52 protein-coding genes, 4 tRNA genes and 3 pseudogenes are annotated in these 57,671 nt (G+C 64.4%); 36 read left to right on the plus strand and 23 right to left on the minus strand.

Annotated features, from left to right (window positions below; all coding sequences use genetic code 11):
- Positions 1-189: 189 nt before the first annotated feature.
- From M1L58_RS20205 to M1L58_RS20225, 5 genes are all read right to left on the minus strand, one after another.
- The gene (locus tag M1L58_RS20205; protein ID WP_248660252.1) at positions 190-1,071 is read right to left on the minus strand and encodes an endonuclease domain-containing protein; all 882 of its coding nucleotides are present in this window, start codon (positions 1,069-1,071) and stop codon (positions 190-192) included.
- 140 nt (positions 1,072-1,211) lie between these two features.
- Entirely contained in the window at positions 1,212-2,150 is a 939-nt protein-coding gene (locus M1L58_RS20210; RefSeq protein WP_248660253.1) for an AlbA family DNA-binding domain-containing protein, read from the minus strand.
- 69 nt (positions 2,151-2,219) lie between these two features.
- A complete protein-coding gene (locus M1L58_RS20215; RefSeq protein ID WP_006865181.1) occupies positions 2,220-2,543 on the minus strand; it encodes a hypothetical protein in 324 nt (107 codons plus the stop codon).
- Between the two features lie 231 nt (positions 2,544-2,774).
- Positions 2,775-3,329, minus strand: a complete 555-nt coding sequence (locus M1L58_RS20220) for an RNA polymerase sigma factor (RefSeq protein WP_248660254.1) — start codon at positions 3,327-3,329, stop codon at positions 2,775-2,777.
- A gap of 2 nt (positions 3,330-3,331) precedes the next feature.
- Positions 3,332-3,706: a hypothetical protein gene (locus M1L58_RS20225; RefSeq protein WP_248660255.1), complete on the minus strand. Its 375-nt coding sequence runs from the start codon at positions 3,704-3,706 to the stop codon at positions 3,332-3,334.
- Positions 3,707-3,904: 198 nt separating this feature from the next.
- Here M1L58_RS20225 and M1L58_RS20230 point away from each other — a divergent pair, with 198 nt between their 5' ends.
- The 6 genes from M1L58_RS20230 to M1L58_RS20255 all read left to right on the plus strand — a co-directional run bounded on the left by M1L58_RS20230 (position 3,905) and on the right by M1L58_RS20255 (position 10,950).
- Positions 3,905-5,299 (plus strand): GTPase, encoded by a 1,395-nt coding sequence (locus M1L58_RS20230; protein WP_248660256.1) that lies wholly within the window; start codon positions 3,905-3,907, stop codon positions 5,297-5,299.
- A 50-nt stretch (positions 5,300-5,349) separates the two neighbouring features.
- Entirely contained in the window at positions 5,350-7,113 is a 1,764-nt protein-coding gene (locus M1L58_RS20235; protein WP_248660298.1) for a dynamin family protein, read from the plus strand.
- Between the two features lie 55 nt (positions 7,114-7,168).
- Complete coding sequence (locus M1L58_RS20240) at positions 7,169-8,968, plus strand: Hsp70 family protein (RefSeq protein WP_248660257.1); 1,800 nt, start codon at positions 7,169-7,171, stop codon at positions 8,966-8,968.
- A 113-nt stretch (positions 8,969-9,081) separates the two neighbouring features.
- The gene (locus M1L58_RS20245; RefSeq protein ID WP_248660258.1) at positions 9,082-9,525 is read left to right on the plus strand and encodes a hypothetical protein; all 444 of its coding nucleotides are present in this window, start codon (positions 9,082-9,084) and stop codon (positions 9,523-9,525) included.
- Entirely contained in the window at positions 9,522-10,397 is an 876-nt protein-coding gene (locus M1L58_RS20250; protein WP_248660259.1) for a universal stress protein, read from the plus strand. The genes M1L58_RS20245 and M1L58_RS20250 overlap by 4 nt, the downstream gene beginning before the upstream one ends.
- A gap of 10 nt (positions 10,398-10,407) precedes the next feature.
- Positions 10,408-10,950 carry a flavodoxin domain-containing protein gene (locus M1L58_RS20255; RefSeq protein ID WP_154884159.1) on the plus strand — a complete coding sequence of 181 codons (543 nt, stop codon included), beginning with the start codon at positions 10,408-10,410 and terminating at the stop codon, positions 10,948-10,950.
- An 11-nt stretch (positions 10,951-10,961) separates the two neighbouring features.
- Here the strand turns inward: M1L58_RS20255 and M1L58_RS20260 are convergent, their stop codons facing one another.
- Positions 10,962-11,507, minus strand: coding sequence for a hypothetical protein (locus tag M1L58_RS20260; RefSeq protein ID WP_248660260.1), 546 nt, complete (start codon positions 11,505-11,507; stop codon positions 10,962-10,964).
- A 149-nt stretch (positions 11,508-11,656) separates the two neighbouring features.
- Here M1L58_RS20260 and ppsA point away from each other — a divergent pair, with 149 nt between their 5' ends.
- Positions 11,657-13,951, plus strand: a complete 2,295-nt coding sequence (gene ppsA, locus M1L58_RS20265; RefSeq protein WP_248660261.1) for a phosphoenolpyruvate synthase — start codon at positions 11,657-11,659, stop codon at positions 13,949-13,951.
- Between the two features lie 156 nt (positions 13,952-14,107).
- Positions 14,108-14,491, plus strand: coding sequence for a helix-turn-helix transcriptional regulator (locus M1L58_RS20270; protein WP_248660262.1), 384 nt, complete (start codon positions 14,108-14,110; stop codon positions 14,489-14,491).
- 20 nt (positions 14,492-14,511) lie between these two features.
- Here the strand turns inward: M1L58_RS20270 and M1L58_RS20275 are convergent, their stop codons facing one another.
- Positions 14,512-15,072 (minus strand): Rv1733c family protein, encoded by a 561-nt coding sequence (locus M1L58_RS20275; RefSeq protein ID WP_248660263.1) that lies wholly within the window; start codon positions 15,070-15,072, stop codon positions 14,512-14,514.
- Positions 15,073-15,332: 260 nt separating this feature from the next.
- Here M1L58_RS20275 and M1L58_RS20280 point away from each other — a divergent pair, with 260 nt between their 5' ends.
- Both M1L58_RS20280 and M1L58_RS20285 read left to right on the plus strand, forming a co-directional pair.
- The gene (locus M1L58_RS20280) at positions 15,333-16,070 is read left to right on the plus strand and encodes a hypothetical protein (RefSeq protein ID WP_248660264.1); all 738 of its coding nucleotides are present in this window, start codon (positions 15,333-15,335) and stop codon (positions 16,068-16,070) included.
- A 53-nt stretch (positions 16,071-16,123) separates the two neighbouring features.
- Positions 16,124-17,257 carry a DNA polymerase IV gene (locus M1L58_RS20285; protein ID WP_248660265.1) on the plus strand — a complete coding sequence of 378 codons (1,134 nt, stop codon included), beginning with the start codon at positions 16,124-16,126 and terminating at the stop codon, positions 17,255-17,257.
- An 81-nt stretch (positions 17,258-17,338) separates the two neighbouring features.
- On the opposite strand, the gene M1L58_RS20290 is transcribed toward M1L58_RS20285, so the two are convergent.
- On the minus strand, positions 17,339-18,529 hold the full coding sequence (locus tag M1L58_RS20290) for an alkaline phosphatase family protein (protein ID WP_248660266.1): 1,191 nt from the start codon (positions 18,527-18,529) through the stop codon (positions 17,339-17,341).
- Positions 18,526-19,371 carry a GNAT family N-acetyltransferase gene (locus M1L58_RS20295; RefSeq protein WP_006865167.1) on the minus strand — a complete coding sequence of 282 codons (846 nt, stop codon included), beginning with the start codon at positions 19,369-19,371 and terminating at the stop codon, positions 18,526-18,528. Before M1L58_RS20295 ends, M1L58_RS20290 begins: the two co-directional genes overlap by 4 nt.
- Before the next feature lie 85 nt (positions 19,372-19,456).
- Between M1L58_RS20295 and M1L58_RS20300 the strand changes: the two genes are divergently transcribed.
- The 4 genes from M1L58_RS20300 to M1L58_RS20315 all read left to right on the plus strand — a co-directional run bounded on the left by M1L58_RS20300 (position 19,457) and on the right by M1L58_RS20315 (position 22,207).
- Positions 19,457-19,978 (plus strand): YtxH domain-containing protein, encoded by a 522-nt coding sequence (locus M1L58_RS20300; RefSeq protein WP_248660267.1) that lies wholly within the window; start codon positions 19,457-19,459, stop codon positions 19,976-19,978.
- A gap of 92 nt (positions 19,979-20,070) precedes the next feature.
- Positions 20,071-20,793: a YcnI family copper-binding membrane protein gene (locus M1L58_RS20305; protein WP_248660268.1), complete on the plus strand. Its 723-nt coding sequence runs from the start codon at positions 20,071-20,073 to the stop codon at positions 20,791-20,793.
- Positions 20,786-21,316 (plus strand): copper resistance CopC family protein, encoded by a 531-nt coding sequence (locus M1L58_RS20310; RefSeq protein WP_248660269.1) that lies wholly within the window; start codon positions 20,786-20,788, stop codon positions 21,314-21,316. The genes M1L58_RS20305 and M1L58_RS20310 overlap by 8 nt, the downstream gene beginning before the upstream one ends.
- Positions 21,317-21,319: 3 nt before the next feature.
- Complete coding sequence (locus M1L58_RS20315; protein ID WP_248660270.1) at positions 21,320-22,207, plus strand: copper resistance D family protein; 888 nt, start codon at positions 21,320-21,322, stop codon at positions 22,205-22,207.
- A 104-nt stretch (positions 22,208-22,311) separates the two neighbouring features.
- On the opposite strand, the gene M1L58_RS20320 is transcribed toward M1L58_RS20315, so the two are convergent.
- A complete protein-coding gene (locus tag M1L58_RS20320) occupies positions 22,312-23,229 on the minus strand; it encodes an alpha/beta fold hydrolase (protein ID WP_006865162.1) in 918 nt (305 codons plus the stop codon).
- 30 nt (positions 23,230-23,259) lie between these two features.
- On the opposite strand from M1L58_RS20320, the gene M1L58_RS20325 reads away from it, so the two are divergent.
- Positions 23,260-24,159, plus strand: a complete 900-nt coding sequence (locus tag M1L58_RS20325; RefSeq protein ID WP_227026372.1) for an alpha/beta fold hydrolase — start codon at positions 23,260-23,262, stop codon at positions 24,157-24,159.
- A gap of 382 nt (positions 24,160-24,541) precedes the next feature.
- Here the strand turns inward: M1L58_RS20325 and M1L58_RS20330 are convergent, their stop codons facing one another.
- The 4 genes from M1L58_RS20330 to M1L58_RS20345 all read right to left on the minus strand — a co-directional run bounded on the left by M1L58_RS20330 (position 24,542) and on the right by M1L58_RS20345 (position 28,851).
- Positions 24,542-25,777, minus strand: coding sequence for an HNH endonuclease (locus M1L58_RS20330; RefSeq protein ID WP_248660271.1), 1,236 nt, complete (start codon positions 25,775-25,777; stop codon positions 24,542-24,544).
- A 240-nt stretch (positions 25,778-26,017) separates the two neighbouring features.
- Complete coding sequence (locus M1L58_RS20335) at positions 26,018-26,644, minus strand: LysE family translocator (protein WP_248660272.1); 627 nt, start codon at positions 26,642-26,644, stop codon at positions 26,018-26,020.
- 58 nt (positions 26,645-26,702) lie between these two features.
- Entirely contained in the window at positions 26,703-27,530 is an 828-nt protein-coding gene (locus tag M1L58_RS20340) for an SGNH/GDSL hydrolase family protein (RefSeq protein ID WP_248660273.1), read from the minus strand.
- Between the two features lie 94 nt (positions 27,531-27,624).
- The gene (locus M1L58_RS20345) at positions 27,625-28,851 is read right to left on the minus strand and encodes a lipase family protein (protein WP_248660274.1); all 1,227 of its coding nucleotides are present in this window, start codon (positions 28,849-28,851) and stop codon (positions 27,625-27,627) included.
- Between the two features lie 66 nt (positions 28,852-28,917).
- Between M1L58_RS20345 and M1L58_RS20350 the strand changes: the two genes are divergently transcribed.
- From M1L58_RS20350 to M1L58_RS20360, 3 genes are read left to right on the plus strand one after another with little or no spacing between them, the layout of a single operon-like run.
- Complete coding sequence (locus M1L58_RS20350) at positions 28,918-30,693, plus strand: glycosyltransferase family 2 protein (RefSeq protein ID WP_248660275.1); 1,776 nt, start codon at positions 28,918-28,920, stop codon at positions 30,691-30,693.
- A complete protein-coding gene (locus tag M1L58_RS20355; protein WP_006865151.1) occupies positions 30,690-30,872 on the plus strand; it encodes a hypothetical protein in 183 nt (60 codons plus the stop codon). The genes M1L58_RS20350 and M1L58_RS20355 overlap by 4 nt, the downstream gene beginning before the upstream one ends.
- 16 nt (positions 30,873-30,888) lie before the next feature.
- Positions 30,889-33,003: an acyltransferase family protein gene (locus M1L58_RS20360; protein ID WP_248660276.1), complete on the plus strand. Its 2,115-nt coding sequence runs from the start codon at positions 30,889-30,891 to the stop codon at positions 33,001-33,003.
- Positions 33,004-33,213: 210 nt separating this feature from the next.
- Here M1L58_RS20360 and M1L58_RS20365 read toward each other — a convergent pair whose 3' ends face one another.
- Both M1L58_RS20365 and M1L58_RS23375 read right to left on the minus strand, forming a co-directional pair.
- The gene (locus tag M1L58_RS20365; RefSeq protein ID WP_248660277.1) at positions 33,214-33,504 is read right to left on the minus strand and encodes a hypothetical protein; all 291 of its coding nucleotides are present in this window, start codon (positions 33,502-33,504) and stop codon (positions 33,214-33,216) included.
- Between the two features lie 64 nt (positions 33,505-33,568).
- Positions 33,569-34,528, minus strand: coding sequence for a glycoside hydrolase family 26 protein (locus M1L58_RS23375; protein WP_308221830.1), 960 nt, complete (start codon positions 34,526-34,528; stop codon positions 33,569-33,571).
- 701 nt (positions 34,529-35,229) lie between these two features.
- Here M1L58_RS23375 and M1L58_RS20375 point away from each other — a divergent pair.
- The 11 genes and pseudogenes from M1L58_RS20375 to M1L58_RS20410 all read left to right on the plus strand — a co-directional run bounded on the left by M1L58_RS20375 (position 35,230) and on the right by M1L58_RS20410 (position 48,547).
- Positions 35,230-36,747, plus strand: coding sequence for a sugar transferase (locus M1L58_RS20375; protein WP_248660279.1), 1,518 nt, complete (start codon positions 35,230-35,232; stop codon positions 36,745-36,747).
- Between the two features lie 2 nt (positions 36,748-36,749).
- Positions 36,750-38,051, plus strand: coding sequence for a UDP-glucose dehydrogenase family protein (locus M1L58_RS20380; protein WP_248660280.1), 1,302 nt, complete (start codon positions 36,750-36,752; stop codon positions 38,049-38,051).
- Positions 38,052-38,187: 136 nt separating this feature from the next.
- Positions 38,188-39,207 (plus strand): annotated as a pseudogene (locus tag M1L58_RS23665) (glycosyltransferase); the annotation flags it as partial.
- 129 nt (positions 39,208-39,336) lie between these two features.
- The gene (locus M1L58_RS20385) at positions 39,337-40,104 is read left to right on the plus strand and encodes a WecB/TagA/CpsF family glycosyltransferase (RefSeq protein WP_248660281.1); all 768 of its coding nucleotides are present in this window, start codon (positions 39,337-39,339) and stop codon (positions 40,102-40,104) included.
- Entirely contained in the window at positions 40,101-41,078 is a 978-nt protein-coding gene (locus M1L58_RS20390; RefSeq protein WP_248660282.1) for an NAD-dependent epimerase/dehydratase family protein, read from the plus strand. The genes M1L58_RS20385 and M1L58_RS20390 overlap by 4 nt, the downstream gene beginning before the upstream one ends.
- Positions 41,079-41,428: 350 nt before the next feature.
- Positions 41,429-41,761, plus strand: a complete 333-nt coding sequence (locus M1L58_RS23670; RefSeq protein WP_374112770.1) for a hypothetical protein — start codon at positions 41,429-41,431, stop codon at positions 41,759-41,761.
- Entirely contained in the window at positions 41,758-43,242 is a 1,485-nt protein-coding gene (locus tag M1L58_RS20395; protein ID WP_248660283.1) for a lipopolysaccharide biosynthesis protein, read from the plus strand. The genes M1L58_RS23670 and M1L58_RS20395 overlap by 4 nt, the downstream gene beginning before the upstream one ends.
- Before the next feature lie 2 nt (positions 43,243-43,244).
- A complete protein-coding gene (locus M1L58_RS23675) occupies positions 43,245-44,135 on the plus strand; it encodes a glycosyltransferase family 2 protein (RefSeq protein ID WP_374112768.1) in 891 nt (296 codons plus the stop codon).
- A gap of 61 nt (positions 44,136-44,196) precedes the next feature.
- The gene (locus M1L58_RS20400; protein ID WP_248660284.1) at positions 44,197-45,528 is read left to right on the plus strand and encodes an O-antigen ligase family protein; all 1,332 of its coding nucleotides are present in this window, start codon (positions 44,197-44,199) and stop codon (positions 45,526-45,528) included.
- A 658-nt stretch (positions 45,529-46,186) separates the two neighbouring features.
- A complete protein-coding gene (locus tag M1L58_RS20405) occupies positions 46,187-47,599 on the plus strand; it encodes a polysaccharide biosynthesis tyrosine autokinase (RefSeq protein WP_248660285.1) in 1,413 nt (470 codons plus the stop codon).
- Between the two features lie 411 nt (positions 47,600-48,010).
- Positions 48,011-48,547: an SGNH/GDSL hydrolase family protein gene (locus M1L58_RS20410; RefSeq protein ID WP_248660286.1), complete on the plus strand. Its 537-nt coding sequence runs from the start codon at positions 48,011-48,013 to the stop codon at positions 48,545-48,547.
- 58 nt (positions 48,548-48,605) lie between these two features.
- Here the strand turns inward: M1L58_RS20410 and M1L58_RS20415 are convergent.
- The 5 genes and pseudogenes from M1L58_RS20415 to M1L58_RS20435 form a co-directional block, all read right to left on the minus strand.
- A pseudogene (locus M1L58_RS20415) lies at positions 48,606-49,070 on the minus strand (ATP-binding protein); the annotation flags it as partial.
- A pseudogene (locus tag M1L58_RS20420) lies at positions 49,067-50,390 on the minus strand (Mu transposase domain-containing protein). The pseudogenes M1L58_RS20420 and M1L58_RS20415, both read right to left, overlap by 4 nt.
- A 681-nt stretch (positions 50,391-51,071) precedes the next feature.
- Positions 51,072-51,383, minus strand: a complete 312-nt coding sequence (locus tag M1L58_RS20425; protein ID WP_248660287.1) for a hypothetical protein — start codon at positions 51,381-51,383, stop codon at positions 51,072-51,074.
- 75 nt (positions 51,384-51,458) lie between these two features.
- Positions 51,459-51,680: a hypothetical protein gene (locus M1L58_RS20430; protein ID WP_248660288.1), complete on the minus strand. Its 222-nt coding sequence runs from the start codon at positions 51,678-51,680 to the stop codon at positions 51,459-51,461.
- Between the two features lie 190 nt (positions 51,681-51,870).
- A tRNA-Lys gene (locus M1L58_RS20435) sits at positions 51,871-51,943 on the minus strand.
- A gap of 369 nt (positions 51,944-52,312) precedes the next feature.
- Here M1L58_RS20435 and M1L58_RS20440 point away from each other — a divergent pair.
- From M1L58_RS20440 to M1L58_RS20455, 4 genes are all read left to right on the plus strand, one after another.
- Positions 52,313-52,385: transfer RNA gene (locus tag M1L58_RS20440), tRNA-Glu, on the plus strand.
- Between the two features lie 48 nt (positions 52,386-52,433).
- Positions 52,434-52,510, plus strand: a tRNA-Asp gene (locus M1L58_RS20445).
- Between the two features lie 47 nt (positions 52,511-52,557).
- Positions 52,558-52,634: transfer RNA gene (locus M1L58_RS20450), tRNA-Phe, on the plus strand.
- Positions 52,635-52,916: 282 nt separating this feature from the next.
- Positions 52,917-53,306 carry a hypothetical protein gene (locus M1L58_RS20455; protein WP_248660289.1) on the plus strand — a complete coding sequence of 130 codons (390 nt, stop codon included), beginning with the start codon at positions 52,917-52,919 and terminating at the stop codon, positions 53,304-53,306.
- A gap of 98 nt (positions 53,307-53,404) precedes the next feature.
- On the opposite strand, the gene M1L58_RS20460 is transcribed toward M1L58_RS20455, so the two are convergent.
- Complete coding sequence (locus M1L58_RS20460) at positions 53,405-54,502, minus strand: tyrosine-type recombinase/integrase (protein WP_248660290.1); 1,098 nt, start codon at positions 54,500-54,502, stop codon at positions 53,405-53,407.
- A 403-nt stretch (positions 54,503-54,905) separates the two neighbouring features.
- Here M1L58_RS20460 and M1L58_RS20465 point away from each other — a divergent pair, with 403 nt between their 5' ends.
- The 3 genes from M1L58_RS20465 (at position 54,906) to M1L58_RS20475 (ending at position 56,944) form a co-directional block, all read left to right on the plus strand.
- Positions 54,906-55,949, plus strand: a complete 1,044-nt coding sequence (locus M1L58_RS20465) for a hypothetical protein (protein ID WP_248660299.1) — start codon at positions 54,906-54,908, stop codon at positions 55,947-55,949.
- A complete protein-coding gene (locus M1L58_RS20470; RefSeq protein ID WP_248660291.1) occupies positions 55,946-56,548 on the plus strand; it encodes an NUDIX hydrolase in 603 nt (200 codons plus the stop codon). The genes M1L58_RS20465 and M1L58_RS20470 overlap by 4 nt, the downstream gene beginning before the upstream one ends.
- A gap of 147 nt (positions 56,549-56,695) precedes the next feature.
- Entirely contained in the window at positions 56,696-56,944 is a 249-nt protein-coding gene (locus M1L58_RS20475) for a hypothetical protein (RefSeq protein ID WP_248660292.1), read from the plus strand.
- 429 nt (positions 56,945-57,373) lie between these two features.
- Here M1L58_RS20475 and M1L58_RS20480 read toward each other — a convergent pair whose 3' ends face one another.
- A complete protein-coding gene (locus M1L58_RS20480) occupies positions 57,374-57,637 on the minus strand; it encodes a cyclic-phosphate processing receiver domain-containing protein (protein ID WP_248660293.1) in 264 nt (87 codons plus the stop codon).
- Positions 57,638-57,671: the final 34 nt, after the last annotated feature.

The raw sequence follows: 57,671 nt of genomic DNA on the forward strand, positions 1-57,671 counted from the left end.
CTGACCGGCAGGATGACGAGTTCGAGTGTCCAGTTCACGGTTCCTCCTGAATGTTGTGGTCTTTCGGTGTGACACCACGATCCCAGGCATTGCGGACGATTTCGGTCCTCTTTCTGTCACAGCTCTCGGATCGGTGGAAATCTCGTCCTCGTCAGCGCGGTCGAAGGGCGTTATGCCCTTCGGTGGTGTTCAGATGGATGAGTTCTCGCGTCGGCGCGGGTCGTTGTCCCGGCGGATGCGGTGCCGGTCGCTTCGCGTGACCGCACGAATGTCTTCGAGTACTTCTTCCCAGTTGTAGAGGACGTCGTCGTAGGTCAGGCGCATGGTCATCCACCGGTCGATCATCGTCATCCGATCGCGTCGGCGGTCGTTGCGGAACGCCTCCGCATCGGAGTGATACGCCCGACCGTCGCATTCGATCAGGAGTGCGCCGACACGCAGGTCCGCGTGCTCGTGCGTGCCGATACCGGGCTGCACCTGCACCTCGAAACCTGCGGCGATCAGGCGGAGCCTGGCGATCGATTCGGTTCCGGATTGGGAGCGGTCATCGCACCGGGCGAACATCCCGGTCACGGCTTTGGCCACGCGACCCATCTCGGCCTGGATGTCGGGGATGGTCCATTCGGTCGTATTGAGGACGGAGTCGACGGTCGCGATCCATTCTTCGGGCGTGAGACATCGTGCCGCGCAGTTGAGGGCGAGCGGGATCGAGTCGACGGCGGTGACGACGGGTAGCGGCTGGCCGTAGCCCTGACACCATCGAAAGGGGCCGCTGGGGCGGGGCTTGCCCTTCATGTGCTTACTCCGTCGGACGTGGGTCTCGTTGTGCTCGGGCGGAACCCAGATCCCACTCGAATCGTGCGCTTGGTGAAATCGCAGCGCTCCCACGCACGACAGCGCGCCACCTGCTTTCACTGCGGCGACCACCCGGGGGTCGGCGGTCGCCGACCGAACCCACCCACGCGCCACCGGGATCAGCGTTTCCGACTGACGGCCGCGCTTGATGTCGTCAGGTGACCAGCCCATGGCCGCCAGTTCCTTGAGCGTGTAGACGCCAGAGTCCGAAGTCATACAGCTTTGGACGCATGCAGAGGCGAAGAGGTTTCCCGAACGGGAAATTCGCGTCCATCTCACGCGCTCCAAGGGGAACATTGCCCTCCGAAGTGGCTCAGATGGACGAGTTTTTCACGTCACCCGCGGGGTGCGACGGGTCAGACCGCCGAGAACCGCACGGCCGCCTGGACCTGCGCTGCCACCGCGCGTCCGACGCCGAGCGGCCAGCGGTACATGACGTATTCGGCGGCCTGGTCGACGCTGAGCTGCCGGCTGGAGTTGCCTGCGCGTACCCAGAATTCGGGTACGGCGTTGTTCTTCGTGCCCCGCAGATAGACCGGGCGGGGCGACGGGGTGCACTCCACCCGGCACACCAGGACCTCGGCCGGGCAGTCGGCGTCGGCATCCCCGGCGGGGCGCGGAACCTTCTCGAAGGAGATGCCCACCTCGGCGGCGGTGCTCTGTCCGAGCATCGTGGTGAGGAGGTCCCGCAACCACAGTTCGAACCGGTCGGCGTCGGGCTGGCGGAGCAGGGTGAAATCGGCGTCGAGACCCAGGGGAGTGCCGTCGTCGTCCACACCGATCAGCAGGTTGCCGCCGTCGGAGTTGAGGATTGCGGCCACCGTCTTGACGATCACCGCCTCGAGCGAGGGGTCGCGCTGCTTGGTGCGCAGGTTCATGCGGGCGGTCGACTTGAACTCGACCCGTTCGGATTCCCCGGACTCCAGGAGTTCGGCGACCGAGATGTCGGTCGGGGTCTGCAGCCGAGCCGCGATCAACGCGTAGGCGCCGACCGCGACGATCGAACTGACCAGTCCGAGCACGATGGTCACCGGACTCCAGATGTCCATGCGGTGGTCGACGGCGCCGGCGATGAACAGGCCGACGGCGGTGCCGACGATCGAGAGCACCATGCATGTGGTCGTGTTCAGCCGTGCCCGTCGGCGCAGCAGCCACTTCGCGACGGAACCGAAGAGCCAGGCCACGATCAGGACGAGCACCAACGCGGTCGCAGTCGCCCACACCGGTATGGCGAACTCCAGGGATCCGATGTTTCCGCGATCGGGGTCGGCCAGTTTGCTCGGGTCGGTGCGCACTCGGACAGTCTAGAAAGGGCGAAACCCCGGCCGCGATGCGCGACCGGGATTTCTCGAAGGAGTGGACTGTCAGACCGCGTCGCCGCCGTCGATGCTGCCGAAGTCGCCGACCTCGACATTGCCCTCGTCGTCGACGGCGGTGTCGAAGGTTCCGTCGCCGTCGGTGTCGGCGACCGCGAGGTCGGTGTAGCCGTCCCCATCGGTGTCGGCCTCGATGACGTCGATCTCGCCGTCGGCGTCGGTGTCGTAGGCGATGGAATCGGCCTGGCCGTCACCGTCGGTGTCGAGGACGGCATCGGTGACGCCGTCGCCGTCCACGTCGGTCAGGGCGGCGTCGATGGTGCCGTCACCGTCGGTGTCGACGAGTACTGCGTCTGCGGGGATCTCGCTCATGGGGTTTCCTTCCAGGGAATCCTGTGGGTGGTGGTTGTTCGTGCTCTGGTTACTTGGAGAGGAACCGGGCGGTGTTTGTTCCCTGGGCGGAGTCGGTCATCCGATGAGATGATCTGGGCCGCCGGTTGAGCACGAGGATGAGCGTAACCGCGTGACGAGTGGCCGCCCATAATTCGACTGGCTGAAACAGCGCTCGGCAGAACGCAATCCGTTAACAAGACGCAACGACTGCTAACGCAGGTCTGCGAGCAACTCCGAGAGGATGGACCGCGCGCGCGAGATGCGGCTGCGAACGGTCTGCAGGCCGATGCCTTGTGCCTCGGCGATCTCGGAGTAGCTCAGCTCGCCGTAGACCCGCAGCACGAAGGTGGCCCGGTAGGCGTCCGGGACCTGGGACAACGCCTCCTGGATGCGGTCGGAGACGACGACCTGCTGTGCGACGTCGAGGGAACTCACCGGGTCGTGGTCGTCGATGTCGTCGGCGTCGGATCGTTTGCGGATACGCGCGAGTGCCGCATTCGATCCGATCCGGTACAGCCACGTCGACAATTGGGCGTCGCCCCGGAAGCTGCCGATCGCGCGCCACGCGGCGACCAGTGCGTCCTGAAGAGCGTCCTCGGCGTCGTGCTGGTTGCCGGTGATGCGCAAACAGATGGCCCACAACCGATCCCGATGCTGCTCGACGAGCATGGCGAAGGCCCGCTGATCGCCGGAGCGCGCACGTTCGAGAAGGTCTGCGCCCGATTCGGATTCGTCGGTCAACGAATACACCTTAGAAGTGTCCATCCTCAGAAGTCGTCGCCGAGGGTCGAGTCGTCGAAAGTCGATTCACCGAATGACGCGTCGCTGACGTCGTCGTCGCTGCCGAAAACGTCTGGGGTGTCGAAGGTGTCGTCGGGGCCCGGACCGAGATCGTCGTCGTGATCACTGGTGAACCCGACGAGTTCGGGCACGTCGGCAGATCCCTCGTCGAGAACATCCGGGCCGGGCGCAACGGTGAGGTCCTCGGTCAGTTCGTGAGATGGGTCAAAGGCGTTCTCGACCGCGGAATCCCAGGTCGCAGCCGGTACGGCCAGCCCGCTCGGCGGGTCGCTCTCGCGCACCCAGGACTCGAAGTCGTCCCCGTCGAGGGGGCCGTCCCAGCTGGTGTCGTTGTCGGTCATCGTGTTCGGCTCCTGCTCGAATCTGTGACGGGTGCGGCGCCGGCCCGGATACCGTCATCCGGCCGACTGTCAGGGCGTCGACGGTCGTGGACAATTCTCGTCACGTGATTAGGAGTGTCGACGACGCGGAAATGTTCCCGGCGCCGACGATACGACGCAACGTCACGAGGCGATGTCCGTGAACTGGAGGACCGATCAGTGGAGCAATACAGGACCGTGCGGGGTCGCGTGGAGCAGTTGCTCGACGAGGTAACCCCGCTCGCGCCCGATCCCACGCTGATCGGTTCCCTGCGTGCGCAACTGGCGAATCCGCTCACCGTCGCGCTCGTCGGACGTGTCAGCGCCGGCAAGTCGACGCTTCTGAACGCACTCGTCGGCGACCGTGTCGCACCCACCGACCGTGCCGAGTGCACCAAGGTCGCCGCCCTCTACACCGAGGGCAACCCGCAGCGCGTCGAGGTCGTCGGCCTCGACGGCACCGTCACCGAGATCCCCGGAACCATGCGCGGCGATCTCGGGCGCACACCGGAGGACATCGACCACGCCGTCGTGTACACCCCGTCCCGCCTGCTCCGCGAGCGGTTCCGCGTCATCGACACCCCCGGGCTGTCCGGCTTCACCGACACCGCCGAGATCGCCACCCGCCGCGTCTTCTCCGGCGAGGGCCGCCTCCCACGACCCGACGTCATCCTCTTCCTGCTCGATGACGCCGCGGGTCCCAAGGCCGACGAGGTGCAATTCCTCTCCGACGCCGGGGCGTCGGCGCAGAACACGATCCTGGTGATCTCCCACGCCGACCTCATCGCCGCCGACAACCCGATGCTCAAGGCGCAGGAGATCGCCCGACGCGTCTGGCGCCGCTTCCCGGCGATCGCGGGTGCCGTGGTCGCGGTGTCGGGGCTCATGGCCGAGGCCGGGGTCTGCGGGGTCACCGAACGCGAGACCGCACAGATCTCCCGACGTGGACTCCTCGAACCCTGGGAGCTGCTGACCTTCCTCGACGGCGCCGCACCGCCACCACCGGGACTCGACGTCGACCTGCTCGGACGACTGGAGGAACTGGTCGGTACCTACGCCATGGATGCCGGGGCCGACGCCGCCCGCCAGGGTGCGCGAGCGTATTGCGAGTGGCTGCACCGGGTCTCGGGCATCGACGAACTGCGCCTCGCGATCGGACGGCGCTTCCTCGCGGTCGGTGACGTCCTCAAGGCCCGCACCGTACTGGCCGAACTCCGCGAAGCCGCGTATCGCAGCGCGCGACGCGACGTCTTCCTGGAGGCGATCGAGGAGGCCGAGACCGCGCCCGAGCTGCACCGGCTGCGCGAGGTCGCCGCCCTCGAGGCGCTCGCCCGCTGGCAACCCGACAGTGACCTCATCGGCGAGTTGAACCTCGTCGTCGCGAGTCGCGATGTGCGCCTGCTGTTGTCGCTGCCGCCCGACGCCGCGCCACCGCAGATCGCCGACGCCGCCAAGGAACGCGCCACCGACTGCCGCACGCGACGCGCCTTCGCCGCGACGTCGGCCGAGAAGGAGGCGTTGCTGGTGCTCGAACAGACCTATCAGCTGGTGCGCCGTGGGCGGTGGACCGCGTGAGCAAGTCGGTTGCCCCCACCCCCGATGACACGCTGCGAGCCGCCGTCGACATGTTGCGCAAGCACGGCGAGGACGCCATCGCCGACCGCGCTCTCCGCGTGCGGGACCGGCCCGCGCCGCAGGGCACCATCGTGGTGATCGGCGAGGTCAGCCGCGGCAAGAGTTCGCTGGTCAACACCCTTGTCGGCGTGAGCGGACTGGCTCCGGTCGACACCGAGATCACCACCTCGGTCTACGTCCGGTTCACCCCCGCGACCGACGACCTCCCCGTCGGTTCGGCGCTCATCGAGTTCCCCGGTGCCACACATCGCATCCCGGTCGCCGACCTCGCCGACTGGATCACCGTCGGCGGCCACTACGCCGCGGGGGTGCCCGCCGAACGTCTCGCCCCCGGCGCCTCGGTGGATTCCGTTCTCGTGCCGCCGGTCTCGGCTCGCGTCGCCATCGACTCGCCACTACTCCCGGGAGTCACCATCGTCGACACCCCGGGCGTCGGATCGCTGGTCCCCGAACACGTCGAAGCCGCGGTCAGCGCGGCCCGCGGCGCATCGGTGCTCGTGATGGTATGCGACGCGACGGCCCCGCTGTCGGCCCCCGAACTCGCCTTCCTGTCCAGCGTCAGCGAGGAGGTCGCCTCGGTGGTCCTGGTGGTCACCAAGACCGATCTGGTGATGCGGCAGTGGCGCACCATCGTCGCCGAGAACCGGAAACTGATCGGCGCCAACGCCCCTCGGTTCGCACACATCCCGATCATAGGCATCTCCAACCGCATCGCCGAACAGGCCGCCGCCATCACCGACCCCGAACGCGGCGCCCGCGCCCTCGCCGCGTCGGGCGTCCCCGAACTCGTCGACGCACTCACCCCGCTGGTCGCCGAGGGTGCTGCGTCGCCGGAACGCAATGCGCTGCAACTGACCTTCGCAGGACTCGACGACGTCCGCAAACGGCTCGTCCTGGAGATGAAGGCCGCCACCGCGACCCCCGCCGAACGCGCCGACATCGAGGCCGAACGAGATCGCCTGCAGCGCCTCAAGGATCGCCGACGCGAGTGGCGCGCCCGGCTCAACCAGGACATCACCGCCGCGTCGTTGCAGACCGAGGACCTGATCCGCGACCGCTTCGACAAACTCCTCGGCCAGTGGTCGACGCGCATCGACAAGCTTCGCTTCTACGAACCCCACCGCGCCGGACAGGAACTGATCGGTCAGATGACCGTCGACCTCGAGGCCGCGGCCCGCGAGGTCAGCGCATTCTTCGTCGCCGGGATCGAGCGGATCGCCGACAACCTCTTCGCCGACGCCACCATCTCCGGCGAACTCGTCGACCGGATCTCCGGCAACGTGTCTGACCTCAAGCTGCGGGAGCAGGAGAAGATCTCGCCGTGGAAGAACATGGTCGACCCGGTGTTGCTGTCGATCGTCGCCGCCGGTGGCCCGCTGGCCATCATCCCGGTGGTCAACGTGGTGGCCGTGCCGGTGTGGGCCGGTGTGGTGGTCGGCTTCCGGGCGTCGAAGGTCGGCAAGGAGAACCACCGGAAGTGGCTGACCAAGGCGGTCAACGACATGAAGGCCGACGTCCGGTCGCAACTGCAGTCGATCAAGTCGGATGCGAGCGCCGACCTGCAGATCGCCTACGACGAACTGCTCGAACGACTCCTCGCCGAGTCGACGAAGATCCTCAACGACGCCGCGGTCGAGGCCAAGAAATCGGCTGCCGACCGGGAGCGGACCGCTGCCGATCTGCGCACCCAGATCGTGGCGGTCGACAACGTCCGCAAAGCGATCGCCCGAGTTCTTCGGGCGCCCACCGGATGAACGCCGGTCGGTTGTGTAACCATGTGCCCCAGGGCGGATGGTGGGAGGTGGTCAGGTGACGCAGGAGAGCCGCCGTCGACTGTGTATCGACTTCGGTACGAGCAACACCGCGGCCGCGTACCGCGTCGGGCTGGCCGAACCGGTCATCGTGCCGCTGGGGGCCGGCGGTCCCGCGATGCCGTCCGCGGTCTTCGCCGACGACGCCGGGATCGTCGTCGGGCACGACGCCGTGCATCGCCGCGTGCAGGCACCCGACGCCTACGAGGACTCGCCGAAGTCGCGGATCGACGAGGGCGAGGTCGAACTCGGCGACCGGTTCTGGCCGATCGAGGACCTCATCGGCGCGGTCCTGCGGCACGTGCACCGAACTGCGCTGCGCCACAGCGGACTCCCCGAGTTCGACTCGATCATCCTGACCCACCCCGACAAGTGGAGCGAACGCCGCAAGGGTGTGCTCCGCCGCGCCGCCGAGCGCGCGGGCATCTCCGCCGACCGGTTGCGCATCGCTTCGGAGTCCCTGGCCGCCGCTTGGTATTACGTCTACCGCGGACACGACGTCACGGGCGACGAGCGGATGTGTGTCTTCGACTTCGGCGCCGGTACCTGCGATGTCGCCGTCCTCATCCGCGCCGGGGCCGACGGTTTCACCGTCACCGGATCCGGCGGCGACAACAACCTCGGCGGCCGCGACCTCGATGCCCGCATGACGCGGTGGGTGCTCGAGGAAGCCGCCGAGATCGACCCCGATCTCCCGGCCCGCCTTCGCGCCCCGGCCGCCGCCATCGCCCTCGCCGATCATGTCCGTTCCGCCAAGGAAGCCCTCTCCGACACCGCGCAGGCCGTCATCGAACTGCCCGGCACCGGGCACACGCTGCTGCTGACCCGCCGCGAGTTCGAGTCGATGATCGCGCCGTTCGTGGAACGCGCCGTCGAACTGACCCGCGACGCCATCGCCCGCGCCGATGCCGCCGGTACCGGACCGAAGGGGCCGGTCATCGTCTACGTCACCGGCGGGACCAGCAGTATCCCGATGCTGCAGTCGGCCCTGTCGTCGGTGGGTCGTGTGGCCCGGATCGGCGACCCCAAGGTCGTGGTCGCCCAGGGTGGCCTGCTGCGATCGACCAACGTCGACGTCCACGACGCCGCCGGGGCCCAGCAATACGCGGCCCGTCCCGCCGATCCGCCGATGCCGGCGGCCGCGGTCGACGCCTCCGCACGCCGGATCGCGTTCCCGACCGTCCCGCCCGGCGCCGTCGTCTCCGGTGTCCTCGCCCGCAGCGGTCAGGTCGTGCGCGCGGGGGAGCCGCTGGCGACGCTCGACTCACCGTCGGGCCGGTTGACGGTCGACGCCCCGGCGGCGGGCACTCTGCACGGACTCGACCTGCGTCCCGGCGTCGTCGCCCATCCGGGCGTCGTCTTCGGCGCCGTCGGCCCGGCCGATCTCCGGCCCGAACAGTGGTCGCAACTCCACCGTGCCCCGGCCGGTATCACCGCCGCGCAGCCGGTGGCACCGCCCCAGCCGGTGTATGCGCCACCGCAGCCGATGTACCCACAACCCCAGCCGCCCTACCCGCCCGGGCGACAACCCGGTTATCCGCCCGTCGGTCCTGCTGCGGCGCAGCCCGTTCCGGCATCATCGTCGGGCATCAACACCTATGGTCTGGTGGGACTGATCCTCGGCATCCTCGGATTCCCGATCTGTCTCGGCACGATCGTCGGCATGGCCGTCACCGTGATCGGCATCAACCGGGCGGAGGGAGAGCGCGGCGCCCTGCTGATGACGGCACTCGGCGTGAACATCCTCGGCACCATCGCGTGGATCGCGCTTCTCATCTGGAGCTTCGCCTCCGGCTGAGTACCGCGGTCGCGGGACCTTTGGACGGCCCGCGATGACCTTCGACTCAGGTTCGGCGCCGAGGTCGCGACGACGATGAGAGGTGCCGGCGTCGTCGAACCCTCGGAGCAGCCGTGACCACCTCGAAGTCGTTGTCGGACCGTCGGGTCGAGGCACGGAACAGACGAGTCGGCTATTCGGTGAGTGTCGCCGTGAACGCCGTCCTGCTGGTCGCCGTCGTCGGCTGGCCGGGCTGGGAGGTGGTCTCGTTCCTCACCGACGACTTCCGGCAGATCGTCGGCTGGGTCGTGGCCGCGCTGGTCGCCGGGATCGTGACCAACTCGGTCTACGCCGTCACCGACTCGCCGGCGGTCCGCGCCGTCGGTGAACTGGTGGTCGACGCGATCGGGCTGGTCGCCCTCATCAGGCTGTGGCAGGTGTTCCCCTTCGACTTCGGCGACACCGACACCCCCTGGTCGACGGTGGTGCGCGTCGTCCTCGCCGTGGGTATCGCCGGCACCGCGATCGCGATGGTCGTCGTCATCGTGCAGACCGCTTTACGAAGGAGATCACCATGACCGATTCGACCGCACCGATCGTCGTCGGAGTCGACGGCTCCGACTGTGCACTGATGGCCGTCCGCTGGGCTGCGGCGGCCGCCTCCCGCGAAAAGCGTCCGCTGCAGGTGCTGTCCGCGGTCGGCATGATCACGGGGGCGTACGCGCCGACCGCGATGATGACGTCGGATGTCGTCATCGAGGCGATGCTGTCCGATGCCCGGCGCGCGGTCGAGGCCGGGACGGCGGTGGCGAAGGAGACGGCCCCCGAGGTGCCGGTCGACGGCACGGTGGTCGGCGGTTCGCCGCTGCTCGCACTCCGGCACGCGTCCGGGCAGGCGCACCTCCTGGTCGTGGGTCGACGCGGTGTCGGCGGCGTCCGCGGACTGCTGCTCGGCTCCGTGAGCAACGACGCGGCGATCCATGCCGAATGCCCGGTCGTCGTGGTCGGCGGACCATCACCGACCGCCGGGCCCGTGGTGGTCGGCGTCGACGGTTCGCCGACCTCCACCGCCGCGATCGTCCACGCCTTCCGGCAGGCCGACCTGCTGCAGACGTCGCTGCTCGCGGTGCACACGTTCGGCGGCTTCTCCGGCACCGCGTTCTACGGTGACCAGCACCAGATCATCCGGCAGCTCCGGGACGAGGCGGAGGAACTGCTCGGCGAGCAGCTCGCCGGATATCCGGAAGACTATCCGGACGTCAAGATCGAGCGCCGTGTCGAGATCGGTTCTCCCGCCGACGCTCTCGTCGATGCCGCCGAGACCGCCCAGCTGGTGGTCGTGGGCACACGTGGCCGCGGCGGAATCCGCGGGCTCCTGTTGGGATCGACCAGTCGGGCGGTCCTGCAGGTCGCGCAGTGCCCGGTGATGGTCACCCACACCGCCCCCTGATGCGGAGAACGTGGTGACGGCGAAGCGCACCGTGGTCGCCTACGCGAGTGCGCACGGATCGACGGAGGAGATCGCGGACCGGATCGCCGACGGCCTGCGTGCCGGTGGAGCCACGGTCCAACTGTGCGATCTCACCGCCGCCGGTCCGCCGGACCACACCGCCCTCGGCGCCGACCATCTCGTCATCGGCAGCGCGATCCACAACGGGCAGTGGCTACCCGAGGCCGAGCGGTTCGCCGAGATGGTGTCGAACGAACGCGACGGCCCGGTGTGGGCGTTCTCGGTCTCCTCGGTCGGAGCGACCTCCACCTTCCTGTCGCCCCGGATGGCCGGCTTCCTCCGAGCGCACACGCCGCTGCCACGCGCTGTCGCGGCGATCGAGGAGAAAGGGGTCCTGCGCTCGCACCGGGCCTTCGCCGGCGCCATCGGCAAGGGGTACTGGCGGGGGTTCGGGCGAATCCTGTTCCGTCTCATGGGTGGTCGCTACGGTGATGCCCGCGACTGGGACGACATCGATCACTGGACCCGCCAGATCGTCGACGACGACGGCTGAGCCGCGGCGGATCACACCGGCCGCCACCACGACCCGTCTGGTTCGCCGCGGGTACCGTCCAACAGCGATTCCCGCGTGCTGTCGCCGACGACGTGGAACCGGATGGAGTCCCGGCGACTCACGACCATGAGCGGCCACCAGAGGGCCCGCACGTAGTCGACCGCGCTGTCGTAGCCGTCCCACTCGTAGATGCCCCGGTACACGTGGTGGGCGGCGGCCGTCATCCACAGCTTCGACACGAATCCGTCGAAACCGGCGAACAAGACGGTGTTGCAGACACTTTCGAGCCGGAACAGTCGATGCGCGAGCCGGTTGCCGCCCACCCAGCGCAATCGAAACGCGACGATGAGGCTGACCGGTTCGGTGACCGGGCCGTTGCTGCGGACGGTCTCCCGGTAGACGGTGGCCCGTGTTCCGTCGGCGAAGGCGATGACGCGACCGAGGCTCGCCGACGGCTGATGCAGTCGCCGCTCCCGTAGCGCTCTCGCGACGTCCACCAGGCATCGTCCGAAGGCGGCGAACGCCTGCGGCCACGGGAGCGGTTGTGGGGTGGACATCTTCTGCACCGTTTTCTCGTCGACGTCTCCGCGGGGACCCGACACAGCCATTCGACGCCACGAACGCACCACGACGAAGAGACCTTGGTCATCGCGGTCATCGCCGTTGGTCACTAGGGCTCGCGCCGCGAGAAGAGAATCGTGAGCGTATGAGGCACGTACTGACCTTCGCCGAGCTGGGACTCGAGCAGGTGATGGTGGTCGGCGGCAAAGCCGCGAACCTGGGCGAACTCGTCACGGCCGGATTGCCGGTACCCGACGGCTTCGCGCTGACCGCCGACGCATTCGCGGAGTCGATGCGCGACGGCGGGGTGTACGACGACCTGGTCGCCACCCACCGCGAGGCCCTGTCGGCGGTCGACGACGATCCCCGGCTCGCCGACCTGAGCCACCGGATGGCCGAGATGGTCATGAAAGTCGGCATCACCCCGCGGGTTGTCGACGAGGTGCTGGCCGCATACCGGAACCTCGACACCGATTCCGATGGGCCCGGCGCCAACGTGGCGGTGCGGTCGTCGGCGGTCGGGGAGGACGGCAAGGACGCATCGTTCGCGGGCATGAACGCGTCGTTCACCAATGTCGGTTCCGCCGACGAACTCCTGGGCGCGATCGTGCGGTGCTGGGCGTCGCTGTTCTCCCCGCGGGTCGTCTCCTATCGAGCCGAGAAGGGGCTGTCGTCGGATCCGCTCATGGCGGTGGTGGTGCAGAAGATGGTGGCGTCGGAGGTCGCCGGGATCGTCTTCACCGCCGACCCCGTGACCGGCGACCTCGACCATCTCGTCGTCGAGGCCGTCGAAGGACTCGGCGAGGCGGTGGTGTCCGGTGCGGTCACCCCCGACACCTTCCTGGTGGCGAGGACGGACTGTTCGGTTCTCGAGACCAGCATGGGCAACCAGGAGTTCCGGATCGTGCGGGGCAGCGACGGCCACGACCGCCGTGAGCCGGTGGCGCCGGGGAGGACCACGCCGGTCATCGACACCACCACCGTCCAGACGATCGCGCGGATGGCACTGCGGGCCGAACGGCACTATGCGCGCCCGCAGGACATGGAGTGGGCCATCGACCCGCAACACCGGATCTGGATCGTCCAGTCCCGGCCGATCACCACCGGCGTGGACACCACCACGGACGAGTCGCCGAAGCCGGTCCTGGTGCGCGGTCTCGCCGCTGCCCCGGGCATCGCGAGCGGCGAGGTCCGCATCCTGCATTCCCCGCGCGACGGACACGAACTCGTCGACGGCGAGGTGCTCGTCGCGCCGATGACCGACCCCGACTGGCTGCCGACCATCCGCCGCGCCTCGGCCGTGGTCACCGACCGCGGCGGCATCACCTGTCACGCGGCGATCGTCGCCCGCGAGGTCGGGGTCCCGTGCATCGTCGGAACCCGAACGGGCACCAAGGTTCTCACGGCCGGCTCGGTGGTCACGGTCGACGGTGGCTCCGGCGAGGTCCGGTCCGGTCGTGTGGCACCGCAGCGGGCCACGGTCTCCGAGGCCCCGGAATCATCCACGACCCAGGGGCAACCGGCGGTGGTGACGGCGACCAAGGTCTACGTCAACCTCGGGTCGCCCGAGCACGCCGCCGAGGTCGGCGCGACCGACGTCGACGGCGTGGGCCTGCTCCGTGCCGAGTTCATGCTCACCGAGGCGTTGTCGGGGCGTCACCCGCGCGCGGTCATCGCCGCCGGCGAGACCGAGGCGGCCGTCTCGGCCATGGCGGACGCCCTGGGACGCATCGCGGGACCGTTCGGCACCCGGCCGGTGGTGTACCGGACAACCGACCTGCGCACCAACGAGTTCCGCGGACTCGAGGGCGGAGCGGAGTTCGAACCCGAGGAACGCAACCCGATGATCGGCTTCCGCGGCTGCTACCGATATGTCTCGGAACCCGAGGTCTTCCGGCTCGAACTCACGGCCCTCGCGCGGGCCCGGGAGAGGCACCCCAATCTGCATGTGATGCTGCCGTTCGTCCGGACCCGCTGGGAACTCGAACGCTGCCTGGAACTCATCGACGAGAGTCCGCTCGGCCGCCAGCGCGGCCTGCATCGCTGGGTGATGGCCGAGGTGCCGTCGGTGATGTACTGGCTCCCTCAATACGTCGAGGCCGGCATCGACGGGGTGTCCATCGGCAGCAACGACCTCACCCAGCTGATCCTCGGCGTCGACCGCGACTCCGAATCGTGTGCCGAACTGTTCGACGGCAGCGACCCGGCCGTCCTCGACGCGATCGAGACGATCATCTCCACCGCCCGCCGATGCGGGATCACCTCGTCGCTGTGCGGGCAGGCGCCGTCGACCGACCCCGACTTCGCCGAACGCCTCGTGCGGATGGGGATCACCTCGGTGTCGGTCAATCCCGACGCCATCGCGACCACCCGTGTACACGTCGCCCGCGCCGAGCAGCGACTGCTCGTCGAGGCCGTCCTCGACCGACCCGGACGGTAAGCTTCGGCGGGTCCGTTCCCGCAGTTCTGGGCATTGCGACCCTGTTGTCCGGGGGTCGTGAAGAGGATCGTGGAACTCACCGGCGCGTGAGCAGGCCGACGTGCCCGATCTCGTCTGCCCCGCGCGGCGGTCTCCTGAGTGAAGGGAGGATGGCAGATGAGAGCTGTTGAGCGCGCCGCCATTCGTGTCCACATCCTGGGTATCGGTCTGAACGAGGATGCGTCAGACCATCTGATACTCGACGAACTCCAGCGCCGCGGCTATCGCCTCCAACCGGGCGAGCTCAAAACGGTTCTCGACGAACTCGTCGGGCGCGGGCTCGTCGGCATCTGTGAGGCGCCGGCGGGGTATCCGGGGCGTCGGACCTACGAGACCACCCCGGCCGGCCGGATGTCCTGGGCGCAGGAATGTCGGGCCCTGAGCAAACTCACGCACGAGGTGTTCGGGACCCGCCTACCTCCGCTGCCGCCGCACGTCGGCATCGACGACTCGCAGGCCTGGTTGTCGACGCGGGACCTCGAGGACGCCGAGGACGGCTGAGCAGGAGGTTCCGGGGGATCTCACCGGTGGCTGTCGATGTCGAGCTCGCGCCACTCGGCCTCCCACCGCCGCATCCGGTGCCGGTCGGCGGCTGCGCGGACGAGCAGGACCAGCCCCCACCAGCCCATCGCGGTCAGCATCACGACGCCGAGTCCGGCCATGACACCTTCGACGACGGCGTCGGTGTGGGTGACCGGCGGGTCCGCGACGTGCTGTTCGTCGTCGAGCCAGATGATGCGGACCCGGCCCACGCGGTCGTGCCGCTCGGTGTCCACCTCGGCGGTCAGGCGGGCGCCGTCGGGCCGCCGCCACGCGACGACCGTCGGATCGTCGTCCTGCCGCGGTGTCGCGATGACGGTCGCACTCACCGAGTGTCGCGGACCCTGAACCTCCGCGATCGCTTTGTGCGCGGCGTAGGTGTTGCCGCCGATGGTCAGGGCTACGAGTACGCCCGCCAGCGCAGAGACGAGTAGCGCCACGAGCACCAGTGTTTCCACCCGGTCCGTCGGTCTGACGAGCCGGTTCGACGAGGCGTGCATGAGCCGCCAGCTGTGCAACTCGCGGGAGAGGAAGCGCAGCATCAAGAGTCCCTCCGTCGAAGCCCTCTGCATCGAGTGAAACCCGTCTGCCGCGCGAAGGGAAGGGTCTTCCGTCGCGGATTGTCTGCGACACCTTTTCCGGCCTTCAGTCGATCAACTCATACTTTTCCGTAATTCAAGCTACGGTGATCGTGCGCTTCGGTAACGGCATCGAAGGGGGTGCTCGAAGCGTAGGGGGTCAACACCGGGGTGGGCAGATTCCACACCGGAGCATTTGCGGTCTACGTGTGTGGAGGGCTCAGTTGACCAGTACTCTCTCGGCGCGCGCATCCAAGCGCAGCACCAGAAAATTTCTCGAACCGTCGGCAATCGCCGAAGCCATCGCCATCGAGCGGCACATCGTGTTGGCCGGATATCAGGCGCTGACCGATTACTCGTCCACTTTCGGACTGACCGAACATCTGGTCCGGGAGATCGACGACGCGGCGCGACGCCACCAGGCGATCGTCTCCCAGTTGCGGCGGATGCATGCGGATGCGCTTGCCGCCGAATCCATCTCGTCTGCACATAAAGAAGCCCTGGCCGCGCTGGGGCTCCTCGAGCCCAGCCGGGCCGAGGCTGTCGGCGTCACCCCGCCGCGCCCGGTGCAGGTGTGCCACATCATCCAGTCGCATCCGGGTCGCCTCGGGGATCCCGCCTCGCGAGCGATCGTCTCGCTGGCCTTCCTGCTCGTCGCGGTGCATGCGCTGACCGATCCGACGAACTGCGGAACCGCTTCTCCGTCACTGAATCTCGTGCCGCCGCCGCTGCACCGCGACCGGGCGCTGCTCGAGAAGGTGCTCGTCCACGCGGTGGCCGCTTTCGATGAGGCGTCGACCACGGAGCTGACCGGGTACATCTGTGAGGCCAGTGCGTCATTCGCCGGCTGGTCGACGGAGACCCAGCGCGGATTGTCGGTGCTGCGGTACAACCCGCATTCGCTGCGTTCGTCGTGCCGAAGTGTTGGACTCGGCGAGATCGACGCCCGTATCGTCGGGTGACGCCGCCGTCTGACTGCACCGTCTGAGCGCCGGTCCGTGGTTACCCTGGCGGGGTGACCACGTCGGTTTCGCAACGCTACCGGTGGCTGTTGCACGTCGACCTCGACCAGTTCCAGGTCTCGGTCGAGCGACTGCGCAGTCCGGAGCTCGTCGGTGTCCCGGTCATCGTCGGGGGCAACGGCGACCCGACCGAGGCCCGCAAGGTCGTGACCTGCGCGTCCTATGAGGCGCGGGATGTCGGCGTGCGGGCCGGGATGCCGCTGCGTGCCGCATACAAGAAGTTGCCCGATGCGGTGTACCTTCCCCTGGACATGGGAGCGTACGACGCTGCCTCGGCCGACGTCATGGACGTGCTGCGCGGAACCGGTCACCCCGTCGAGGTGTGGGGCTGGGACGAGGCGTACCTCGGCGTCAGCGTGCGGGGCGCCGAGGTCGACCCGTACGACGACGCCGCCATCGTCGACTTCGCCGAACGGGTACGGCAGGAGATCCTCGAACGGTGCGGTCTGACCAGCTGCGTTGGTATCAGCGACAACAAGCAGCGCGCGAAGATGGCCACCGGTTTCGCCAAGCGGCCGCCCGGAGCCACACCCGACGACGGCGTCGGCGCGCCGCGCGTGTTCCTGCTCGATGACCGCAACTGGCTGGACCTGATGGGTCAGAGGCCGACTCGCGACCTGTGGAGCGTCGGGCCGAAGACGTCGGCCAAACTCGCTGCCAACGGTGTGGAGACCGTCAACGACCTCATCGCGACACCACGCGACGATCTGATCGCCACCTTCGGTCCGCACCAGGGCAATTGGCTGTACGTCCTGTGCCGGGGCGGCGGCGACTCGACGATCACCGCCGAACCGTGGCTCGCCCGTTCGCACTCCAAGTCGCGGACCTTCGCCACCGACATCGCAGAACCGTCCGAGATGCGCACCGCCGCTGCCGAACTGCTGCGTGAGCTGCTCGACCAGGTCGTCGCCGAGGAACGCCTACCGTTCCGCGTCGCGGTGACCGTCCGCACCACGACCTTCTACACGCGCACCAAGTCCCGGAAGCTCCCCGCGCCGAGCCTCGACTTCGACCAGCTCGAAGCCGTGGTCGCCGACCTGCTCACCAAGTTCGACATCGACCGCCCGGTCCGCCTTCTCGGTGTCCGCCTCGATCTGGTGACCGACGAGGACACCCCGGCCGGTTGAGTAGGCGAGGAGCCTGCGACGAGCCGTAACCCTCCGCTGGTTGAGTAGGCGAGGAGCTTGCGACGAGCCGTATCGAAACCTCTACCCCTGCGCAACCAGGAGCGGCACAAGCTGTTCCGCGGCCGTCCAGGCGCCGTGGTGGCCGATCATCATCGATTCCATCGTCTCGTTCTTCGACCGCGTGAGCGTGACCGACTCCCGTGCCACCGCGACCACATCCCCGATCCGATTCGCCACCGCATCGGTCACCTCGGGGCCGAACCACCCCTCGTCGAGGGTCTGCTCCCGTGAGACGACGTGCGCGGCGTCGCCCAGATACCCCGACCATGCCTTCAGCACGTCCTCGGCGGCACCGGACTCCGCGTACACATGCCGTGCCCTCGCCTCGCCGGCGACCGTCTCGACGCCGTCGAGAAGACCGGGCGCGGTGTCGATGTCGACGGCGCGGTCGGCGGTGATCATGCCATGGTCGCCGGTGACGAGCAGCGTTGTGCCGGAGGGCAACTCCGCGGCGAGCTCGGCCACCAACCGGTCGACGAGTCGGAGTTTCTCCAGCCACGCCGACGACCCCGGACCGTGGATGTGACCCGCCGTGTCCAGCTCGCTGTAGTAGGCATAGACGAACCGGCGATGACGACTGTGTCCACGCACCGCCGCGAGCACGCCGTCGCGTACGCCGTCGGGTGTCACCGCCGGCACGTACTGGCCGGGCGCGCGGAACGCCGCGAGGGTCAGGCCGGTTCCGCGGAACTCGCCGGGCATCACGTATGTCACCCGAACGCCTTCATTCGCAAGCGCTTCCAGACTTCCGGGATGGGTGCGCACCAACGCCGGGGGATAGGTGACCAGTGCAGACGGTCCCTGAGCGTCGTCGAGACTCCAGCGCAACGAGTTCAACACCCGGCGCGAACCGCGTGTCCGGCAGTCGTCGTCGGGCCGGAAGCTGTAGCCGATGATCCCGTGCACGCCGCAGGGCGCGCCGACCGTCAGACTCAGGATGCTGGTCGCCGTCGTCGCGGGGAATCCCGCACGCAGGGTGGTCGCGGTCAGCTCACGCAGGGTCGGCGCAGAATCCGCGTACTCCTCGAGCAGCGTCGCCCCGAGTCCGTCGATGAGCAGCACCACCACCGAATCACCCGGCGGCACAACCAGACCCTCGCCGGACGAAACGCCCAGGGCACCAGACACCGCAGGCAGAACGTCGGCGAGGGTGTGCGGGTACCGGCCCCAATCCGCGGGAGTCAGTTCGGCGGGAGTCAGTTCGACGCTCACCGCACCCCCGAACCCGCCGGACCGAACACGTAGTGACCCGACCGCAGGAACCGCACCGACCGTCGGGTGTCACCCTCGAGGAGCAACGGCGACATCGCATCCCGCAGCACGATCCGCCACCGCGCCGCATCGAGTGGATGACTCACCCGCATCGCTTCGACGTCCCGCGGCAACGCGACCACCACTGTCGCGTCGGACTCCACCCTCTCGTGATGGGCGACCGGGCGTGACCGGTCGGAATCGTCGATCACCGGCACCGCACCGTCGGCGATCAGCGCCTCGACGCTTCCGACGCCGTCCACACTGTCGGGTAGCTCGTCGTGCAACGCCCACGACATCAGCACCCGATCCGAGTCCGAGCCGCCGCCCAGCTCGTCACCGAGTTCGCCGTAGAAGTCCTCGTAGTAGTGGACCGGCTCGGCTCCCAGCTTGGTGATGTTGAAGTACGCGTTGCGCGCGACCAACGGATCGAAGGTCCATGTGATCGTCGTCAGTCCACGTGCCAGCGCCCAGTTCCGCTGGTGCATCTTCAGCAGGTATCCGACATGGTGGCCGCGGCCGCGCCGGGACACCCCGGTGATGTGGCTGTGCAGGGCCTCACCGGCCGGCGCCGACAGGAACGCCACGCTCCCACCGGCCAGGTGATCACCGATGAAGGCGCCGGAGACATAGTTGCCCGAGTGGGACAGTGCCCGCAGCATGTCGATGCCCACCGGACGTCTCGTCGGGTCGGGTCGCCAGACGTCGTCGAAGATCCGCATCAGTTCTTCGAGTTCGTCGGGGGAGGACAGCTCGCGTACCTCGACCGTGCGTACCTCGACAGGAGCCGGTGAATGCGACATGTCCTCGATTGTTTCACCGCGTCCGCGGGAGTTGGCCGGGTTGGGCGAGTCCGTGCGACCCGGACCCACTCCTTAGGATGGGGCCATGTCACGCACCGTCCGCACGCCCGACGCGTTCATGCGCGTCGCCGCGGCCGGTGTGGTGCCCACTGTGGCGATCGCCGCGCACGGTGCCGCCGGCGGGCAGTCGCTCAGCTCGGGCGGCGTCGTGCTCACCGTCGCGATCGGTGTGGCCGCGGCGTTGCTCCTGCAGCCGGCGATCCGCGGCCGGCGTCTGGTCCCGGCCGCCGCAGCGGCCACCAGCGTGTTGACCGCGGCGCAGGTCGGGAGTCACGGGGCGCTTGCCGCCGACGCCGCGCACGTCACCCACGACGCCCCGGCGTTGCCGATGTTGCTGACGCACCTCGTCGCGATCCCGCTCAGTGCGGTCCTGATCGTCGTCGGTGCGCAGCTGCTCGCCGTCATCGGGTCGGTCATCGCGTCGCTGACACCCCCTGTCGCTCTGCGCATACCCGGCGCATCCCCGGTTTTCTGGACACAACCCGCTGTTCTCGCTGGTCCCGCCGTCGGCGGCACCGGCGTGCGCGGACCTCCGCTCGGATTCTGACGCCGCGCCACCACACCGAACCATCGACGGTTCGGTGCTGTCGTGTGCGCGCCATGCCCAGACGATCCGAACACTTTCCAGAAAGAACCCAGATGAAGAACCTTGCCTCCAAGCGGGCCACGATCGCCCGTCGCCTCGTCCTGCCCGTCGCCGCTGCCGCCGTCGTCGGCGTCTCCTCCCTGACCGGGGCGGGCGCGGCGTCGGCGCACGTCACCGCCAACGCGCCGACCGTCACCCAGGGCGGCTACGGTGTCGTCACGCTGGTCGTCCCGAACGAGTCCGAGTCGGCTCCGACGACGGCGCTGCGTGTGACCCTGCCCGGTCTGAAGTCGGCGCGACCGGAGGTGATGAGCGGTTGGAAGACGGTCGTCACCAAGAAGGACGACCTGGTCACCGAGATCACCTGGACTGCAGATCCCGGGTCGCCCGGGATCCCGGTTGGTCAGTTCGGTCAGTTCAGATTCTCCGGCGGCCCGTTCCCGGAGCAGGAGACCGTCGCCCTTCCGGCGCTGCAGACCTACGCCGACGGCGAGAAGGCCGATTGGAACCAGCCGACCCCGGCCGACGGCACCGAACCCGAGAAGCCCGCGCCGACCATCACCCTCGCTGCGGGCGGCGACGGACACGGCGGACACCACGCCGCGGCCCCGGCGACCGGCGCCGATGCTCCGCAGTCCCAGGCGGCGGAGACCTCCCAGGCCGACTCCGCGGCCCGCTGGCTCGGCGGCATCGGACTGGTCGTCGGTGCGTTGGGCACCGTCTTCGGCGTCGCGGCTCTGATGGTGGTCCGACGCAACGGTCGCGGCAATGCGTAAGCGTTCGCTGCTGTTGGTCCTGGCGGCGCTGGCATGTCTCGGGCTGGTCGGGACCTGGTCGGCGCCCGCGGCGTCGGCGCATTCGCGCCTGGTGTCCTCCGATCCCGACGACGGCGCGAGCCTGCCCGCAGGTCCCCGGACCGTCACGCTGACGTTCAACGAGGGCATCCAGTCCGCGTACGCGGTGCTCAACGTCGTCGGACCCGACGATCACTTCTGGCAATCCGGTGACCCGAAGGTGGACGGCAGCACGGTGAGCGTCGGCATGCGGGAGCTCGGACCGACCGGCAAGTACACGATCAACTACCGGGTCACCTCCGCCGACGGGCACGTGGTCAGCGGGCAGCGCAGCTTCGAGCTCACGGTCGCCGGCAACGGCGAGCCGGGTCCGCTCGCCGACGCCTCCGCTGATCAGTCCGACGACGGAATCCCGGTGTGGTACTTCATCGTCGGGGCCGTCGTTGTCCTGGTCGTGGGTCTCGGGGTCGTGTTCTGGCTGACCCGCCCCAAGACACGGAGCTGACGCGTGAGGGTCGTGGCCGGTGTCCCGGTCCTGGTCGCCGGACTGCTGGTGAGCTGGTTGCTCGCCCGCCCCGACGGACCGGATCCGGTGGCACTGCCCGCGACCCTCGCGCTCGGCGCCTCCGTGGTGGTGCTCGGCCTCGGCCTGTTGCCGACCGTCGACGCCGACCCGTCGTCGAGATGGATCGGTGCACTCGCCGGGGTCTGGGTGGTGGCGACGCTGATCAGTGCCTGGTTGCGCACCGCCGACCGGTCCGGCCAGGACGTGCTCGAGGTCAGCGCCGGCGACTTCGGTGACGTCCTGACCTCGGGCGCCTCCGAGATGGTCGCGCTGGTCACGGGCTTGCTCATCGTGGCGTGGGCGGTACTCGACCTGATCACCGCCGTCGAGATTCCGGTCCTGGTGGTCGGGGCGCTCGCGTCGATCGGTGTGCTCGCCACCGCGATCGCCGGTCACGCCGGCAACAACGCGCTCGGCCCGTTCCTCGTCGGCGCACATGCGCTGGCTGCCGCCTGGTGGTGTGGCCTGCTCGCCGCGATCGTCCTCTCCGTGCGGGGCCGGGCCGGGTGGGCGCGGAGTCTGCCGGTGTTCTCCCAGCGGGCGCCCTGGGCGGTCGGCGTGATCGCGGTGACCGGCGTGGTCGCCGCACTGACCGAGATCGACGGCCTGTCGGCGCTGGTCACCACCGGCTACGGCCGGATTCTGCTGGCGAAGGTCGGGATGCTGGCCGCACTGGTGAGTGTCGCCGCCTGGCATCGACGACGCTGGGTGCCGGCCGTCGAACGCCATCGTCAGACCGAGACCGCGTCCATCCGCAACGCCGCCGTCGAGCTGGCACTGATGGCCGTCGTGCTGGGTCTGGCCGCTGGACTGTCGGCGACCGCGCCGTGACCTCGATACGCCCCTCGGCTATCGCCTCGGGGGCTACTCGGCCAGCAGAGTTGCTGGTTGAGTAGGGGAGGAGCGCAGCGACGAGCCGTATCGAAACCAGGTCCCTACTTCAACGCCCGCGACTGATCCCAGATCGCCAGCAACTCGTCGATGATGTCGGTCGCCATGTGCAGGGTGCTCAGGTGACTCTCGCCAGGCAGCTCGAACAGCTTGGCGTCGGGGAGCAGCGACACCATGTGCTGGCCGTGTGCGTACGGGATGATGTGGTCGTGGTCGCCGTGCCACCAGCGCACGGGCACCTGGACGTCGGACACTCGGAAGCCCCAGTCCTTGGCGAAGACGACGACGTCGGCGAACGGCGCCTCCATCGCGCGACGCCCGCCGTGGAGGAGGTCGTCGAGGAACATGGCCCGGAACTCGGGGCGCGCCAGCAGTTCTCGGTCGGCCTGCGGGGAGAAGTGGCCGTAGACGGAGATGGCGGGCTCGGCGATCGGTCGCGCAAAGCGGAGTGCGGTGCTCAGTACCTGCCCGATCTGCGACCCCGCGACGTTGACCGCCGGCGCCACGAACGAGCCGAGCTTCATCGCGCCGCCGGGGATGCGGTCGGGGCCGACGGTCGGGGCGACACCGCCGAGGATGCCCGCGGCGACCACCCGGTCGGGCATCGCGTGCGCCACCCCGAGCGTGTACGGCCCGCCGCCGGACAGACCGATGATGGCGAACTCGTCGATGCCCAGCGCCTCCAGGACGGTCTCGAGGTCGGGGGCGAAGGCGGCGATGTTCTCGTACCGGTGCGGCGTCGACGACCCGACCCCCGGCCGGTCCAATCCGATCAGGCGAACCCCTCGCTCCGCGGCGAATCCACGGGCTTCGACGGGGATCTGGCGGCGAGCTCCGGGCGTTCCGTGAAGCCAGATGATGGCTCGTCCGGTAGCAGATCCGTATTCGGCGAACCCGATGCGACGATCACCGTCGGCCACGGCGATCGACCCCTCGATTTTCGGACGGGCGATGTCAATCATGTGACCAGCATCTCACGTAGCGTTATCTGTGTGATCCCCGCGTTTCTCAACGGCACCGCCAGAGCAGTCCGCCACGTCTTCTCGCCCCACCCCGCGTCGGACATCCCCAAAGGTCAGATGCTCGACCTGCCCGGTCGCGGACGCGCCTTCGTCACCGATTCGGGACCCCGCGACGCCCCGGCAGTGTTCCTGCTGCACTCGGTGCTGACCACCGGCCTGCTGTGCTGGTACCCGACGATCCCGGCGATCAACGACCGCTACCGGGTGATCACCCTCGACGCCCGCTGGCACGGCCGCGGCATCGAGTCCGACACCTTCGACCTCCGTGACTGCGCCGACGACGTGGTCGCGGTCGCCGATGTCCTCGGCATTGACCGGTTCGTCGCCGCCGGCTTTTCGATGGGTGGCGGCATCGCCCAGCTGACCTGGCGTCGACACCCTGAGAGGGTGTCGGGCCTCGTGCTCTGCTCCACGGGCCCGTTCTTCAGCACCAACGATCCCAAGCACCGGAAATCGTCGGAACGGACGGGCCGCATCCTCACCCCGCTTTACCGACTGCTCCCGCGCGTCTCCGAGAAGAGCCTCGACAAGACGACGTCGCACACCTCCATCTGGGCGCTGCGCCAGTTCTTCTCGACGCCCCTGTCGCATCTCGGAGAGTTCGGAAACGGGTTGGGACAGTTCGACTCCCGCAGCTGGCTCCACGAGATCGACGTCCCGACCGCCGTTGTCGTGTCCACCCGCGACCGCGTCGTCGAACCCGAACGTCAGCAACTGTTGCTCGACGGAATCCCCGGGTCGCAGCGCTTCGAGGTCGACGGTGGCCACGCCTGCTGCGTCCTCGGCGCCCGGTTCTTCATCCCACCGTTCACCGAAGCCCTCGACGCGGTGAGCTCGCGGGCAGCGGTGAAGGTCCCGCCGGCGGGGTGACCTCGATACGCGGCGTCCTCGCTGCGCTCGGTCGTCGCTACTCGGCCAGCGGAGGGAGGCGGCTCGCTCCTGCACCATGGGCCTACTCGGCGGGCGGAGGGAGGCGGCTCGCTCCTGCACCATGGGCCTACTCGGCGGGCGGAGGGAGGCGGCTCGCTCCTGCACCATGGGCCTACTCGGCCGGCGGAGGGAGGCGGCGGAGGGGGTGGGCTCGGCTCGCGCCTCGGACTTACTCGACCGCGGCTTCGCTGGTTGAGTAGGCGAGGAGCTTGCGACGAGCCGTATCGAAACCGAGCCCTTTCACACTGTGGAGTTGTCAAAGATCGAACGCGGTCCCGGCTGATGACCGGGTGCGGAAGGTGCTGCGCGTGAGTTTGTGGGGTCAGGCGGCGTCGTCGAGGCGCATGGTGCGGCGGTTGTAGGCGGGTAGCGCCCGACGCTGGGGGTCGATGTCGGCCGGCGGGATGAGCCAGGGGTGGCGGTCGAAACCGATCGTGATGTCCCAGCCATGGTGGTGGACCTGGGTGTGGCAGCGCTGGCAGAGCAGACAGCCGTTGTCGAGGTCGGTGTCGCCGCCGTCGGACCAGTGCTGAATGTGATGGACCTGCGTATATGGCGGTGGCGCACCGCATTTGATGCAGGTCTGGTCGCGGATGATGATCGCTTTGCGCAGGTGCGCTGGGAACAGGCGCCGTTCGCGGCCCATCTGTAGTGGCACGGTCTCGTCGTCGATGATGGCCTCGATCAGGGTTCCGTCGCAGGATAGTTGTCGGGCGATGGCGTGGGTGACGGATCCGGTCCAGGGGAGGGTGGCTGGGTCGCCGGTGGCTGGGATGGTCAAGATCGTTTGGGTTCGTGGGGTGCCGATGGTGTCCATCGCCGCACCGACAGCCGCTTGGTCCAACAGCACCTCGAGTGCGTCCGCGCGGCGCTGGGCTGCAGAGCGACGATCAGGCGCGCCGTCGGGTTCGGCACGAGGCACGGAGCGTTCGTCGATCATGGAGATGAACTTCTCGCCGACGGTCTGTGTCACGTTGGCGTGGATCTCGACTCGACTGTCGTCAGTCACATGGTGGGACAACACATCCAGGGTTCGGTCATCGCTCGCTGGGATGCCGCCCTCGTCGTCGGCGATGGTGTTGCCGATCGTCTGGGCGCGTCCGAGGATCTCAGAAGGCGTGGCACCGGACAGGGCCTGGGCAAGGAGGTCGCTCTCGTGAGCACCCCGATCGGAGTCGGAAAGCGCTGTCGGTGAGCGCTTCTCGATTGTGGAGATGCCCCGGACGAGCGCGTCGACGACCTCGCCGGAGAGCCGACCGTCGGCTGCACAGGCCTCGACCTTGCTCAACATCCCGATCAGTGAGGCGGTCCGAACAGTGCGCGTCGACACCACCGGTGCAAACCCCATCTCGATCAACAGCTTCTTGGTGGTCGACCCTGCCTTCTCTGCGACGCGCAGACGATCGAGTTCGGCTGTCCACGAGACGATCTGATGATCGACCACGTTGCGGATCAGCCGCAAGATCTCGAGTTGTTCGTATGTCGTGCGACCAGTGGGATCGTCCGCGGGTGGAGCGGTTCCCGAGAGTTGGTCGAGGAGGGATTCGAGCGGTGCCATGAGTCCTTTGTACACGAACATATGTTCGAATGCTCGAAAAACTTTCAAACTTATTTCGTCGAGTTCCCGCTGCTCACAGGATGTTTCACTCGTGCTAAAGAAAGCGTGCAACATCAGTGAACAGAATCTCAGAGGTAACAAATAGGTGTGGACAAACAGTGGTTTATGCACAGATATGCGGCGAGTTCCACGCCAACGGCATCCGAAGGCATGTCGGGGCCTCGTAGGCGATCCCGTACGTCAGCGGTGGGCTGTCTGCAGAGCGATCGCGGTGCCGAAGCCGGCGAGCACGGTGCCGGTGACTCGGTCCATCCCGCGTCGGACCTTGGGTCGCACGAAGACCGTGCTGAGGCGGGACAACAACGCAACATAGGTGGAAAGCCACGCGATCGTCAGGCCGGCGTGGATTCCGACGAGTAGAGCAAGAGAAGGCCCGACGGGCCAACCCGCCGGCACCAGCTGGGTGAGGACGCTGGTGTAGAAAACCGCGATCTTCGGATTGAGTAGGTTGGTGATCATCCCGGTGCGCAGGGTCGGAACCCGGCGCGTGCCGGTCGCCGTCTCTGCGGTGTAGTACGTGAGATTTCGGCTCCGCCACAGTGCGCTGATCCCCAGATAGATCAGATAAGCCGCGCCCAGGAGCTTCACGACCGTGTAGGCCTCGGCAGACGCGGCGAGTAGTGCGGATAGTCCGAGGACTGTCAACGCACCCCACACCAGCAATCCGGCACCGACGCCGACGGCGACCTTGAAACCCGCTGCCCGCGTCCCGGAGACTGCCGCCTGCGTCACGACGGCCATGTCGGGGCCGGGTGCCACGGTCAGAAGTCCGAGAACCGCTGTGGCGGTGAGGAGAGCAGAGATCACGGAATGAGTATGACCCACGCGGTCAAGGGGTTGAACAGGCGCGCAAGCCTCGAAACCCCTACGCCTGCACCTCGAAAGCCTTGAGGACCGTGGTCGCCCAGAGCTGCTGTCCGGCAGCGCTCGGGTTGACGGTGTCCTTCAGCAGCGGCGCCAGCGACGCGTCGTCGGTGGGGAAGGCGGAGTAGACGTCGATGACCTGGATGCCTTCGGCGTCCATGGCCGACGCGAAGCCGGCGGTCACCTCACCGGTGTTCTTGCCCTGGGCCGGGCTCTGCTTGATCGCGACGAGGTCGGCGTTCGGGTATTCCTTGCGGAGTTGTGCGATCAGAGGCTGCAGCTGCTCGGCGAGCGGTGTATCGGCATCCTGGGTATGTCCGAAATTAAGCATGATCAAATCCGGTGTGACATCCGCAGGAATCATCTTGTCGAGATTGTCGAGCGCGTAATCCGCGTCTTTTCCGGAGGCGCTGCCATTCCAGAATCCGATCGGTCCGTTCGGGCCGTCGCCGAGTCCGACCATTGCGCCGTAGTCATTGGTCGTGGTGTTCCAGAATTTGGTCGCCATGGGCCGCTGGAGCGTCTTGCTGATCGCACTGCCGACCTTGGGAGCCCAGCCGTCGCGAGCGGCACCGGTCGAATCGCCGAGCAGCACAATCGTTCTGGGCTCGGCAGAGTGTGCCTTCGCGTCCTCGATGAATGCCAGGGTGGCGGGCTGCTCGAGCGGGGTTGAGCTGGTGGGGGCCATCTGCGACGCCGTGTCCGACGTCGGGGCGGTGCGGTTGCTCGACACGATGAGACCGACGACGAGGACCACTGCACACACGATCATGACGATCCATGCCCAGATCGGTGCAGAACCTGCAATGCGCTTCACGGCATTGAACATTTAACCAGTCTCCCAACCCGCGTTTCTCGTCCAGCGACTTTGTCACCATAGCGGCCATTTTCCGACCGCGCGCGAGGCGTCAGGTTCGTTTGTTTCAACAATTACTTGGTGCGGGCAATCCTGCAACTCGGTCGCGGACCCAGGCCGCCATAGCGGGGCCGGGATCGACGATATGCCCTTGCAGTTCCTGTCGGTCACTCAGTACCCGATCTCCGGCATCGCACGCCCGCCTCAATGTGTCTTCCATCACATCGAGTGGTACGACGTCGTCGGCGGCGCCGTACACCGCGAGGATCGGCACCTCGGTCGCGGTCCGGGGGAGGGCGTAGGCCGCGAGTCGGTCGTGCAGGGTCTGCGCGGCCTGCGGGGTCACGGCGCCCAGTGAGGTGTTCTTGGGCACCGACAGCAACGACACCGCGGTGCGGTCGTCTCCGCACTTCGGTACGGCCGAGGTGTCCAGGGCGGAGAGGTGGTCGCCGGGCTTCACCGCCGGATCGGCCTGCGAGACTCCGTGCACAACCAGCGGATACAGGTGCTGCTGGGCCCGGGTGAGCGTGTTCTCCTGGGCTCGCGTCGCGAAGTACTGCGGGTCGAGCAGCGGTGCGACGGCCACGACACCCAGCAACTCACCGCTGCCGCCCCCGTAGCCGCCGAACTCCTCGGCAGCCGACCAGACCGCCGCGCCACCCTGCGACCGGCCCGCGGCCAGCCAGCGAGGGCTGATGCCGAGTCCGGTGGACTGAGCCGCCCGAGCGGAGTCGATGACGTTGTATCCGGCGGTGACCGGCTCCAGGTACGGGTGCGGAGCCTGTTGTCCGGTGCGGGTACCGAGTCCCTGGTAGTCGGTGGTGACCACCGCGTACCCCGCGTCGAGGAAATCGCGGACCGCGGTCAGGTCGCCGAACATGTCCGCCTGGTCCGACGGCGCGCAATCCGGAGTGATGCCGGTGGTTCCGTGCGCGTAGGCGATCAGCGGCCATCCGCCGACCGGGGGAGTGGGCCCCGGAACGAAAACCGCGCCACTCACATTCGTAGGTGAACCGTCGACCCCGGAGGTCGACCGGTAGACCAACCGCTTGGCGACAGTGCCGTCCGGCAGTGACCATGTCTCGGGAATGTCGTCCGTCCGGACGATTCCGCCGCGCTGCTCGACGGCCTCCGCGCTCAGCTTCACCGACGTCGACGACGCCGTCGAACTGGACGCGCCCGCCGTCGAATCATCGTTCGATGTCGACGTACATGCGGCGATCCCCATCCCGAAAACGGACACGACGGCGACAAACACGCCGACGGACCGCGCTCGGCCCCACCTGGATTTCACCCGGAAACGGTAACCCGTCCATTCCTGCGGTTTGCGTCGACGTATTGGTTGAATGATTCTGAGTGAGTGGAGCTGACCGTCGGGACCCGTACAACAGGTGCGTCGTCCGCTGGCCGCTCCGCGCTCACCGACGACGATTCGGCGGTTGCCCGCAGTGGCCGACGTCACACCGAACCGCCTGTGCCGCAGCATGATCCCCAGTTCGTCACCGCGCCGGCCGACGACGAGGTCTACGACTACCTTGGGCCGCAGATGCGCTGGATTCAGCTGGTTCTGATCGCTGCATTCCTGCTGGTCTCTGTCTCACTTGTCGCATTTGCCACCACCCACTTGTGGCTGACCCCGGTGCTTTTTGTCCTCGTTCTGAATGTGATCGGCAACACATTTTCGTTGTTAACCGGGATGAACAAACGACGGGTGACGTGGGGGTCGCATCAGGAACGCGTCACATCCTGGAATCCGCACGACGGCCGCTACCCGAGCGTCGATGTCTTTCTCCCGACGTGTGGTGAAAGCCTGGAGATCCTGCGGAACACCTACCAGCACGTCGTCTCGATGACCTGGCCTGGACGCCTGTCGGTATACGTGCTCGACGACGCCGCGCGCGAGGAAGTTCACGATCTCGCAGCGTCTTTCGGATTCGACTACGTCGTTCGTCCGGACAGAGGACACCTCCGCAAGGCGGGCAACCTACGGAACGCGTGCAAGATCAGCTGCGGTGAATTGATCGTCATATTCGACGCCGATTTCTGCCCGCGCGCCGATTTCCTCGGACATTTGGTCCCCTATTTGGACGACCCGCAGGTCGCAATTGTCCAGAGTCCGCAATGTTTCGCGACCACCGAGTCGATGAACTGGATTCAGCGGACCGCCGGCGCGACGCAGGAATTCTTCTACCGCTGGGTGCTGCCGTCGCGGGATCGGATCGGTGCGGCCAACTGTGTCGGCACGTCGGCGATCTACCGGCGCAGCGCGCTCGACCGGGTGGGCGGCTTCGCCGAGATCGAGCACAGCGAGGACCTCCACACCGGTCGGCACGTGCAGCAGGCCGGTTACACGATCCGCTACGTGCCGGTGGTGCTGTCGCGCGGGCTGTGTCCGTCGGACCTCGCCGGCTTCCTCAACCAGCAGTACCGCTGGTGCCAGGGGACGCTGACGCCGATCAAGAACAACCGGCTCGTCGACCACCCGCAGTCGCAAACCCTCCGCCAGCGCATCGCCCGCTGGGCCGGCGTCCTGTACTACATCACCACCGCGCTGAACGTCTTCCTGCTCTTCCTGCCGGGCGTCATCATGGCCGCCTTCTATCCCGAGGACGTCCGGCCCGTGCAGCTGGTCCCGTTCCTGCTGGGCCTGTGGGTCTACGTGGTGCTGTTCCCGCTGGTGTCGCGCACGCGCTGGCGTTTCGAGGTGCTGCGCATCCAGATGGCCTACAGCTACGCGCATGCGGTGGCGATCTGGCACAAGATCATCGGCCGCGAGATCGGCTGGGTGCCAACGGGCGTGATCGGCAAGTCGAATTCGCTGGCCCGCTCCATCGCCTGGCTCGGCGCGACGGTGCTCGGGGCGTCGTTGCTGGCGTTCTGGGTGTTCATCGTGCGGGACGTGATGGTGTACGGCCTTGCCCAGTTCTGGATGATGGTCGGGCTGATGCTGGCCTACACGTATCTGGCGTTGCCGCTGTTCGTCGAGTTCGTGAAGATCCTGGCCCCGCGGCGTCGTACAAACACCGCGGACGACGACCCGACAGACCCCGACGCGAACGACGTCGAAGAGCACGACAACTCCGACACCGAGACGGTGCAGTTGAGGAAGATCGACCCGAAGGAGATCGCCTCATGACGCCGGTCGGTCCCGCACCCGACGACGCCCGCCCCGCAGCCACTCCCAAACGCCCGACCCCGACCAACTGGAACCGCATCTCGGTGTGGGAGGTCATCGGGTACACATGCGTCATCCTGTTCATCGCGGCGATGGCACTCGGTTGGTTCGACCTCATGCTCCCGTGGGACACGAAGTGATCGGCCGGGCGAGCTGATGACGTACGACGCCCCGACGAAACCGATGGCCGCACTCACCGTTTCGTCGACGCAGGATCCAGCCGAGACGCGCGTGAAGCCGCGGACCTTCTTCGACGACATCGCCGGCCTGCGCGGCATCGCGGTGCTGCTCGTGGTCCTGTTCCACTCGCACGTCCCGTACCTGACCGGCGGATTCGTCGGCGTCGACGTCTTCTTCGTGATCTCCGGATTCCTGATCACCGGACTGCTGGTCCGCGAGTACGAGCGCCACGAGCGGATCTCGTTGCGCGGCTTCTTCGCCCGACGCGCCCGCCGCATCATCCCGCCGGCCGCCCTGGTGATCGTGGTGTCGATCATCGGCGCCGCGATCTTCATGCCGCTGCTCAAGGTTTTCAAGCAGGCCCTCGACCTGCTGGCCGCGGCAGCGCAATTGGCGAACTGGCACTTCATCGAGCAGAACGCCGACTATCTGGCCGGCGCGATCGACGGCAGCCTGGCGACGCACTTCTGGTCGCTCGCCATCGAGGCCCAGCTGTACTTCATCTGGCCGTTCCTGGTGATCGGCGCCGGTGCGCTCGCCACCCGGACACGACTGCGCGAACAGCTGTCGGTTCGCTGGTCAGTCGGCATCGCGGTGCTGCTGGTCAGCGTGGCGTCGCTGGTGTGGGCGATCGTGCTGACGCCCACCGATCCCGCGACCGCCTACATGGCCACCTACACCCGCGCCTGGCAGTTCGGCGTCGGCGGCCTGGTGGCCATCGGCATGCCGGCCCTCGCACGACTCGGTGGAATCCGCGCGAGTAATCCGGTTGTCCTGGTGCTGGGTTGGGCCGGTCTGATCGGCATCGTCGTCGCAGCGTTCATCGTCAACGCCCACACGCCCTATCCCGGTACCGCGGCGCTGCTCCCGACCGCGGGTGCCGCGCTGGTCATCGCCTCCGGTTGTGCCGTTGGTACGGGTTCGCTGTTCGTCGGACGGCTGCTGGCGACGCCGCCGCTGAAGTTCCTCGGTCGGGTCTCGTATGCCTGGTACCTGTGGCATTGGCCGGCGATCGTGCTGTACGAGGCGGTCGTCGGGTCGTCGAGCTGGCCGGTGCTGCTGGCCGTGTCGGCGGGGTCGCTGGTGCTCGCGATCATCTCGACGCTGCTGTTCGAGGAACCGCTGCTTCGTAACCGCGAGCTCAAACGTAATGACTCGGCGTCGATCTCACTGGGCCTGACCGGCGTCGTCGCTGCCCTGGCGGTCACGATGACCGCCGGCGTGATCACCGTGCAGGTGGCCAGCCGCGACACCGTCGCGAACGCGTCGCTCACGTATCAGTCGGTGTTCGGGTCCGACAGCGGTGAGCAGTCCGGCCCAGTGACGCCCAACCCGTTCCAGGCGTTCGACGACCGGCCCGAACCGTTCGAGTGCCTGATCCCGGTGGGGGACACCGCCCCCCGCACCGACTGCGTCTTCGGTCCGGCCGACGGCATCCCGGTGGTGCTCTTCGGCGACAGTCACGCCGACCAGTGGGCGCAGGCGATCCGCAACCTCGGCGCCGACCACGGCTGGCGCATCCACCAATTCACCAAGGCCGCCTGCCCAGCCCAGCATCTGCGGCCGCAGCCCCGCATCCCGGACCCGTACGTGAAGCCGGACTGCCAGGAGTGGCGCGAGGAGACGCTGAAGCGCATCGCCGAGGTGGGCCCGCGGATCATCTTCGTCTCGTCGCTGTCGACGTATGTGCCGGATCGTGTGGTCTCCGAGGCCGCGTGGACGCACACGATGATCCAGCTGCGGAACACCGGTGCGAAGCTCGTCTACATCGCCGACACGCCCTACCCGGGTTTCCAGGTGGCCGACTGCATCTCCGGCTCGATGGACGACTGGACCAAGTGCGAGTTCAACTTCGACGACTACCCGCGCATCGAGCCGATCACCGACGCCGCGTCACGTGACGAATACCCGGACGTGACGACAGTCGGTGTGAATGACTTGTTGTGCGACGGCAACTCGTGCTTCGTTGCGCACAACAAGATCCTCTTCTATCGAGACGACTCACACCTGACGGCTACGGCCGCGCGGGTCCTCGAGCCGGCGCTCCGCGCGCAGCTGGATAAGCAGAGGTTCGACTACAACGCGCGGTAAGCCGGGGGAGGAGCGCACCCGTCGCTCTCTGAGGTGTGACGAGCGTTAGCGAGGAGCCTCGAAGGGCTGGTGAGCAGACCGCTTGAACCTTCTCGCAGCTCCCTGTGACGAGCGTTAGCGAGGAGCCTCCATCGCTCCCTGAGGTGTGACGAGCGTTAGCGAGGAGCCTCGAAGGGCTGGCGACCCGACAACCAAAACCCGAACCACCACCTACTCCTCGTACCGCCGCCGTTCTCGGGTGCGCACGAAAGTGATTGCAGCGATTGCGACTCCAACGATCGAAAGAATGTCCGACTCTGTGAATCCGTGGTTGATGTTGATCGAGATCAGCACCCGTCCCTCGATCGGCCCATTCCACATGAACCATGCGAACGACACGCCCGCCATGACGACCGCCGCTCGGTAGGTAGGTCGAGCCAGACACCAGGAGCCCGTGACAAACAAGAGGTTCAGCAGGACCAACGCATGGAACACAGATGGGTCGACGGGCTGGGCGGGCATCGCACCAGTATCCCTGCCGTTGATACTCGCGCAACCTGGTGGTGCCGACAGTGCCAGGCGACCGTCAGCCCGGTGGGCCGCTACTCATCCAACGCGCAAGTCCGCTGCGAAAGCTTTCGGTGCTGGCAGGCGACGAATTGAACCGCCAGTCACGTTCCTTGTCCATCTGGAACCACACGAAGCCCAGGACATTCGGGGCAGACTCGATGACTCGGAAGAAGTCTGTAATCCACTCCGCTTTGAGATTCGGGGTATTGCCGTCCGCGCAACCTACCTCAGTAATGAGTGTCGGGCGATTCGGGCTCAACCTGCTCAGTGCTTCAAGACTTTCGGAGAAAAGCTTGTGGGCGGACTGCCATTGGTGGCCCGGTGACTGACCCCAGTTGTAGCCGTCCAAGCCGAGGTAGTCCACGAGATCATCTCCGGGGTAGCAGTCAGTAAAGTCCCGAGTGCCCTCAGTGATCGCATTTGGCGCCCATACGAACTGAACGTTCGGTGCCATGTCTCTGATGATCGAATGCATTCGCGACCAGGCGGCTCGGTAGTCGTCGGACGTGTTCTGGCTGGTTCCGATCGACCATGGGTACCAGGTTCCGTTCATCTCTTGCGCAAACCTGAGCAAGACTGGGTATGGCCATGCAGCCAGTTGCGTTCCCCAACGAGACAGGTCCGAATCGTGTCGACCAGCAGCGATGGTCGCAAGCGAGCACGAGGACTGGTCACGTCCCTTATTAGGGTCCCAAGGTTCGAGAGTCACGATCGGGGTTGCTCCATTGCCGCGTATGAGATCGAGGGTTGCGACTGGCAGTGAATCTGGGATGGCTGCGAATAGGTGTACGAAATGCGGCTTGTAGCTGGCGAGCGATGCAAGCCGGTCGATTGAGCTGAACGCTGGCTGATCTGTAGCAGTCACAGTCGGTATGAACGCTCCCCAGGACCGCCGGTGATCAATCGGTTGCTGCTGTGGACGACTGTCTACACTGCAAGAAGTAACCCCGACCATCGCCGTCGCTAGCGTAGCCATTAAGAACGTGCGACGCGGGAGTCTGGCACCTTGCTCTCTCGGCCTCGCGTTATCGATCACTCAGTCATTCTTGCTGCCGCCGCGTTGGTTGGAGAACCTGGGGCCGTAGCAACGCGTAGCCAACGGGCTGTTCACGCTACAGAAACCAATTTGTCCCGAGTTTCGAGTATTTGAGACAAATGAGACTTGAGCGTGTCGGAATTCGGACATTTGATAGTTTCCGTAACTGTTTAAAGAAAACTAAGTTTCTGCGGGTTTGTCCTCCGATCCGGGGGCTCGTCATCGAAGGAAGGTGCATTGCGACAACGTTCGGAATCCGTAGCTGACGACAGTCTATGAGATCCGTCACTATCCATGCGATGTGGTTTGGCCTGCTGAAATGCCTGCCGCGCAGCAGAATTCACTAGGGACTTTGGTCCCTAGTGACTACGAGGCGGGTCTGAGGTGTGGAGCGAGTCACAGTAGATCGGCACCTAGGGGCCACCCGTCTTTGCTAGCTAGACGTTCCTACAAATTAGTAACCTGAAGTGTCGTCCGGCTGGACTACAAAAGCGTTCAAGTTGTACATATGACCACTCTGAAATACGCTCCCTAACATCCGCGTAGCCAATTGCGGGCGGACGTCGTCGACGTTCTGGTGGTTGGGCGTAGGGGCCGATCGCCGCCTTCGAGTTCATCAGTTTTGTTTTGGGAGGTTGGCTGTGGCCCATCGTCCGGCCTACGAAGCATTGGGACGGAGTACGGAGCGCACGCCCCTGCGACTGCGCTTTGCGAGCAGGGCGCGTGAGCGTTCGCGCTCCTGGATTCATGGTTACGTGATCCGGCTTGCTTGGACTGACGCCGCGATCGTGGCGGTCGCAGTAGCGCTCGCGCAGTTGGTGCGGTTCGGAGCAGACAGCCCGCTGACACCGAACGGGGCCGCGCACCTGCCAGCTGCAGTAGTTTCGCTTGCTTTGCTCGCGAGTTGGTTGATTTCTTTGCGCGCGTTTCAGACGCTCGACCGCAGGATCGTCGGGTCTGGATCGCAGGAGTACAGCCGCGTCGTCACCGCTTGCATGGCCGTGTTCGGAGTGCTCGCAATGGTCGACCTCCTCTTTCGGCTGAATTTTGCCAGAGGATTCATTGCCATAGCGCTTCCTGTCGGCACGATCGGACTGTTGCTATCTCGATGGGCGTGGCGCCAATGGCTCGGCAATCGGAGAGTCAACTCGAAGGATCTTGAACGCGTCCTCGTCATCGGTAGCCACAGCTCGGCAGTACCGCTCATCGAGCGTCTGCTCAGAGAACCGGGGCTAGGATTCCAAGTCGTTGGCATCTGCCTCCCCGCGCGAGTCGGTCACCGCGAGCGCATTTCGGTGGGGGATATCGAAGTCCCAATTTATAGAAGCTTTGACGACGTCTGCACAGCCGTGGTCGAGTCTGCTGCGACGACTGTAGCTGTGACCTCTGCGGAAGCTCTCGGCCATGACGCGATGCAGGCACTGTCTTGGGACCTAGAAGGCCTCGACGTCGACATGATGGTCTCTCCGGGCGTGACAGACGTAGCGGGACCCCGGGTGACGGTGAGGCCCGTCGCCGGACTGCCGTTGTTGCATATCGACAAACCGAGGTACGAGGGAGCCAACAGGTTCCGGAAAGCTGTAGTCGATCGAGTCGGGGCGGCGATCATCCTCTTCGTGCTTCTCCCTCTTTTTGTGGCGGTCGCGATCGCAATCAAACTCGATTCGAAAGGTCCGGTTTTTTACCGGGCAAACCGGGTTGGTATTAACAACGTCCCCTTCTCTATGTGGAAGTTCCGATCGATGGTTCAGGATGCGGACTCCCAGAAAGACTCCCTCCGGTCACTGAATGAAGGCTCCGGTGTACTCTTCAAAATGCGTGAGGACCCCCGGGTTACAAGGGTTGGCGCATTCATTCGCCGATACAGTCTCGACGAACTCCCTCAGCTTCTGAATGTGGTCGGCGGAACGATGAGTCTCGTGGGTCCACGTCCGCCGTTGCCAGACGAGGTAAAGCGATACGACGGTCGAGTGGCTCGGCGGATGCTAGTCAAACCGGGAATGACGGGGCTCTGGCAGGTTTCAGGGCGTTCAGACCTGCCTTGGGAAGAGGCGGTACGGCTTGATCTTTCATACGTTGAGAACTGGTCGATCATGCAAGATGCCCTGATTCTTTGGAAGACGGTTCGGGCGGTTATAGCGAAAGATGGAGCTTACTAATTATGCGGATGGTAGTCCTAGGGCTCGGGTATCTCGGTGCAACCCACGCTGCCTGTATGGCAGAGCTTGGACACGAAGTATTGGGTGTTGAGATCGATCCCGCAAAAAGAGATTCGCTTGCAGCAGGCGAAGTCCCGTTCTACGAACCCGGATTGCCGGATTTGTTGAGCAAGCATATTCGATCAGGGAATCTGCAGGTAACTGATTCGTATGCCGACGCGGCAGACTTCGCAGATGTGTTTTTTATAGCTGTCGGTACCCCGCAGAAGAAGGGCGAATACGGTGCCGACTTGCAATATGTTGACTCGGTGATTGAGGAACTTGTACCACAGCTGACCAGGAACTCGATCATTCTGGGTAAATCTACGGTACCTGTCGGTACAACAAACCGGCTTACTGAGCGTGCGGCTGAATTGGCGAAGGACATTGGGGTCGAGATCGCCTGGAATCCAGAGTTTTTACGCGAAGGTTACGCCGTCCGAGACACGTTGGAGCCTGATCGCCTGGTTGTCGGTGCTTTCCCTGGGGGGCAAGCAGAAGCGATTGCTCGCGATATTTATGCGAGCGCAATTGAGCGAGGTACGCCATTCTTGGTCACCGATCCGTCGTCTGCGGAACTGGTTAAAACGTCAGCGAACGCGTTCTTGGCCACAAAGATCTCCTTTATCAATGCCATTGCCGAGGTGTGTGATGCGGCCGGCGCGGATGTTAGAGCTGTCGCTGACGCAATCGGGTTTGATACACGGATCGGTCGCAAATTCCTGAATGCGGGGCTTGGTTTTGGCGGTGGCTGCCTCCCGAAGGATATTCGCGCTTTCATGGCCCGCGCCGGTGAACTTGGTGCTGCCGAGGCGCTCTCGTTTCTGCGCGAAGTTGACAACGTCAATATGCGACGCCGTACCCGAATGGTTGAACTGACGCGCAAAGCTTGCGGCGGATCATTACTGGGCGTGAGGATCGGTGTGCTCGGCGCTGCTTTCAAGCCAGAGTCGGACGATGTTAGAGATTCGCCAGCTTTGAACGTGGCCGGCCAGGTGCAGCTGCAGGGTGCTTCTGTCACGGTCTACGATCCGAAAGCAATGGCAAACTCCCGGCTATTGTATCCCACTCTTGATTATGCAACGACCGCCATTGGTGCCTGCGAAAGCGCCGACGTTGTAATAGTCGCCACAGAGTGGAATGAATTTGTCTCGCTTGACCCATTCAGGGTTGGAGACGTCGTAAGGCAGAAGCGTGTTATTGATGGACGAATGTGCCTCCCTGAAGCTGCCTGGAAAGCTGCAGGGTGGGAGTACTGGACATAAACAAATTGGCTGAACGTATACAGCAGTATTCGAGCGCCGAGAGGCTGATTTTATAGTGGCAGTAACAACTAGTGCGAGGACTAACGAACGGGACCGGCCAAGTGCTGTCACACGCCTCGCTGTTCACCAGATAGACATGGCACGCCCGGTGCCGGGCGGGATCGATACATGTATTCGCGGTCTATGTAGGTTTGCTGATCCTTCTGTCTCCTTTGCGATCATTGGTGTTGATGCAATCGGCGATCGCAACCGTCTCGGAAAGTGGGAAACATACGACTTCGAAAGTCGCACAGTCTGGTTCATGCCGGTCGCCTCTTTGGACCCAGCAGACCAGCGGAGAAGGATCCCGCATACTGTGAGGCTCCTCGCGGGCCTGCTGCGGTTTTTGGGACGGTTGCCCAAGTCAACACTTGTTCAGGCACATCGTGCGGATAGCGCATTCTTTCTGGGTGTTTTGTTCCGAAGGCCGCTCGCGTACTTTATTCACACACAGGACTCGGGTATTACCTCTCAGGATTCTGATTCTGTATGGCGAAGAGTTTCGAGGCTCCACCGGTCAATGGAGAGATGGGTCGTCGGTCGCGCTGATTCGGTTACCGTATTCAATCCTGATTACGCTGAAAAGGTACGGGAGTGGAATAGTGAATGTATATCTTCACCTACGTGGTTCGATCCGGCAGTCTTCCACCCGACAGTAGGCCACGGCGAGATTGCTGAACGCCGGGAGACGCGTGTTGTGTGGGTCGGACGACTTGAGAGGCCGAAAGATCCGTCGTTAGCCCTCGAAGCGTTCAAGGCGCTGCTCTCCATGGAAACTCCCGCTCATGCGTCAGTGCACTTGGACATCGTCGGCGACGGGACCGAACGGGAGACATTGGAGCGTCTCATTGGCGAGATGGCGCCAGCCGTCCGGGAGCGCGTCGCCCTGCGGGGACGTCTTAGCGCTGGTGAAGTTGCGGGGCTATTGCGGGCTGCGTCGGTCTTCCTCATGACATCGCACCCCGGGTACGAGGGCTATCCTCGCGTGTTGGTAGAGGCCCTGGCGTGCGGAACTCCTGCGGTGGTGACATGTGGATCGGACACTGGTGGACTGGTCCGCGCTGGCGTGACGGGGTACGTTGCGAGCGACCGCAATCCGGAAACGTTGGCGGCTGCTATCGTGCAAGCGAAAAGTATTGACCGCGCGGTAGTTAGCCGTTCTGTCGAGAACTTGAGTGCGGACCGAGTGGTCGAGCGAATCATCCCGCCCTCAGCTAGGTCACGCGAGTCAGAATGCGGCCCTTTGGTGATCGGGCCGAACTCAGACGGCACCTTGGCAATCGACGGCCTGCCAGTATTCAGCGGGAACATGGATGAGTTGATGGACCGACTCGCGGGCCTACTCCAAGAATCTGATAAGCGTCCCTTGGTCGTCACGCCCAATGTCGATCAGGTCGTGAAGCTGTCTAAGAACCCGCATTTAAGGGAACTGCTCCAGACCGCAAGCGTTCGGATTGTGGACGGCAAGCCGATCGTTTGGCTCGCGCAGTGTCTGGGTATTAAGAATGTTCACCGCCTCACGGGGGCCGATCTACTGACCAAATGTGCAGCGGAGTCTGCTGCTCGTGGCTGGACTGTCGCAGTCGTAGGTGGGCCGGCGGGCGTTGCCGCGACCGCTGCAGCCAAGTTGGCGAGTTCATATCCAGGTGCGCAGGTGCACGGACTTGATCTTCCGAACGCTGGGCTGGGCGAGCCCGCCCCTCCCGAAATCCTGCAAAGACTTGCCGATATTTCTCCTGACCTTGTCTTTGTGTGCCTCGGATTTCCGAAGCAGGAGGCGTGGGTGGCCGCAAACCGCGAGTATCTGCCAGACGCTGTTTATGTTGGTGCCGGGGCTGCTGTTGAGTTTGCTGCGGGGACCAAGGCGCGGGCACCGCAGTGGTTCCAAAATTTGGGACTCGAATGGCTTTACCGCCTTGGGCAGGAGCCGTCGAGGCTTGCGCGACGCTACCTAATAGACGACACACACTTCGCGCGAATTGCGATCGCATCAATCTGGAAGGCCAAGGCATGAAGGCTTTGATTACCGGTGCAGCTGGATTTATCGGAAGCACTCTCGCTACACGGCTTGTTGATGATCCGGGCGTCGAGAGAGTTATCGGGATCGACAGCTTCACTGAGTACTACGACCCTGCGATCAAAACCTCCAACCTTGCTGTCCTCCAGGAGAACCCCAAGTTCGAATTCATTCAGGGGGACTTGAACACGATTGATCTCAACGTCCTCCTCGATGGCGTCAATGTGATTTATCACCAGGCTGGGCAACCGGGCGTACGAAAGTCCTGGGGCACATCGTTTGACAGCTACCTGAGTGCGAACGTGGGCTCGACTCAGCGACTTCTAGAGGCTGCGCGTAGCCACTCCGAGCTTGACCGTTTCGTTTATGCATCCTCATCGTCCGTGTACGGCAACTCCGAGTCATATCCAACGACTGAGGCGACTTTGCCGCGGCCATACAGCCCATACGGGGTGACGAAGTTGGCTGCTGAACACCTCGTTTCGCTATATGCCAACAACTACGGTGTTCCTACCGTGTCCCTTCGCTACTTTACTGTGTACGGCCCACGCCAGCGGCCGGACATGGGCATGCATCGATTCATTACTAATGCTTTAAACGGTGACCCAATCGATATTTACGGAGACGGTAACCAGATCCGAGACTTCACCTACGTAGACGATGTCGTCCGTGCGAATGTTGCAGCCGGCGCCGCGAGCGGCATCAATCCAGGATTGGTTGTCAACGTTTGCGGAGGCAGTACCGTAACAGTCAATGAGGTTCTGGATACCATCGAGGGGGAAGTTGGCAAACCCTTGAACCGGAATCACTTGCCCAATATTCCTGGGGATGTGCGTAAGACCGCTGGTACAAACGACCTAGCTGCCACTACGATCGGTTGGACGCCCAAAGTTGGAATTCGCGAGGGCTTAGCGAGGCATATTCAGGTTCTGAGTCGGGGTGCGAAGTGCATAACTCAGACGGAAAGATAGCCGACTCGGCCGATGCGAGGGAGTTTCTCTCAAGTGCCTTATCACGCAGTGGGGGGCTCGGACCATATCGTCGGTATAGGAATGCGCTGCAGTGTGACCTTGCGGCATATGGCATAACGGGTTGGCGACCGTGGAGCCGTTTTAAGCTGCCGACACTGCACTATCAACGTGTATTGCGCGCTACGGAGTACTTCCGTGAGCGAGAAGGCTTTCTTTGTCATGTTGTTTCGATACTTCTGTACATTCGGCTGAAGTCGATCGGTAAGAAGCTTGGGCTGAGTGTTCCGCCTGGCGTATTCGGTCCCGGTTTAAGCATTCCTCACTACGGAAGTGTAGTTGTGAACGACAAGGTGCGGGCTGGTGCCTTTTGTCGGATACATTCGGCTACCAACCTGGGAGAGTCGGACGGCTCTGCGCCAGTTCTGGGAGATGGTGTCTATATCGGTCCAGGTGCTGTCCTCTACGGCGGGATCTCGGTAGGTAGAGGATCAGTCGTCGGCGCTAACGCGGTAGTCGGCAAAGACATTCCTGAGAACTCACTTGCCGTGGGAGCCCCCGCATCGGTCAGGCCGATTGGTGGTGCCTACGGCCGGTCCATGCCGACGCATATCATACGCGCACTGTTCGAGTATGAAAATGCACGAAATCAAGGGCGCTGCCACAGCAGCGGTTCGAACAAATGACCAACGACACCGGATCAAAATCTCGTCTGTCTCTTCGTAGCCTCGGCGGGTTCGTCGGCCCGGCACTGCTGCAAAAGCTGATTCCATTTGTCGCCCTACCGATCTTGGCTCACTCGATAAGTGTTGCAGATTTGGGCCTTTGCGGTGTCTTGACTACGATTTTCCTGCTCGGGAACAGTGTGTTTGGTTTTGGTCAAGATACAATAATGTTTGCGGAATCGAAAGGGAGGTCGGTATCTGCGGCATCGAAAGGGATGGTTGAACCTTTCGCGGTCCTGCTAGTTTCAAACCTCACTGTGTGCTTTCTCGTGTCCTGTGCGATTGCTGGAGGGCAGTTTTTCGATGCAGGGATATTCTATTATTCTGTCCTGATTGAACTGGCAGCGGCGTCAGTATATTCGATAGGTTATATGCCGTTCGCGACTCTTACACGAATCAACTACGAGCCTACGAAGTTCGCCTTCGTGGTGTTGGCTTTCAGTGCCGTTCAATACGTGACCAAATTGGTGCTTGTTCCCGGTAGCGAAAACCCAGTTCTGGTTTGGGCGTTGACCGACCTTGCATCAGCAACAGTAGTATTCGCTGCGACGGTGTGGAGTTATGGGATCAAAGTCTTTCGTACTCATTGGAACAAGGAGCTTGTTGTAAGTTCCGCAGTTCGCGGATTTCCACTGGTCCCCAGTAAAATTGCGCAGTGGTTTCAAACTTCGTCGGATAGATCTTTGATCTCTCATATCAATGGCCCGGTCCAGGCTGGGCAGTATGCTGCTGCCGGCCAATTTACTAACGCGGCCCTGGGACTCATAGTTGAGATATCAAGATATTTCACGCCTTCTCTTTCTGAGTATGCACGCAACTACAAATTAAGCGGCGCGTTCGACCCCCGGATGCGGCGGGTAATGTTGTGGCAAGCGATAGTGATGTCAACTGGGGCTACGTTAATGGCAGTCGCTGGGCCTGTGGTGGTTGCCCTACTCTTTCCCGAATCGTATGAACCAGCGCAAAGGGTCGTGGCGGGACTCGCAGGTCCGGTGTTGCTAGCTGGACTCGGTTTCGTCGCAATCAACTTTGTAACGGTTTCACTGGCGCAAACCGGGCGAGTGTGGATATGGACCACCGCTGGTGCACTCGCTTCTGTACTTGTGAACTTAGTATTGCTGCGACCGTTGGGACTCGCTGCGGCAGTTATCGCATCGTCCGTGGGCTACGGCGTTGTGTTAGTTGGCGTGGCACTTACGCATTGGGCCGACTTGCGGAAGGCTGGCGCTCTGACGGCTCAGGTTGCTAGTTCAGTTGCGATTTCGGGAGTCGCCATTGGCGCGTCGGTGACTTTCTATAAATCAGTCGTGGTGCTATCGCTAGTTGGCTGTGCGTCCGGGTTACTGTTCGTTCTCCTTATCGTCTCAGCGAAGATCGGCAGCCCGGATCGAGATAATCACGAGGTAGCGCGAACATCTCGCGCAAAGCGGGAGAGGGTCTAGTCGTGCCGGAAGTCACCGTATTGATGCCTGCGCATAATGCTGAGAGATTTATCCGCCGGTCGGTAGTCAGTACTCTTCGAGCATTGCCAGAGGACTCCGAGTTAGTAGTCGGTTGCGACGGTTGTACCGACCAGACTATTTCAGTCCTTGATTCGATCAAAGACGTTCGGTTGCGAACTATCGTTTTCGAGACCAATCAGGGTGTTGCGGCCACCTTGAATAAGTTGGTGGACGCAACTGATAGTGCGATTGTTTCGCGCATGGATGCAGACGATATCTGTCTGCCTTGGCGATTTCGATACCAGCTCGAGGGATTAGAGCCGAACGAGCTTCAGTTCGCGAATGTTGTGCACTATCGCGGCCAGTATACGGTTCCAAGGCCTGTGGCGCCCTATCCGATTGAGGGTTCGATCGTGCCGCTGCTTCTGCTACTCGAGAACCCGTTCGCTCATCCAACATTGACCACTACTCGTAGGACTCTAGGTCGCCTCGGTGGCTACAGAAACGTCCCGGCGGAAGATTACGACCTGTGGGTGCGTGCTGCGCTCGAAGATGTGCCTATAAGGCGTCGGCCTTTGGCTACTGTGCTGTATAGGCACCACGAGTCCCAAGCTACGACGGCGGTTGATGCCAACAGGCGAAAATCTATGTCGCGGGAAATGGCTTCTGCGCATCGCGATTTGTGTAAGGCAGTCACGGGACGAGACTACGGTTGTTGGTCAGCACTTCGAGACCCGAGTTCCGCGAGTGCGGACGAGAAGGCCGACCTAAAAGCATTATGTCGGTACCTTTCGGAGCAGGGTGAGTTTCGAGGTCGCCGGGACACGCGAATGTTACGGAGGGCGATAGCTCGCGTAACCCAACACAACACGGTCCGGAGTAGGGTCTTATGACTCGAGAAGACATGCATGTTAGAGCGACATTCTCAACTGCCGTGGAGCCGGGAGCGATCAAGTGACTTACTTATTGGTCGTTTTCATGGGTGTCGTAGGCTTTATCTCGATCGCCATGTTCCGTGTTCCAGTTCTTGTTGCCCTCATCGTTCTGGGTCGTGCGGTTTCCGACGTGGGACATGCAGCGGGTCACGCTTTGTTTCCCACCGGGTTAGTATCTGTAGCGCTCTCCTTATTTGCCTGGTTGGTTCTGTTCCTCAAGTCTCCGACGCAGCTCGGACAGCTAAAAGCGAGTAGTGCTGCTCTGGCGTTAGCGAGCGGAGGAACGATACTTGTCTATTTTTACTACTTTGGGTTGAGTGCTGAGCCAGTTGTTTACCTGCTAAAGCTTTCGTCGCTGATCCCAATCTTCTTGTTGGCAAGAAGCGTTTCATCTACGCCGCAATCCTCCGTCAGGGCAACAGCGTTGCTCTCTTGGTCAGCCACTCTGCCGTGTGCACTACTTCTTGGAGGGCTAATCTTGCTGCCCGGGCTCACGGTTGGTGAGAACGGTCGGCCGTCGGGAACGTTCGTGCATGCGAACGCAGCAGGTAGTTTCATCTCGATAGCGGTTGTGATTCTAGTCTGGCTATGTCTGACACAGAGTCGACGCTTTCTGGTTCCTGTCTGCGTCGCACTTGTCGCCCTGGTACTGACGGGTAGCTTGAATGCGGTGATCACCGCTGTCGTAGGTGTGATTGTCCTGTGCTGTTGGCTTCCGACTACAGCAGTTGCACGGTTTGCTGGAGTTATCCTCTGCGGGCTCGGCTCGTGGCTTGTCGTAATTCTTACGCCGCTCGGCGGTCGCCTCGAAGAGGCACTTGCCTCGGATTTTTCATCTGCCATTGCTTTGGGCGTGAGTAGAAATAGTCTTGAATGGCGCTTTATCAACTGGTCGCTGCTCCTGGACACGTGGCGCGAAAGTCCCACATTTGGCTGGGGAATCGGTTCTACGTCAACCGTGATCCAGCCTTTGGGAGGGCCGCCTCACAGCCTCTCAGTCCAATTGCTGGTTGAGACTGGAATTCTGGGTGTCATTTTAACAATGATATTCGGCGCCATTTGTATCGCTAGCTTTTATCGGAACTTGCGTATCGATCCCCGCTCGCCCTATCTAGCAATTGGCGCTGCCGTTACTGTGTCGCTCTTAGTTAACGGTCTCGCGTCAAACTTGCTAAGTAGCGGCGCGGCCTTGTACCTGGCGGCACTACTCTACGGCATTTGCGGAGGCTTGCAGAGATCAAGATTTGTGGATGTTCGCGGCGCGGTATCAGGCCAGTTCTTGCCAAGCAGTTTCGGTCACAACGAGGAACTTGCGACGGTGCTCGGCCGGCGCACTAACGGAGATTTATGATGCGGTCTTTATTCGAGAATATTGGAGCGGATTTCAAGGCGAACCGGTCGAGGTGTCATCTATTTGTATTCTTGATTCTATATCGGATTGCGCATACATTCAGATCCTCCAAAAGTAGTGCGGTTCGTACGCTCGTTGGAATTCCGGCGGCGATCGTCTATCGGGCCGCAGGTCTATTCTTCTTTGGAATCGATATCCCGGCCCGAACTGTGATAGGCGGGGGGTTCGCAATTCACCACGGATTTGGTCTTGTCGTCCACGCTGACTCGCGTTTGGGTAGCAACGTCACAGTTCGTCATGGCGTGACGATTGGAGCTCTGTCAGGCTCGGACCGTGCTCCCGTTGTAGCTGACGGTGTCGACATTGGTGCCGGGGCGCTGGTAATTGGGGATCTCACGGTCGGGGAGAGAGCCGTAATCGGAGCAGGAGCTGTTGTCATACGCGACGTGGAGGCGGGAGGTATCGTGGTTGGTAATCCCGCCCGCGTGCTGCCTTCCGCGTGAAGGATGTCCGAGTTACCTACGTAGGTACTCCGGAGAGCGGTAACTGAAGTTGGAAATCTGCTGGGACCTGGCAAATAGGTCTTGCGTCTCGGTACGGCCCATGCAAGATGACTCATTTGACCGGGATAACTGGTCCTTGAATTTTGGAGCGGATCATGAATAGCGATGGCTCTTCTAACGTGATAGAGCGAGAGCAGCTTCGAGGGTTCATCTCGTCCCTCCGAGACCGGTGGTACTACATCGTGCTTCCCGGATTGATTCTCGGCGTGTTGGCGATGGCCGTTAGTTTGCTGACTACCCCCGTCTACGCTGCAAGCGCGACGATGTACGTGACTTCGGGCGACGACTCCAACGTCCAAGCGGCCTATCAAGGGTCCCTGGCTTCCCAACAGCGGATAGCGTCGTACGCGCAACTTGCATCTTCGGATGCTGTCATCAGCAGCGCCGTATCGGAATCGCACATCCCGATTAGTTCTGAGGACGTTCGCGAGAAGCTGTCGACTTCGTGGGATCCCGACACCGTGCTTCTCAACGTCACGGTTGAAGATTCTGATAGGTCCAAAGCGGTTGTGCTCGCAAACTCGCTCGCGTCGTCTCTGCAGGACTACGTCGAGTCGTTGGAGACGCCTGCGGGTGGTGGCAGTCCGATGGCGAAGTTGACCACGGTCACGCCAGCAGTTGAACCGTCGGTACCGGTGTCCCCGGACATTGAGAAGAATACGTTGATAGGTGTCGCGGTTGGCCTGCTCTTCGGTTTGCTTGCGGTGATGTTTGTTTCGCGTCTGACGAATCGGATCCAGACGCCGACCGACGTTGTCGAGGTTACAGAGAGTCCAGTTCTCGCCGTTGTTCCCCGGTTCCCTTCTTCGGCTGAATCTCCGGTTTCGTTCGGTACCGGATCAAGTCCTGCTGCGGAAGCCTACCGTCGTCTCCGAACCAACCTGTCGTTTATCGGTGTTGATTCTCCGTATCGTCGGTTTGCAGTCACAAGTGCGCTGGAGGGAGAAGGAAAGACTACGACGGCAGTCAACCTTGCGGTGTGCTTGTCTGAGGTTGGTTGCAGGGTTGTAGTCGTTGATGCTGACCTTCGGCGGCCTATGGTGGCCGTGAGGTTGGGCGTAAACCCAGATATCGGATTCACTGATTTCCTTAGCGGTAGGGCTGCGCTGGAGGATGTTCTTCAATCGACGAGCTTCAGCGGGGTGGATGCACTAGCCGGCGGCCAGATTCCGCCGAACCCCGCTGAGTTGCTCACCTCGCAGAGGGCATCTGAGGCGATCAACGCGTTGTCGAGTTTGTACGATTACGTGATCGTGGATACCCCCCCAGTTCTGCCAGTCACGGACGCTGTGATTGCGTCCAAGCTGGTGGACGGTGTAATCGTGGTCGTGCGTTCCGGCGCCTCCCGTCGACCGGACCTGGAGTCGATGCTGTCCCACCTCGATAGAGCGGATGCGGCGGTCGTCGGAGTGGTATTAGGTGACGCGCAGGCTCGCGCTGGGTATTACGCGGCCTCCTACGCGATGGAGTATGGCCAAGCGGGAGTCGGAGACTCGGCCGACAAATAGTGGCGGGGTCGCCCACAGGGGCGAAGCCCCCATCTCGTTCGGTGCCACACACACGGAGGACTGTGTTCTGGCAGCTACGAGGGGCGTCAGCCAGCAGCCGCTATGAAGAAGAGCAGGACTAGACAGGGTGGAGTACGCAGTGATGACGGCCGCGCAATGTATACCGGCGGTGCGGTGTAGAGGGCACGAGACTATTCGAAGGTCGTCGGCGATAAATTCGTGGTCTGGCGTGGGTTGTGAATGCCTAGTTCGCGGATCATGAGTGCCGGCTCACGATGGTGGTGGCTGAAGCGGTGGGGCGGAGCCCCAATGTGGGGATGGCTGCTAATTACGCTAGGCACAGTGATAGCGGTTGCGGTGCTAGTAGTTGTATCGACTTCCTCGCCTACGACAGAGACCTCGCGGCGCCCGATGGTCCTCTTCTATGGTGACTCCCTTGCGGCGGGTTCATTCTCTAACTCGGAAGGGGAGGCATTTCCCGGAAGGGTGAGCACGGCTTTGAATGCCGAATCCACGGTTGTCTCGCAAAAAGGGGTAAGAACTTACTCGTTCTTGTCTGAGCATCCACGTCCACCAGTTAAACCCGACATTGCTGTAGTCGAACTGGGTACGAATGATGTAAGCGTAACTCCACTTAACCAATTCTCCGAAAACTATCTTCGACTCATTCGTAGTTTGGAAACGGAATCTGAACACCTTGTGTGTGTAAGCGTGTGGATCAATCCATCGAAGGCGCAATCCTTCAATGCTGCCATAGAGAAACTATGCGGTATGGTCGGGGGATTCTTTGTGGATGTCACCGATCTATACAAGGATTCCCGTAATCGTGGCCCTGCAGGAGACATTGTCGATGGAGAAGTCATTGATAACTTCCATCCCAATAGTCGCGGTCATCGACAGATTGCGCAACGGATCATTTCTGTAATTTATGACAATGGTATTAGCTGACATGTTTTGAGAGTGAGCCGGGGCTCGGCCCTATCTTCAGGATCGCCTGGTTCATGTGTGTGGCGACTTCGCTTTTGCTGCGGGCGTGTACTGCGGCGTGGGCCAGGCCGACGGCCAGATGTGTTTTGCCGGTGCCTGGTGGGCAAATGAGTACGACGTTCGTCGCGGACTCGAGGTAGGCGTAGGTGCCCAGTTCGCGGATCAACGCTCGGTTTACGCCTGGGGCGGCGTCGTAGTCGAACCCGTCCAGGGTGGCCGGGGTGGGCAGGTAGGCGAACCGTAGCCGACCGGCTAGTCGGCGGGCCTCGGTGGCATCGACCTCGATCGCGAGGAGATGCTCGAGGGTTTGGGCCATCGTCCATTTTTGCTCGCCAGCGGTTGCCAGGACCTGGGGCAGGGCTTGGACGGCAGCATCGAGTTTGAGTACGGCCGGATGGCCGCGTAGTTGCTGATACAACGAGATCGCTGGTTGCGACTGTAGTGCAGCACTATTGGAGTCCGACGGTGTGATCTTGGTGGTCATGGGAGGCGGGTTCTGTTCTGTGCGGCGCGTTCGTCGACGTTGAGGTCGATGGCCGACGCCTCTACGTGGGCGGCGCCGGTGTTGGAGGCGTTGCGGCGCAACACTTCAGCAGTTGTCGTGCGGTCTGGCCGGGCGGGATTCGTTCCTTGCGGCGATGCGGCCGACGACTCGGTGAGTTGCTGCCCTGGGCGAGGGCGTCCAGGGCGACGACATGCCCGTGGTCACGCCCCTGTGCTCCCGACCCGGCGGTGGCGAGGCGATAGCGGGCGATCACGATGCCCGAGGTGGTGGCAATGTCGATATGCCCGTCGCCGAGGCGCTCACTGACGGCCACCTCGCTCATCACCAACTCCGGTGGCACCGAGTACTGGTTACCTTTCCAGGACACCAGCGCCTGACGAGACACGTGTCGCACTTCGGTGACAGTGGCCGGGTACGGCACCGGCGGTGGGGCACTCAGGTGCTCGCGTTTGGCTACGGTGAGCACTTTGGACCGGCCATCGCGGGTGCGACGCATCCGCACATCTGAGCGGGTCCGGCAGAATGTGTCACGTCTAGCCTGGGCGCCCTCGATGGTCGCCTCGTCGGGAAGTGTTCGCCACCAGCGCTACGCGGCAACGTGATTGGCCTTCTCGACCACACCCTTGCGGTTCCCGCGTCGGGGTGGGCACACCGCCACCGATACCCCGTAGTGCTGGGCTACGCCGGCGAACTCGGCAGCCACTGCCCCGGTCGAGGGATGACACACCGTGGCCATCCGGTCGAACCGCCACGTCTTGGTGACTCTCCCGGGTTTGCGGGTAGTCCGATCGATCCCGGCGATCACGTGGGGTCGGGTCATCTCCGGTGCCAGATAACCGCGCCATCGACCTGAATGCGACAGCGACCCGACAAGCAGGTGAACCCCTGCACCCCGGCCCCATTCGGCTGGTGGGTTGGGCAACTCGACCCAGTCCCACTGCGTTTCCTCACCGGGGGATGCTCGATGATCGCGTTCGCTCGTTCGGTTACCTGAGCGCAGTCGACACACTGTGGTCGTAAACCGCGGACTCGAATCTGGCGGGTGAGGGTCTGATAGGACTGGCTGTAGCCGAGGTCTTCGAGTTTGTCGCACAACGTGCGTGACCACAGATGCGGGTCCTCGGCCAGCCTCGCTCTCACGTAGTCCAGAAACGGCTCGAACGGGTCGGTCGTCGGTTTCTTTGCGCTCACCCGGCGTGCGCTCGCCGTTGAGGTAGGCGCGGATGGTTTTCCTGTCGTGGTCGGTATGGCGGGCGATCGCTGTAGTGCGTGTACTTCCACATCGTCCTCCCGTGTCACATGAAAGCGGGCCTCCCGTGTGCTGGTGAGTGGTCAGAGACCATCAGCTTCACGGGAGGCCCGCCTGCTCTGGCGGAGCCACACGGGTGAGGAATTCAGATGAGCATCACTGGGGAATTTCGATGAGCGCCGTCAACTGATGCCATCATCGGCGTCCTCGACAACGCGCCTAAGCTCTATCGTTGCATCGAGGAGTGGGAGTACGTCCGCGCGGGCCAGGGCAGGCTGGTGGCGATCAAGCGACCACGGGTGCAGTGGGTCATGCTCGAGAACGTCTACGTGCGCGAGGTCGGCGGGTACCAAGACAAGTAACCCCTCGGAGGAGCGTGCGCCTCGCGAAAGCCCCTGGAATCGCATTGCAGGCCAGGGGCTTTCGCGCGCCAAGGAAAGGTTCCAAGTGGTGCGCGTCTCGAATAGCGCGAGGATCCCATGACGGTCGAAAGCATCGCAGAGTTCCACATCCGCGCCGATGCCGAGCTGGAAGTCATCGCGCCGTCGATCATCGCGCCCAACTAGTATGGCAAGCGCGCTTAAGCAGCGCGTGCAACCGACGCCTGATGATCTTCCACCGACTCCTCGACGGACGGCCTCGATGCTATATGCGAAGGTCGGTGGGAGGAGATCGAGAAGCGGCGAGAGTCGCTAATCCCCAAGTTCTTCCGCCCGCCGTGCAGTAGTCGGCTATGTCCGGGCGTTGAACTTGCCACGCGCCTCGGCGAAGTAGCCGTACCGCTCGATCGCCGCCTCCAGCTCCACGTGCAGCGGACGCAGGCGCACGAACTGGTCCTCGTCGTCGAGGGCCTCGCGTACCAGGGCGGCCAGGCGATTGACCTCCGCCGTAGCCTCCTCCAGGCACTCTGCGGTGTGGCTGTCGAGCATGTCCAGCTCACACTTCTTCATCCGCTGGGCACGGGTCATGCCGAACATGTCGAACAGTCCCATCGGCCTACTTCCGTTGCATTGGTGGATCAGATACACGGGTGCGTGCAGCATGTATCGATTTTCTCCGACTGGAGACGCTGGGGCAGGAACCGCTGCCACTTGCGACCCAGAAACGTCGTGGTCTCTTCAGGGCTTGATCGCGCCGCAATACATCAGCGCCGCAACCGGATTGCACCAGTAGTGCCGTGCCAGGGCGATGATGTCATCCGACTCTGGCCGTCCCAGCCTCATGCGGCGGTTCAGCCACGTACGGCGTGAGATGTCGAGGGTCTCGGCCAGCTCTGTCTGCGTGATTTTACGGCCCGTGACCCGCTCCAGGAACTCCTCCAGCGACTTCGTGTGACTCATCGGAGAATGTCCCTAACGTTCGTAGTTTCTGTGGCTGATCGTGGCGGGACCGCCCGGTATGCTGTGCTGGCCTGGGGCCGAAGGAAATCGCTCTCAACGAGATCGACGTTCACGTTCGGTGTCACTGGGCGATGGCTCGTCGGCGGAAGCCTGCCGACTGGGCCGAATGTCGACGGTGTCAGAAATCGAGTGCCCCCACCAGGGCTCGAACCTGGGACCTGCGGATTAAAAGTCCGTAGCTCTACCAACTGAGCTATAGGGGCGTGCCCCGGGTAGCCGGGGCGTCGACGAGTTTACAGCTTGCCCCGCGAGTACGAGCGGGGGCATCGACGTGTGTCGCGCGGGCGCCCACGGCATTTTTGAGCCGGGCGCCGCCACGCCCTGTTGCGAGGCTGAATGGGGGGCGGTTGTGGGCGGGCGCGGGCGCGTGTCTCGACAGGGCGCAGAGGCCGCTGCGAACCAACGTGCCAGACCTTGATCGCGGAGCTGCGCATGACGTTCCACGCGGAGGTCTCCACGTGTCCTGCGCAGATGCATCAAAACTGGCCGTTTTATACCCCTGACCACACGATTTGTGGTTTGCTCGAAACCTGTCATAAGCTATGCGAGCTCCCAGCGGAGAAGCGAGACCGGCCCCCTTCGTCTAGCGGCCTAGGACGCCGCCCTTTCAAGGCGGTAGCGCGGGTTCGAATCCCGTAGGGGGTACGCCTGGACGGCACTCGGCAACGAGAGTCGGACAGAACAATTAAACAAGGCCCTGTGGCGCAGTTGGTTAGCGCGCCGCCCTGTCACGGCGGAGGTCGCGGGTTCGAGTCCCGTCAGGGTCGCCAGAGATGACCGGCGCATTCGGTTCTACCGGATGCGCCGGTTGTCTTAGGGCCAGGTAGCTCAGTTGGTACGAGCGTCCGCCTGAAAAGCGGAAGGTCGTCGGTTCGATCCCGACTCTGGCCACCATGAAAACCTCCCGGTTTCCCCGGGAGGTTTTTTGGTGTCTGGGGGGCGGAGGAACCGAAGGGGATCGGCCGCCGCCGATTACGGGTCGTCGGTGGCCGCCGGCACGGTGAGTTCCACCAGTCGCGTGTCGAGGGCGTCGGCCACCGCGTCGACTTCGCTACTGAGACAGCACGGCGAGCCTTTTGTCGCCGCGCGGTCGGGTTGGGCGGAGCAAGAACAGTAGTAGAGCCCTTCGTTGGGTTGGCGCGTCAAGAATGCGCGAGCCTAGCTAGGCTTTCGTCCATGAAGCGTCGTCGCATTGCAGCGTGGTTTGTCTCGGTTGTACTGGCTACTGTGGCTGCGATCGGTGTCGGTGCGGGCACCGCCGGGGCGGTGGTCGGTCCCACCAAACTCGGAGACCGAATTACGTACTGGTTTTGGGCGGACGACACGCGTGTCTACGCGACCGCGCACAACGTCGTGCTGACGGCGGAGTTCTATTCCCTGGACCGGAAGCCGCTGATCGGTCCGATCCAGCGTCGCTTCGACACCACGGTTCTCCTACCCGGACAAAGGATCGCGTCCACGATTTCGTCTCCTACCGGGTCATCGGGATGTGCGATCGCCATCAATGGTCGTATTAAGACACAGGTCAACGTGTATCGGGCGCACCAAACAGCGCGCTGCCGCTAAAGACCTGACTCTGGCCACCGTAAAGACCTCCCGGTTTCCCCGGGAGGTTTCTTGCTGTCTGGGGGTCGGGAGGAACCGAGGGGATCGGTCGCCGCCGGTCACGGGTCGTCGCCGGTCGGTGGCCCGGTGAGTTCCACCAGTCGTGTGTCGAGGGCGTCGGCCACCGCGTCGAGTTCCCCGTCGAACAGGTCGGCGTAGGTGTGGGCGGTGACGGTGATCGACGCATGGCCCATCGCCACCTGCAGCAGCCGCAGATCCGCGCCCGCGGCGCGGGCCAGGCTCGCGTAGGTGTGGCGCAGATCGTGCACCCGCAGCGTCGGATAGCCCAGCGCGGTGACCTGCTCGCGCCACCGCACCGCGCGCACCCAGTTCTCCCGGCTCAACCGTGCGCCTCTCGGGGAGGTGACCGCGGGGGCCGTGCGGGGCCGGCCGTCGATGCGGGCGGCCAGCACCGGGATCAGGGAGCGGGGCAGCGGCACGCTGCGGAACCCGGCCCGGCTCTTGGGTTTTCCGGTCACCAGCTTCCCGCCGACCTGGGTCATCGAGCGGCGGACCGAGATCCGCCGGCGGACCAGCTCGACGTCGGCGACGTTCAGGCCGGTCAGCTCACCCCAGCGCAGCCCGGTGTAGGCGAGGATGCGCACGATGTCGCCCTGCGCGCCGCAGCGGGTCGCCAGCTCGTCGACCTCGCCGTGCGTGAGATAGAGGTGTTCGGCGAGATCCAGCGGCGGGAACACCGTCCGCTCGGCGGGGTTCTTCACCAGCAGACCCTCGAGCACCGCGTGCGCCAGGATCATCCGCAGCAGCGAGTGCCGCCACCGCTGGGTCCGCGCCGAGCAGTCCATCCCGTTCACCCACCCCTGGATGGACTCCCGGTCGACCTTGGTCACCGGCCAGGTCCCGAACGCCGGCGCCACGTGCAGCCGCCAGTTGTCCTCGAAGCCGCGCCGTACCTTGGGTGTCACATCCTGGCGGGTGGCCAGCCAGGACGCATAGACCGCGGCGACGGTGAAGGCGTCACCGCGCCGCGGGTCGAACACCACACCCCGGTTGCGGGCGGCGACCGTCTCGGCTTCGAAGGCCCGCGCCTCGCGCTGCGTGCCGAACGCCTTGCTCCGCGTGCGGCCGTCGGGCAGCCGCCAGTTCACCCGCCAGCGGGGTGCGCCGGAACCGGTGCGGTACTTGGTGATACTCATCGAAACCGGCCGGCGTCTGCGGCTGCTCGGGTGGTCCGGTCCGTCCCGGCGGTGCGGTGTGCGTCCATGGCGCTGTCTCCTTAACCCTGGCGGGGGGCATCCGGCGCGAACCCGGGGACCTGCGGATGACAAGTCCGTAGCTCTCCCGGCGTGACTGCTCCCCGGCGCGTCCGCGCGCCGCAGCGGGTCACCTGTGCCGCGGCGCCCCCTCGCCGTCGTTGGGGCGGTCCAGAATGAGACGCACACGGTGCGTGTCCGGTTCCCCGACGGTCGCCGGTAGCGGTTCGCGGTGGACTTCGGTGAATGCGTGCTGAGGACGCGGCACGGGACACATCCCCCGATCGGTGGGCCATCGCCGGTGCGGGGCCACATAATTCCCTGCATGAGGAATCGCGCCACATCGGTGATCGTCCGCAGCACGTACGGGACCGCGGCCGTCGAGTGGTTCCTCATCATCGCGATCGCCACCATCCTCATCACCCGCGCCTACCTGGCCGCCACCGGCTACCCGCAGGTCGGGGGCGGCACCCTGCACATCGCGCACGCCCTGTGGGGCGGGGCGCTGATGATGGTGGCGCTCATCATCGGCTGGCTGTTCCTCGGCGCCACCGCGCGGGTGACGGCGGTGGTGGTGGGCGGCATCGGGTTCGGGCTGTTCCTCGACGAGGTGGGCAAGTTCGTCACCCGCGACAACGACTACTTCTACGGGCCGGCCCCGGAGATCATGTACATCCTGGTGGTCCTGGTGCTGCTGGCCAGCCGCATCGTCCGGGACCTCAAACCGCCCACCGGTGCCGAGGCGCTGGCCAACGCGGCGTCGATCGCCGCCGAGGCTGTCGCCCACGGGTTGCCGGAGCGTCGTCGGCAACTGGCCGAGGAGTTCCTCGTCGTCGCCGGGGAGAACGGCTCCGATTCCGCCGCCATCGCCAACGTGCGGGCCCTGCTGGAATCGAGCCGGGGCACGCCGGATCGGCTGATGATCCTGCGGGACCGGGCCGTCGGACTGATCCCGGACGTCTTCCGCAGCCCGCGCTGGGTGTCGATCGTGGGGTGGGGTCTCGTGGTTGCCTCAGGGCTCGGGGTGCTCGTCGGCGCGCTCAGTTTCGTCCTCACTGGGGAACAGACCGACGAGGTCGACATCTACCTCGAACTCGCCGACAACGCCCCGGCCACCTGGATTCTGTTCCTCAGCGGCATCGTGGTGTTCGTCCTCGCGCTGCCGGCGATGATCGCGCGCCGCCGGGGCGGCGGCGTCCGGCCGCTGCGGGCGCTGCGCGTCGCGGCGCTGGTGTTCCTGATGAGCAACGCCCTCGTCGACTTCGCGATGGAAGGCTTCGGCGCGCTGCTCAACGTCGCCATCGGGCTGTTCGCCCTCAGCGTGCTCGGCTACCACCTCGGGCAGGCCGTCACGGCGTCGGACGGGAACCATGATCAACTGAGGGTGTGACTCACCTCGAGCGGGCAGTGGCGGCGCAACGCGTCGAACGGTTCGAGCATCGGAGGGTCGAGGTTCCGGGAGCGAGACCTGCATCCGTGGTGCTGGCCGTCACCGAGAAAGACGGCCGCCAGGGCATCTGGCTGTGCAAACGACCGTCGACGATGCGCCGCCACGCCGCGCAGTTCGCCCTGCCCGGCGGCCGGCTGGACCCGGGGGAGGACCACATCACCGCGGGCCTGCGGGAACTCGACGAGGAGCTCGGCGTGCAGCTGCCGCCCGAGTCGGTGCTGGGCGAGCTCGACGACTATCCGACGCGATCGGGGTTCGTGATCACCCCGATCGTCTGCTGGGCCGACGAGTATCAGGAGCCGACCCCGAATCCGGCCGAGGTGGCGCAACTGTTCTTCGTGACCTTCGACGAACTGGCCGTGGCGCCGCGGTTTCTCACCATCCCGCAATCGGACCGTCCGGTGATCCAGCTGCCGATCGTCGACGCGCTGGTCCACGCACCGACCGCCGCGGTGATCTACCAGTTCGCCGAGGTCGTGCTGCGCGACCGCCCCACCCGCGTCGACGAATTCGAACAACCCGTATTCGCCTGGAAATAGACCGCTAGTGGGTCAATCGACAAACATGGACGAACGTCCCATCTCATTCCCGGGGTATCCAGATGTGCTCTGCGACACAAATTTCCGCTGATCGGACGACGCGTACTCGTATGGCAGGTTACTCGCTGGTTGGGCATGATTACGACCGTGAACAATGCCAATTCTTCGAATGCGGCGGCTGATCCGTCTTTCGAGGCCCGCTCAAGTGACTGGGCTCCGGCACCGAGTACGACGCCGCAGCCGCCCGGCATCGAGCCGGCCAAGGTCGTCTACCGCTACGAGTACAAAGATCCCTACGCGCCCATGTCCACGCGCAAGCAGGTCATCCTGGGCTGCGTGATCTCCCTCGTCGTCATCGCCTTCATGGTGGCCGCCCTCGTCGTCGGGCGCGGATAGTCTCCGACGCCGCGTCGTCCGCCGGTGGCCTCTGTGCCACGAAAAACTCTGTGCCGGGCGTGACCCCGCACTGGCCGGCGCAGGTGGCAGGTGACCGCGACGCCGACCGATTCCTCCGGTCCGACGGCGATGAGGCTGGCAGACGTGGTACCCGGGCCGACCTCACCCGATTCCGCAGTGCGCGACACCGACTCGGCGATCCGGTGCGGGTTTGGCGAGAAGCGCCCTCGGGTATCGAGATAGTACGGTCGGGTTCCTCCCCCCGATACCCGACCGTCCGGCCGGGGGCTCCCCCCCACCCGGCCGAGGGCGCCCGGGCTGAGGAACATCGGCCCGGGCGCCTGCCTCGAGTTCCTGCCGCTGCCCACTCGGCCGGCCCGCGCAGCGCCGTACCTCCGGGATTCCCGCGGCAGGGCCGCATACCGGGGGTTATGGGCGGAATCGATCGATCGGTCCGGTCAGCCACTCCGCTCCGACGGGGTTGGCGCTGTGCACGCGGATCTCTCCGCTCGGCCACGACTCGTGCGCATACATCCACGGCACCACCGAACGAGGTGTCGTCCCCGCCGAGGTCGTGATCGAGGGGCAGGGCACCACGTCGTACTCGGAGAGCCTCGCGATCGCCTCGTCACTCGTCGTGGCCCACACCCATCCGTCCGGCGGGGTGCGCGGATCGTCGACCCACAGGTTCACGGCTAGTTCCTCCAGGCCCTGTCGAGTGGAATTC

The sequence above is a fragment of the Gordonia sp. C13 genome (assembly GCF_023218005.1).
GTDB classification, from domain to species: domain Bacteria; phylum Actinomycetota; class Actinomycetes; order Mycobacteriales; family Mycobacteriaceae; genus Gordonia; species Gordonia namibiensis.

Coding starts and splice junctions, on each gene's coding strand:
- M1L58_RS20205 (WP_248660252.1), bottom strand. CDS start 1,071: ATGACTTCGGACTCTGGCGTCTACACGCTCAAGGAACTGGCGGCCATG.
- M1L58_RS20215 (WP_006865181.1), bottom strand. CDS start 2,543: ATGAGCGAGATCCCCGCAGACGCAGTACTCGTCGACACCGACGGTGAC.
- M1L58_RS20220 (WP_248660254.1), bottom strand. CDS start 3,329: ATGGACACTTCTAAGGTGTATTCGTTGACCGACGAATCCGAATCGGGC.
- M1L58_RS20225 (WP_248660255.1), bottom strand. CDS start 3,706: ATGACCGACAACGACACCAGCTGGGACGGCCCCCTCGACGGGGACGAC.
- M1L58_RS20235 (WP_248660298.1), top strand. CDS start 5,350: ATGTTGCGCAAGCACGGCGAGGACGCCATCGCCGACCGCGCTCTCCGC.
- M1L58_RS20250 (WP_248660259.1), top strand. CDS start 9,522: ATGACCGATTCGACCGCACCGATCGTCGTCGGAGTCGACGGCTCCGAC.
- M1L58_RS20260 (WP_248660260.1), bottom strand. CDS start 11,507: ATGTCCACCCCACAACCGCTCCCGTGGCCGCAGGCGTTCGCCGCCTTC.
- ppsA (WP_248660261.1), top strand. CDS start 11,657: ATGAGGCACGTACTGACCTTCGCCGAGCTGGGACTCGAGCAGGTGATG.
- M1L58_RS20270 (WP_248660262.1), top strand. CDS start 14,108: ATGAGAGCTGTTGAGCGCGCCGCCATTCGTGTCCACATCCTGGGTATC.
- M1L58_RS20275 (WP_248660263.1), bottom strand. CDS start 15,072: ATGCTGCGCTTCCTCTCCCGCGAGTTGCACAGCTGGCGGCTCATGCAC.
- M1L58_RS20295 (WP_006865167.1), bottom strand. CDS start 19,371: ATGTCGCATTCACCGGCTCCTGTCGAGGTACGCACGGTCGAGGTACGC.
- M1L58_RS20300 (WP_248660267.1), top strand. CDS start 19,457: ATGTCACGCACCGTCCGCACGCCCGACGCGTTCATGCGCGTCGCCGCG.
- M1L58_RS20305 (WP_248660268.1), top strand. CDS start 20,071: ATGAAGAACCTTGCCTCCAAGCGGGCCACGATCGCCCGTCGCCTCGTC.
- M1L58_RS20310 (WP_248660269.1), top strand. CDS start 20,786: ATGCGTAAGCGTTCGCTGCTGTTGGTCCTGGCGGCGCTGGCATGTCTC.
- M1L58_RS20320 (WP_006865162.1), bottom strand. CDS start 23,229: ATGATTGACATCGCCCGTCCGAAAATCGAGGGGTCGATCGCCGTGGCC.
- M1L58_RS20330 (WP_248660271.1), bottom strand. CDS start 25,777: ATGGCACCGCTCGAATCCCTCCTCGACCAACTCTCGGGAACCGCTCCA.
- M1L58_RS20340 (WP_248660273.1), bottom strand. CDS start 27,530: ATGTTCAATGCCGTGAAGCGCATTGCAGGTTCTGCACCGATCTGGGCA.
- M1L58_RS20355 (WP_006865151.1), top strand. CDS start 30,690: ATGACGCCGGTCGGTCCCGCACCCGACGACGCCCGCCCCGCAGCCACT.
- M1L58_RS20360 (WP_248660276.1), top strand. CDS start 30,889: ATGACGTACGACGCCCCGACGAAACCGATGGCCGCACTCACCGTTTCG.
- M1L58_RS20365 (WP_248660277.1), bottom strand. CDS start 33,504: ATGCCCGCCCAGCCCGTCGACCCATCTGTGTTCCATGCGTTGGTCCTG.
- M1L58_RS23375 (WP_308221830.1), bottom strand. CDS start 34,528: ATGGCTACGCTAGCGACGGCGATGGTCGGGGTTACTTCTTGCAGTGTA.
- M1L58_RS20380 (WP_248660280.1), top strand. CDS start 36,750: ATGCGGATGGTAGTCCTAGGGCTCGGGTATCTCGGTGCAACCCACGCT.
- M1L58_RS20390 (WP_248660282.1), top strand. CDS start 40,101: ATGAAGGCTTTGATTACCGGTGCAGCTGGATTTATCGGAAGCACTCTC.
- M1L58_RS20395 (WP_248660283.1), top strand. CDS start 41,758: ATGACCAACGACACCGGATCAAAATCTCGTCTGTCTCTTCGTAGCCTC.
- M1L58_RS20405 (WP_248660285.1), top strand. CDS start 46,187: ATGAATAGCGATGGCTCTTCTAACGTGATAGAGCGAGAGCAGCTTCGA.
- M1L58_RS20410 (WP_248660286.1), top strand. CDS start 48,011: ATGGTCCTCTTCTATGGTGACTCCCTTGCGGCGGGTTCATTCTCTAAC.
- M1L58_RS20425 (WP_248660287.1), bottom strand. CDS start 51,383: ATGCTGCACGCACCCGTGTATCTGATCCACCAATGCAACGGAAGTAGG.
- M1L58_RS20430 (WP_248660288.1), bottom strand. CDS start 51,680: ATGAGTCACACGAAGTCGCTGGAGGAGTTCCTGGAGCGGGTCACGGGC.
- M1L58_RS20455 (WP_248660289.1), top strand. CDS start 52,917: ATGAAGCGTCGTCGCATTGCAGCGTGGTTTGTCTCGGTTGTACTGGCT.
- M1L58_RS20460 (WP_248660290.1), bottom strand. CDS start 54,502: ATGAGTATCACCAAGTACCGCACCGGTTCCGGCGCACCCCGCTGGCGG.